This window comes from Amycolatopsis sp. 505, from assembly GCF_031625235.1.
Classification (GTDB): Bacteria; Actinomycetota; Actinomycetes; order Mycobacteriales; family Pseudonocardiaceae; genus Amycolatopsis.
In genome coordinates this window covers 675,331-731,602 of sequence record NZ_JACKQP010000001.1, presented here as the reverse complement: position 1 = coordinate 731,602, position 56,272 = coordinate 675,331, and the positions used below count along the sequence as shown (strand labels likewise).

The following is a 56,272-nucleotide window of genomic DNA, read 5'->3' as shown; positions in this document are numbered from 1 at the left end:
CTGCATTTCGGCGGCGCAACGTGACCTCCTGGTGTCGGCCGGCATGCCCGGCGAGCGGATGGCGGTGAAGCACAACTTCGTCACCGACCCCGGCGTCCGCCGCACCGGCGCCGGTAAGCACGTGCTTTTCCTCGGCCGCGTCACCGAGGAAAAGGGGGTAGGCCTGCTGATGCGGGCCTGGGAGCGCCTCGACGGCGCCCTCGGCGTCCCGCTGATCATCGCGGGCACCGGCCCGATGCAGGACGAGGTCGCGGCCTGGGCGGCCGGCCGCCCTGACGTCTCCTACGTCGGGCTCCGGAACAAGGCGGAATGCCGTGCCCTGACCGCCGACGCGGTCGCGGTGGTCGCGCCCTCGACGTGGCTGGAGGCCTTCGGCCTGGTCGTGGTCGAGGCGATGGCCGCCGGCGTGCCGACGGTCGCCGCCGCGCACGGGGCATTCCCCGAGCTGGTCGACGACGGCGTGACCGGACTCCTGCACGTCCCGGACGACGCAGCCTCCCTCGCGGACCGCCTGCGCGCTGTCGCCGGCGACCGCAACGCAGACATGGGCGACGCGGCCCGCGTCCGGTACGAGAAGGACTTCACACCCGCGGTCGGGCTCGACCGCTTGATCGCCGGGTACGAGGCGGCGATCGAGGCGTGAGGCAGCTGGTCCGGACGGCGCCCGCGGCCCTGCCGGCCGTGCTGCGCACCCCGCTGGCGATGACGGCTGCCCTGGCGACGGCGGTGCTCGTCGCGCTCGGCATCCTGCACTTCCACGACTCCGGCCTGACCGGCATCGACGCAGCCATCCTGCCTTCGCTCTACCCGGTCCAGCCGCCGTGGCGGTACGTCGCCCTGGCCGTCGACTTCGGGGGCGAGCCGGTGGGGTCGGTGATCCTGATCGGTCTCCTTTCGGTGGTGTGCTGGCTGGTCCGCCGGGTCCGGACGGCCGTGCTGACGGTGGTGGGTGTCGTGGTCACGGTGGCGGTGACGACGGTGCTGAAGCCGGTGGTCGGCCGCACCATCCACGGCGAGTTCCTGTCGTACCCGAGCGGGCACACGGCCTTGGCGACCGCGCTCGCGCTCGTCGTAGCGCTGTTGCTCACCGAGCGACTGGGGCTGGGGCGCGCGGCCGGGCTCGCGCTTGCGCTGGGCCTGGCGTTGGTGGCCGGGCTGGTGATGGGGTGGGCCGAGGTCGCGTTGGGCGCGCACTACCCCACGGACGCCCTCGGGGGATTTTGTGCCGCGCTGGCCGCGGTCCCCGCGACTGCTTGGGTTCTGGACCGTGTGGCCGACCGGCTCTGAGAACAAGACCGGTTGCTCCGTTGATCCGCGCTGAGGACGCGCGCTCGCGGGACGGCTGATCCGGGGAACATCGAGTGGTGTTCACCGTTCTGGTACGGGTGGGCTGAGAAATTCGTCCACTGTGGACGCGGTGGTCGGTCGAGGCGGTCATGTCTCCGACGGTACCGAACAGGCGTGCGAACGCCAGTCGCTGAAACGGGTGAACCGACGCGTCCGAAATTCTCCGTTCGCGACTTTTCCTTTGTAGTGCAAGAGAAAAGTCGGCTCGCGGCGCGAAGCGTTGTGGAAATTGTCGGACCCGGTCGGCAAGCTCGTGATCAGCAGTCGGCGGGCCCACCGCCGAACGAAGAGCATTCGTCCTGCGAGTAGGGCTTTGCCTGCCAGCCCGCAGCGTCGACCGTCCTGGAGGTGTCATGCGCCACGAACGTCCACGGCCCGGAGTACACATTGTCGTGCCACCGGTTGGCCTGCCGGAACGTGATGGCCTCTTCGATCACCGTTCCCTTGTACGGCGACCAGTCCGGGAACGTCCCGTAGTTCGACAGCAGGGCCATCCGCCCGCAGAGGCTCGTGCAGCCGACGCGGCCGGCGTCGAACTTGAAGGTGTTGCCGTGGATCTCCACCCGCTGCGTCTTCCAGCGGCAGTCGTCGTAGGCCGGGGCCTTCTCGATCGTGCCCGCGGCGCACGAAGACTTTGCCGCCGGCTTGGTGCAGTAGCCCGTGGACGTGTTCGCCGGGCTGTTGCAGAAGCGGTCGGCGTTCTCCCACAACGTGATCCCGGCCCAGTTGTCCTCGAACGTGTTGCCGCTGATGTCGACGGCGGACGTCCGGGCCTGCACGCGCGGGTCGCCGCCCGATTCCGACAGGTACACCGTCGCCACCGGGAAGTTGTCGCCGCGCGCCGCGAACGCGCGGCCCTGCACCAGGGTGTTGCCGCGGAAGGTGTTGCCGCGCAGCACCAGGTTGTAGCTGGTCTCGTAGAACAGCGCCTCGGCGTCGTTGGCCTCGAACAGGTTGTCCTCGACGAGGAAGTCGTTGTTGTTCGTGTCCGCCCACAGCCCGGCACCGTGGTTCCCGTGGACCCAGTTGCCGCGGATGTCGGCGCCGTTCACGGCCCAGAACTTGGCGCCGCCGCTGCAGCCGCAGCCCGGCACCTTGGCCTCCCAGTCGCCGGTGTTGTTGCCGGTGATCTCGTTGCCCTCCAGCACGAGCCCGGTGATGCCGTCGCCCGCTTGGTAGGCGTTGAGCCCGTACTGGCCGTTGTTGCGCAGGCAGCTGTGCCGCACGACCTGGCCGGCGCCGGCCATCAGCCCCGCGCCCGCGTTGGCCTCGATGGTGGTGTTCTCGATGAGCCAGCCGTCGCCGGAGTCGTGGTTGACCACGCCCTGGTCCTGCAGCGCGGCGAACCCGCGGACGGTGAGGCCCCGGAGCTGGACGTCGCGGGCCCGCTGGGTGAAGGCCGCCCGGTTGACGCCGCGGCCGTCCACGACCGCGCCCGGCGCCCCGAGGTAGACGTCGCCGTCCTTGGGGGCGACCTGGCCGAACTCGTCCTTGCCGAGTGTGTGGGTGCCGGGCCGGAGCCAGAACGTCGTGCCCGCCGGGTGCGCCGCCGTCTTGGCCGCGAGGTCACCGTCGACGGCGGGGTCGACGGTGACGGCTCCGGAGGGTGGCCGGCCGTACTCGGCGGGTTGGTGGTCGCACACTGGCTGCGGTCCGTCGGCGGCTCCCGCGATCGCCGGGCACGCCACGGCGATCAGGAGCGAGCAAGCAGCGACGAGAACCGCACGAGATCTGCCCATGGCAGGAAGTTACGCACGAACGGGCCGGAAAACAGTCACCCTCAAGTGTCCTCATCGGACCCAACGGGTGAATCCGGCCCGTCCGTGCGGGGATCAGGCGAACTTGCGGAACACGGGCTGCACCGGACGCCCGCCCATCCACGGCGCCGGGTCGTTCGCGTCGAGGGCCTTCCGGTACACCGTGCAGGCCTGGGCGACGACGTCGATGGTCTTGTCGATGTCCGCTTCGGTGAGCGCGGCGCTGACCACGAAGGACGGTCCGAGCACCCCGCCGCCGATCAGCTCGCGCAGGAACAGCGTCCGGTACGGCTGGGACGGCTTCCCCTGCTCGTCGAGCGTGCCGAAGACCAGGTTGCTGGCCCGGCCGCGGACGACCACGTGGTCCTCGACGCCGATGCCGGCCGCCACCTCGCGGACGCCGGCGGCGAGCCGGTCGCCGAGGGCGTGCAGGCGCCCGATGACGTCTTCGTCGCGGTAGACGTCCATGACCGCCATCGCGGCGGCCAGCGAGTGGGTCTCCGCGCCGTGCGTGGTGGAGAGCAGGAACACCCGCTCCCGCTCGGTGCGCAGGCCGCCGATCTCCATCAGCTCCCGCTTGCCCGCCAGCGCCGACACCGCGAAGCCGTTGCCGAGCGCCTTGCCGAACGTCGAGAGGTCGGGCGTGACGCCGTAGAGGCCCTGCGCGCCCTGGGCGGACCACCGGAAGCCGGTGATCATCTCGTCGAAGACCAGGACGACGCCGTGCCGCGTGGTGAGTTCGCGCAGGCCCTGCAAGTACCCCGGCGGCGGTTCGACCGCCGCGGCCGCCTCCAGGATCATGCACGCGATCTCGCCCTCGTGGCGCTGCAGCAGCTCCTCCGCGGCCTGCAGGTCGCCGTACGGGAAGGACACCACCGCTTCCGTCGTCTCGTCCGGGATGCCCGCGTTCATCGGCGTGGTGCCGATGAACCAGTCGTCGGTGGAGAAGAAGGCGTGGTCGGCGCACTTGGCGACCAGCCGGCGGCCGGTGGCCGCGCGGGCCAGCCGGACCGCGGCCGTCGTCGCGTCCGAGCCGTTCTTGGTGAACTTCACCATGTCGGCCGTCGGCACGTTCTCGAGGAACCGCTCGGCGGCCTCGGCCTCGATGATCGACGGCCGGATGAAGTTGCTGCCCTTCTCCAGCTCGCCGCGCACCGCTTCGATCACCCGCGGGTGGGCGTGGCCCAGGCTGACCGCTCTCAGCCCGGCGCCGTACTCGATGTATTCGTTCCCGTCGACGTCCCAGACGTGGCCGCCGCGGCCGTGCGAGATGACCGGGGCCATCCCTTCGGGATACTGGTCCGAGCCCTTGGCGTAGGTGTGCGCACCGCCCGGGATGACCCGGTGCAGCCGCTCGTTCGCCGTCGTGGAGCGGGGCAGGTTCGTTCCCATGTCGTGGTTCACCTCGTTGGTTTCAACGCCTCTCCGAGAGAGGGCGCCCGTTCGTCCCGGTCACTGACCATTGTGACCGACAGTGGCCACGAAATGTCCAATTCAGGGTCTTTGTACGAAATCGTAATGTCCTCTTCAGGATCGTGCGCCCGATCGATACGGTACGAAACGTCAGAGGGATCGGTGAGTGACTGGAATCCGTGTGCGCAGCCCGCGGGGATGTACAAAGAAACCTGGGTATCACCGGAAAGTTCGAAGGTTTTCACATTCCGGAACGTCGGCGAATCCGGTCGGAGATCCACGACGACGTCGAAGATGGCGCCGTGGGAACACCGCACCAGCTTCGCCTCGCCGGCCCCGCCACGCAGGTGCATCCCGCGGACCACGCCTTTGCGCGAACGGGAAAGACTGTCCTGGACGAAGCCGTCCGGGTCGATTCCCACCGAGGCGACGACGTCGCGGTCGAACGTCCGGCTGAAGAAGCCGCGCTGGTCCGCGTGCGGGGTGGGTTCGAACAGATACGCACCGTCGATCTCGGGCACCGGAATCGCCTTCATCGCGCACCCCCGAAGAGGGCCGCCGAAAGGGCGGCGAACTGGTCCTTGAGCCGCTGGGCGTTCATCTCGTTCCGTTCCTGGAGCGTCTGGCGCAGTTCGGCCGAGCGGTTCTCGAGTTCGGTGAACTGCTCGACGAGCCGGTCGAAGGCGACGGTCTTCGCCCGCTGGGTGAAGCCGTCGAGGCCCATCTCCGCCATGAGGACGTCGTTCTTCGGCGCGTAGCCGATCGCCACGGTCGGTTTCGCGACCTTCAGGGCGCAGAGCACGTTGTGGTAGCGCGTGGCCACCACGCTGTCCACCGCGGCCATCTCGTGCATCAGCTCGTCCAGGGTCTCCGCCGGAGCCGCCGTCACCAGCGGGGAAGCGGTCTTCTCGATGATCTCGTCGACGACCTGCCGGTCGATCTGATCACCGATGAACAGCCGGACGGGTCTGCCCTGGTCAACGAGCCAGGCGACGAAACGGTTCATCGTGTCCACGTAGTGGCGGTAGATGCGGTCGGCCTCGGTGCGGTCGTCGTTGCCGCCGTAGTAGGCCATCACCCCGACGCCGACGGTGCCCGGCTTACCGCCGGCGGCCGGGGTGGGGAGGGAGAACGCGAGGTCGGGGTAGACCTGGTCGGCACTCGTGTCGACGCCCATGGCGCGCATGGCGTCGCGGGAGATGTCGTCGCGGTAGGAGCGGTACGCGGCCAGCCGGCCGGACCAGCGGACCAGCGTCCGGGTCGCCTGCGCGCTGATGTGGTTCGCACCCACGCAGACGAGGGCCACCTTGGTGCCGAAGAGGCGCCCGGTGGCGGAGAGGAGGAAGAGCGAATACGGGAAACCCCACGGACGCAGCGGAAGCGTCGCTTCGAGGACACCCATGCCGGGCACGATGACGACGTCCTGCTTGCGGACCCAGGCGGCCGTTCGGCCGATGTCGACCAGCTTGCCGAGTCCCTTGAGGACGATCGACCGGAGGCCGGACGCCGTCTCGTACTCGGCCTGGTTCCAGTGCAGCGGCGTGGTGTCGACGCCGTACCGCGCGCGGACGATGTCCGGGCCGCCCACCAGGCCGGTCAGGACCGCGTCCGGGTACTCGGCGCGCAGGTAGCCGAGCACGGCTTCGAGGGAACCGTCGTTGCCGAGGTTCCCCGAGCCGAGCAGGCCGAACACGCCGACGCGGGGCCGACGCTTCACGCGAGCCTGCCTTCCCGGCCGGCCACGATCTCGTTGACCGTGGCGACGTCCGAGGCGGTCGGCGCGCGGTCCTCGACGCGCTCGCCGTGGCCGGAGCGGGCCCGGTTGGTCAGCCAGGCGCCGAGGTGGCCGAAGCACTCGCGCTTGTCGGCCGCCGAGATCGGCGCGCGGCGGATCAGGTCCGCGAACCCGTACACGTACTCGCCGAGCAGGCGGACGGTGGGATTCCGGAGCCGGTTCGCGCGCCGCGGGTCCAGATTCGCGCACCGGCTCCGGATGGTCGGGTTGGCCCGTTCCGCGCGGCCGGGGTGGTCGCGGCGGAAGTAGAGCAGCTCGGGCACCTGGTGGAACGGGCCGTGCAGGGCCATCTCGGCCGAGTACGTCCGGTCGGCGTGGTGGTAGCTGTCGAGCGGCTTGACGCGGCGGAGGACGTCGGCGCGGATGACGCCGTAGAAGTCGTCGCCGCCCGGCTCGAACAGGATGCTGCGGAAGCGGTCCGGCGCGTGCGGGGATGCCGTGTCCAGCGTGTACTGCAGCGGCTGGACGATGCGGCCGTCGCCGTCGATGATCGCCTGGTCGCAGTGGGCCAGGATGATGTCCGGGCGCTCGTCGAGGGCTTCGATGCACCGCTTGAGCAGGTCGCGGGCATACAGGTCGTCGTGGGAGACCCACTTGAAGAGCTCGGTGCGGGAGACGTCGAACACGAAGTTGTGGTTCGGCGTCGCGCCGATGTTCTTCGGCTGGCGGACGTAGCGGATCCGCGAGTCCTTCTCGGCGTAGCGGCGGCAGATCTCGTCGGTGCCGTCGGTGGAGGCGTTGTCCGAGATGATCAGCTCGAAGTCTTCGTAGGTCTGGCCGAGCAGGGCGTCCAGCGACTCGGCGAGGTACTCCTCGCCGTTGTACACCGGGAGGCCGAGGCTCAGCCGCGGGACGGTGGTCATGGAGTCCTCATTCCTTGATCGGCTCTTTGATCGGCTCGAACACCACGGTGGGCTCGTCGGCCCCCGGCGGCACGTACTCGCGCAGCCCGGCCCGCAGCTGGAACCACCAGACGACGGATCCGCTGAGGGTGGCCGTCGCGACGCCCCACGCGGACCCGGACGCGCCGCCGAGGAACGCGCCGGCGATGCCGAAGGTGACGTAGAACAGGGACGCGACCAGCTGCGAGCGCAGGCTCCGCTTGGCCGCGCCGAGGGCGCGCAGGCCGGCGGCCGCGCCCGTGGCGAAGCTCGCGCCGACGACGGCGAGGGTCACCGGGAGGATCAGCGGGGACGACGAGTCCCAGACCGAACCCATCACCCAGCGGCCGGCGCTGTCGGGCACGAGGAGGAGCAGGCCGAGGCCCCAGCACAGGGCGGCGCCCGCTTGGCCGCCGCCGAGGATCATGCAGAAGTGCTTCAGCCGGTGCGGCGCCCGCTGAAGCACCCGTGCGCCCTCGGCGACGGTGACCAGGGACAGCCCCATGAGCAGGGCCAGGAACGGGCCGAGGAGCTGCTCGGCGCCGCGGACCGCGCCGACGGCCGTGATCCCGGCGATGGCGCCGAGGCCGTACGCGCGCAGCTGCGACGCACCGCTGTTGCTGACGTTCTCGACGAGGTACCGGACGCTGAGGTCGCGCTGCGTCCGGAGCCAGCCGAGCATCTCGCGCGGGTGCGGGAGGATCCTCGTCTGGAACCCGCCGTACAGGGCCGCGACCGCGCCGGACAGGCCCCAGGCCAGCACGAACGCGACCACCGTGTGGATCTGGGCGGCGACGTAGAGCGCCGGGATCAGGGCCACGCCCCACACGCAGTCGTTGACGAACGCCTTCTTGCCCGCGCCGCGCGCGAAGAACGCGAAGCGCCAGGCGTCCTGGAGGAGCAGGCCCGGCAGCACCACGGCGAGCGCGACGAACGCGTTGCCGAGCGGGCCGCCCGCGGCCAGGCCGGCCACGAGACTGACCAGGCCGGTCGCGCAGCCGACGCCGATCGCGGTGCCGGACGCGCTCGCCACCCCGACCCGCCACCGGTCCTCCGGGACGGCGCTGAAGCGCACCATCAGGGGGTCGGTGGCGAGGCCGCGGGAGACGTTGAGCACCACGCCGTAGGTGACCCAGGCGAGGCTGAAGATGCCGAACGCGAACGTGCCGAGCGAGCGGGCCACGTACAGCCCGACGGCGAAGTTGGTCAGGCTGGACACGGCCTGGTCGCCGAGGCCCCAGCTCAACCGTCCGGCCATCGCGCGAACCGCGCCCGACCGGAAGATCGAGCGCGGGGTACGGCGATGGTTGGCCACGTCGCTCACTCCTTGACCAGGCCGGCGTCGTGGAGCGCCCGGGCCGCGACGTCGACGATGTCGAAGGGCAGGCCGGCGCGCTCGGCGATGTCGAGCAGGCTGTGCGAACCGTCGGAGAGGTTGAGCACCCACAGCATCGCCATCTGGGCCTGCTTGGCGTCGCTGCGGCCGCCGAGCGAGTCGTACAGCCCGCGCTTGCCGAGCTGGGGCTCGCCGTACGGGCTCAGATTCACGTACCGGCGGTTGCGGTCCAGGACGCCGAAGGCGTCGAGAAGCGCGCTGAGGGTGTCCTCCATGGCCGCGGGCGACACAAAGCTCGGGTTGTCCGCCGAGGTGTGGTACTCCGGGTAGCCCGCGTACGGCGTGCGCGTCAGGGAGCCGACGCCGAGGTTGAAGCCCGGCGAGCAGAACTGGCGCTCGTCGTAGCCGTACGGCGAGAAGTCGACGACCCGGTGCTCCCGCGATCGCAGGACGTGCTGCATGACGCGGTCGATCTCGGCGTCGTCGCGGCGGGACTTCTTGTACGTCAGCGACCCCGGGTCGCCCGCGCACGCCAGCACGAGGCCGTGCCGGACCTTGTCGATCCGGGAAGCGTTGCGCGCCAGCCAGGTGATCGAGCCGATCGTGCCCGGCATGAACAGGAACCGGTAGGTGTAGTGGGGCTGGGAGAGAGCCAGCTGCTGGGCCAGCGAGATGGCCACCGCGATGCCGGCGAGGTTGTCGTTCGCCAGCGACGGGTGGCACACGTGGCAGGACACGATGACCTCGTCGGTGACGCGGCCGGGCACGACGTGCTCGGCGTAGGTCAGCGAGCCGTCGGCCAGCGTCGAGTCGATGACGACGTCGTATTCGCCGTCGGGGAGCGCGTCGAGCTTCTCCTGGGCGAGGCAGAATCCCCAGGCCGGGGCGTAGTAGCTGGTCCGGTAGGGCACCCACGACGGCTGGTCCGGCAGCGTGTGCAGGTGCTCCCGCAGCTCGCTCAGCGGCATCCGCTGCCGCACCGGGACGCTGTACCCGACGACGTGCAGGTTCAGCTCCTGGAAGTCGATCACGCGCTCACCCGAAGGCGCGGCGACGTAGGCGTCCCGGATGTTCCACTCCTGCGGGATCGTCCAGTCCAGCACCGCGGTGCCGGTCGGGACCTCGTGCCGCTCCAGCGCGATGTGCTCGCCGATGATGTCCAAGGTCTGCCGCACGCCGTCGCCGGTGATGCTGCGGCAGATCGGGTACAGCCGCTCGACCAGGGCGTGCAGCTCCGCCCCGGTCCGCAGCTGCGGGCCCGCCACTACTTCCGCCGCAGGGTGGTGTCGACGCGGCCGGCTTCGCCCTCGCTCTTCAGCCAGGCCAGCCGGGTGAACAGCTGCTGGAACGACTCGCGGGTCAGCCCGAACTTGCGGTAGGCCTCGATGAGCTCGACGGCGCCGTCCTTGACCGACCAGTCGCAGGCGAAGCCGGGGACCGCCGCGCGGAAGCGCGAGAAGTCGACCCGGTAGGAGCGCGGGTCGGCGCCCGCCTCGCCGGTGATGTTCAGCGTCGAACCCGGCACGGCCTCGACGACCTCCTGGGCGATCTCGGCGACCGTGACGTTGTTCTCCTCGGTGCCGATGTTGAAGGCCTTGTTGTGCACGGCCTCCTTCGGCGCGGACAACGCAGCCGCGAACGCGCGCGCGATGTCCTGGGCGTGCACCAGCGGGCGCCACGGCGTGCCGTCCGAGAGCACCAGCACCTCGCCGGACAGGTGGGCGTGCGCGGTCAGGTTGTTCAGCACGATGTCGCCGCGCAGGCGGGGCGAGTAGCCGAACGCGGTCGCGTTGCGCATGTACACCGGCGTGAAGTCGTCGTCGGCGAGCTCGTGGACGTCGGCCTCGACACGCACCTTCGACTCCGCGTACGGCGTCACCGGGCGCAGCGGGGCGTCCTCGTCGACGAGGTTGTCGCCGCCCGCGCCGTACACCGAGCAGGTCGACGCGTAGATGTACCGCTTGACGCCCGCGTCCTTCGCCAGCTTCGCGAGCTTCACCGACGCGTGGTGGTTGATGTCGTAGGTCAGCTCCGGCGCGAGCGAGCCCAGCGGGTCGTTCGACAGCGCGGCCAGGTGGATCACGGCGTCGAAGCCTTCGACGTGCGAAGCCGTGACGTCCCGCAGGTCGACGACGTGCCCGGCCGGGTCGGCGGGGGCGGGCCCGAGCAGGCAGTCCTCGAACAGCCCGGAGTCCAGGCCGGTGACTTCGTGGCCGGCGGCGGCGAGCACCGGGGCCATCACCGTCCCCAGGTAGCCCTTGTGCCCCGTCAGCAACACCCGCATCGGATTCAGCCCTTCAGATCGAGAGTGAGTTTCTTGACGAAAAACGCTTCGGCGTACTTCGCGGCGGCTTCGATCCCGCGGATCCGGGCCAGTCCGAGGAACGCCTCGCGGTCGTACCAGGGCCGGTGCCGCTGCGAGGCGTAGTGCGCCTGCAGCAGCCGGACCTTCTTCTCCGCGAGCTCGTCGGACAGCGGCTGGTACACCGACGGGCGGCCGAGGTCGCCGTCCCACTTGACGATCTCGTAGCCGAGCGTCAGGTGGTCGCGGAACGCCGTCGGCACCAGCTTCGCGAGCCCGCGGTGGTCCTGGTGCGCGTCGTCGGTGCGCGGCGCCAGGATGACGTCCGGGTCGGTCCGCCGCCGCAGGTCTTCGAGGGCGTTCTTGGCCTCTTCCCAGTGGGCCGGGAAGCGCCCGTCCCGCAGCTTCAGCACCGTGACGTCGACGTCCGCGCCGGGGCAGAACGCCGCCAGCGCGGCCCGCTCCTCGTCCTCGCGGTCGGTGCCGCCGCCGGAGAGGACCAGGGCGTCGACCCGCAGGCCGGGCCGGGAGGAACACAGCGTCAGCAGCGTGCCGCCGGCGCCGATCGCGATGTCGTCGCAGTGCGCACCGAGTGCGACGACGCTGCCGAGCCGATCCGGTCGGAGCCCGATCACGCGGTGCTCGCGGCCGGGCGCTCCCACAGCGCCCAGGGGCGGTCGCCGTGGCTGTAGGCGTAGTCCAGCGCCGCCCGCTCCTTGACCGTGTCGGTCGGCTTCCAGAACCCGCGGTACGGGTAGGCCAGCAGGCGGCCCTGCTTGGCCAGCTCGGCGCAGCCGTCGGCGACCAGGTCGCCGTTCTCGGGAATGTGGTCGAACACGTCCTGCCGCAGCACGAAGTAGCCGCCGTTCTCCCACAGCGGCATTTCGCTCACCGCGGTGATCGAGCCGACCATGCCGCCTTCGTCCATTTCGACGCAGTGGAACGACGACTGCGGCGGGACGACCATCATCGACGCGCCCGCGTCCGACTTCTCGAAGCGCTCGATCATCTCGGGCAGCGGCACGTCGGACAGGACGTCGGCGTAGTTCGCGAGGAACATCTCGTCGCCGTCGAGGTGGTCACGCACCCGCCGCAGCCGCTCGCCGATCGGCGACTCGATCCCGGTCTGCACGAAGGTGATCGTCCAGTCCGCGATGTCGGTCGAAAGCAGCTCGGCCTTGCCGCCCCGGAGGATGAAATCGTTCGAAATCGTTTCCTCGTAGGACAGGAAGAAGTTCTTGATGTGCGCCGCGCCGTAGCCGAGGCACAGGATGAATTCGGTGTGGCCGAAATGCGCGTAGTACCGCATGACGTGCCAGATGAGCGGTCTCGGACCGACCATCGCCATCGGCTTCGGGACGTCGTCGGCCGCGCCGTTGCGCATCCGCATCCCGTAGCCACCGCAGAAGAGGACGACCTTCACTTCACTGCACCTCGACGATTTCCAGGTGGGGGATCGGGAACACGAGCTTGCCGCCCCAGGACCCGATGTGGGAGAGCTGTTCGGTCAGTTCCTCCCGGAGGTTCCACGGGAGGACGAGCACGTAGTCCGGCCGGTCCGCGTCGATCCGTTCCGGGGGCAGCACCGGGATGCGCGTGCCCGGGGTGAAGCGCCCGTGCTTGTACGGGTTGCGGTCGACCGTGTACTGCAGCAGGTCCGTCCGGATGCCGCAGTGGTTCAGCAGGGTGTTGCCCTTGCCCGGGGCGCCGTAGCCGACGACGGTCTTCCCGTCGTTGCGCGCCTCGATGAGGAACTTCAGCAGGTCCAGCCGCACGCGGGTGACGCGCTCGGCGAACTCGGTGTACCCGGACAGCTCGTGCAGCCCGGCGGCCTTTTCGCGCTCCAGCACGTCGGTCATCCGCTCGCTGGGCTCGCCCGCGACACCGTCGGGGCGCGCCCAAAGCCGGATCGACCCGCCGTGCGTCGGCAGCAGCTCGACGTCGACCACGGTCAGCCCGCCGGTCGCGAGGGCGCGGCGCGCGGATTCGACCGTGTAGTACTGGAAGTGCTCGTGGTAGATCGTGTCGTACTGGTTCTTTTCGATCAGCGTGAGCAGGTGCTGGACCTCGATGGAGACCCAGCCGTCGTCGGCGACGAGCGCCCGCAGGCCCTTCGTGAAGCCGAGGACGTCGGGGATGTGCGCGTAGACGTTGTTCGCGGCGACGAGGTCCGCCGGCCCGTGCTCCTCGCGCACCTTCAGGCCGGTTTCCTCGGAGAGGAAGGCCGTCAGGGTGGGCACGCCGGCGTCGCGCGCCGCCTGCCCGACGTTCACCGAAGGTTCCACGCCCAGACACCGGATCCCGTGCCCGACGACGTGCTGGAGCAGGTACCCGTCGTTGCTCGCCACCTCGACGACGAACGACTTCTCGCCGAGCCCGAGCCGCTCGACCGCGCCGTCGACGAACCGCTTCGCGTGCTCGACCCACGACGTCGAGAAGGACGAGAAGTACGCGTACTCGGTGAAGGTGTCGTCGGGGTCGATCAGCGGCGGGATCTGGGCGAGCCAGCAGTCGGTGCAGACCTTCAGGTGCAGCGGGAAGGTGGCTTCCGGTTCGTCGAGCTGCTCCGCCGGCAAAAATCGCTCACACGGGGGAGTCGCGCCGAGGTCGACGACACTGGCCGTATTTGTCGAACCGCAGAGTCGACATGTGGTCATCTACCAGGCTCCTTGGCTCGCGGTCGCGATGTGCACCCAACACGTCGACCGGCGCCGGGAGGTCGTTACAGCGACGCGGGAGCCGCTGGTGGACCGATTCGGAACCGCAACCTGAACGGCCGGACTGTGGCCGGAATCACGAACCGTACCCGGCCGGACCCGTAACGTCCACAGTGGACGTGCTCCTAGGCTGGCCGGATGACCTCGGAATCCACCCCCCGCCTGAGCGGGTTCACGGGCGTGGTGCTGACGGCCCGCTTCCTCACCGAGCTGATGCTGCTGGGCGGGCTGGCCCTGGCCGGCACCCAGCTCGGCAGCGGGGTCGCGCTGGCGATCGTCGACGCGGTCCTGCTGCCGGTGGCGGCCGCCGCGCTCTGGGGTCTCTTCCTGGCGCCGCGGGCGCGCCGCCGCCTGCCGGAACCGGCCCGCTTCCTGCTGGAATTCGCCCTCTTCGGGGTCACCGGCGTGGTGCTCGCGCTGGTGGGCTGGCTGATCACCGGGATCGTGGTGGCGGTGACCGGGATCGGCGTCGCGGCCCTCACCCGGGTCGTCGCCAAGGACGGCTGAGCCCTCCCCGCCGGGTGGCGGAGAGGGCTCAGGACGACGGTCAGGAGATCTTCGCCGCCGCCGGGATGACGTCGGTGGCGAACTTCTCCAGGATCTCCGGCCGGTGGACGTGCGGGACCATGCCCAGCGCCACGTGGATGCCCAGGCCGTTCAGCCGCTCCAGCTCGGCCAGCAGCTCGCCGGATTTCTCACCGTTCTCGCCGATGTCGAGGATGTGGTAGACGGTCTTGGTGATCGAGTCGTAGTCGCGGCCCTCGTTCTCGCAGTGCTGCCGCAGCACGTCGAGCTTGCGCTCCAGCTCCGGCCCGTTGAACAGGTTGCACTGGTCGGCGTACTTCGCGACCAGCCGCAGCGTCTTCTTCTCCCCGCCGCCGCCGATCATGATCGGCGGCCGCGGCTCCGACAGCGCCTGGGGAACGTTCAGCAGCCGTTCGGCGTCGAAGTGCTTGCTCTTGAACGGCGCGTCACCGTCGGCCCACATCTGCAGCACGTACTGGAGGTTCTCCTCCAGCAGCTCGAAGCGCTCGGCCACGGACGGGAACGGGAAGCCGAGCCCGCGGGACTCCTCCTCGTTCCAGCCCGCGCCGATGCCGAGGATCGCGCGGCCGCCGGAGAGCACGTCCAGCGTCGTGATCGCCTTGGCCAGCAGGCCGGGGTGCCGGTAGAGGACCCCGGTGACGACGGTGAGCAGCTTGGCGCGCTCGGTGTGCGCCGCGATGAAGCCGAGGGTCGTGTACGCCTCGAGCATGTCGTTTTCGGTCGGGCCGACGCCGCCGATCTGGAAGAAGTGGTCCATCACGGCGATGGAGCCGAAGCCGGCCCGGTCGGCGGCGCGGACGACGGCGGCCAGGTCGGCGCCCAGCGCGGACGCCCCGTTCGGCCAGGTGAAGTCGGGGATCTGCAGTCCGAGTTCCATGTCCGCCGACCGTATACCTGGAGTCGCCCCAGGTGGCGGTCAGAAGTCGCGGACCAGGAAGAGGCGCCCGTGCAGGGGGTCGGTGACCCACACGGTGCGTGACCGCTGGTCGACCGCGACGTCGCCGGGGTTGACGCCCAGTGACAGCTCGCCGCTCAGCGTGCCCGCCGTGCCGTCGACGCGGGTGAGGCCGTTCTGGCCGCCGTTCGTGTACACCGTGTTCGTGCCCTGGTGCACGGCCAGCGCGGAGGATTCGCTGCGCAGCAGCACGGTCTTGCGCTCGGTGCGGGTCGCGGCGTCCACAATGGACATGTGGTGGATGCCGGAGTTCGCGACGTAGACCGTGCCGCTCGCCTGGTGCACGGCGACGCCGGTCGGGTTGCGCCCGACCTGCACCGAGGCGACGAACCGCCCGCTGTCGATCGAGAAGACCTCGACCGAATCGGAGGCGGTGCTCGCGCAGTAGGCCAGCTTGCGGCCGGAGTCGACGCCGATCCCGGCGAAGCCCGGCTTCGGGCCCGGCACGAGCGCGGCGAGCGTGCAGCTGACGCCGTCGAGCACGGCGAGCGTGCCGGTGGTGCCGCTGGCCGCGTAGACGCGGTTGGCCTCCTCGTCGACCGCCAGCGCCGACGCGCCGGCGCCCGCGCCGATCACGCTCACCAGGTCGTGCGTCCGGCTGTCCAGCACCACGACCGTGCCCGCCGGCGGGTTCGCGACGTAGATCCGGCCGGCCGCCGGGTCGGCCGCGACGTCGCCGGGCTCGCCGCCGACGTGGATCACGTCGACGACCGACACCCGGCGCGGATCCACCACGGAGACCGTCCCGGCCTGGGCGTCGGTGACGTACCCGAGGCCGGTGACCGGGTTCACCGCGACCCTGGCCGGCGCCCCGCCGAGGTCGAGGGACCGGACGTCCTCCGCGCGGGCCGTCCCGGGCAGGACGAGGGCGCCGGCACCCGCCGTGACCAGGGCGAACAGTGCTCGCCGGGGTAGCCGCGCACCGCCCATCGGCGCCTCCGCTCCTGATCATCTCGCCGTGCGAGCGTAACCCGCGGGATCGCCATGTGAAGGAACTTCGCGTCCCCCGATCGCGTTGTTTCCACTGGGTAACCCACTTGCAGAGCGGACGGAGGCGAGCGGACGTGCACGGGCACCAGAACGGACTCAAGACGGCATTGCTGCTCGGCCTGCTGTCGGCGATCATCGTCGCGCTCAGCGGGTTCTTCGGCCGGGGCGCGCTGGTCATCGGGCTGGTCGTGGCGCTGGGGATGAACGCGTTCGCCTACTTCAGCTCCGACAAGCTGGCGCTGCGCGCGATGCGGGCGCGGCCGGTGTCCGAGGTCGAGCAGCCCGCGATGTACCGGATCGTGCGCGAGCTCGCGCAGGTCGCCCGGCAGCCGATGCCGCAGCTCTACATCAGCCCGACGGTCGCGCCGAACGCGTTCGCGACCGGCCGCAACCCGCGGCACGCGGCGGTGTGCTGCACCACCGGCATCCTCGAGCTGCTCGACGAGCGCGAGCTGCGGGCGGTGCTCGGCCACGAGCTGTCGCACGTCTACAACCGCGACATCCTGATCTCGTGCGTGGCCGGCGCGCTGGCCAGCGTGATCAGCGTGCTCGCGAACATCGCGCTGTTCTTCGGCGGCAACAACCGCGACGGGAACCCCCTGCTCAGCCTCCTGCTGATCTTCGTCGGCCCGATCGCGGCGGCCGTCATACGGATGGGTGTCAGCCGGTCGAGGGAGTACCAGGCCGACGCGTCGGGTGCCCGGCTGACCGGCGACCCGCTGGGGCTGGCCTCGGCGCTGCGGAAGCTGGACGCCGGCACCCGGGCGCGGCCGCTGGTGGCCGAGCCGCAGCTGGTGTCGCAGTCGCACCTGATGATCGCGAACCCGTTCCGCCCGGGCGAGGGGCTGAGCAAGCTGTTCTCGACGCACCCGCCGATCGCCGACCGGATCGCGCGGCTGGAGGAGATGGCGCGCCGGCCGTTCTGAGCCTTCCGTCCTCTGTGGACCGGCTAGACCGACGCTCCCGCCGCTACGGCGACTGCCTTGACGTAGTCGCCGTAGCCGGACTTCGCCAGCTTCGCACCCAGCGCGTAGCACTCGTCGGCGTCGATGAAGCCCATGCGCAGCGCGATCTCCTCGAGGCAGGCGATGCGCACGCCCGTCCGGTGCTCCAGGACCTGCACGAACTGGCCGGCTTCGAGCAGCGAGTCGTGCGTGCCGGTGTCGAGCCAGGCGAAGCCGCGGCTGAGCTCGACGAGCGTGGCGCGGTCCTTCCGCAGGTAGGTCAGGTTGACGTCGGTGATTTCCAGCTCACCGCGCGCCGACGGCTTCAGCGCGCCGGCGATGTCGACGACCTCGTTGTCGTAGAAGTACAGGCCGGTGATCGCCTGGTTGGAGCGCGGCTTCAGCGGCTTCTCCTCGATGGTGATCAGCTTGCCCGCGTCGTCGACCTCGCCGACGCCGTAGCGCTCGGGGTCCTTGACCGGGTAGCCGAACAGGACGCAGCCGTCGAGCTCGCGCACGGCCTGCTGGAGGCGGCTCGAGAAGCCCTGGCCGTAGAAGATGTTGTCGCCGAGGACCAGCGCCACGTCGTCGTCGCCGATGAAGTCCGCGCCGATCACGAAGGCCTCGGCCAGGCCGTTCGGGCTCGGCTGCTCGGCGTAGGAGAAGGAGACGCCGAACTGGTCGCCGTTGCCAAGCAGCCTGCGGAACATCGGCAGGTCGGTGGGGGTGGAGATGACGAGGATCTCGCGGATCCCGGCCAGCATCAGCACCGAGATGGGGTAGTAGACCATCGGCTTGTCGTAGACCGGCAGCAGCTGCTTGGACACCGCCTGGGTGATCGGGTGCAGACGTGTCCCGCTGCCTCCGGCCAGCACGATCCCCTTCATGGACTGCCTCCCTTTCCCGTGGCCGCGACCCGACCACCCTACGGGCCGTCGCTAGAAGGCGGATCCTTTACCGAAGTAGGCCTTGCAGCCGGCGTTGTCCTCGGTGGCGATTTCCAGCACGTTCCGGTCGTCGTCGACCGGCAGCAGCGTCGAGGAGTAGTTGGGGCAGAAGTTGTTCCAGATCCTGCTGATGTGCACGGGAGCGGGCAGTTCGTACCAGTGACCAGCGCCGAAGTCGTCGTTGGCCAGCAGGACCTGGCCGTTCTGCGGCTGCGGCACGCCCTTGGCGTTCGTGTAGATCTGCCCGACCATGACGATCCTCACGCCGTTCGGGCCGCCGGGGAACAGCGTGATGGTTTGCGCATGCTGGAAGTAATTGCCGGTGGCCGTGTCGACGCGGGTGCCCGGATCGGCGGGGTCGCCCCAGTTGGCGCCGTCGGCGGAAACCTTGAAGTACGGGTCGCAGTAGCGGTCGCGGAAGTTGCACATCTCGTAGGCGAAGTAGTAGCGGCCGTCGGGCAGCCGCCGGATGATCGGCATCCCCGGGCGCACGCGGTCGGGCGGGATCGCCATGGTGAGCTGCTTGGTGCCCCAGTTCACGCCGTCGGTCGAAGCGACCCGGTTGAGCACCTGGGCGTACTTCGGCGCCTGCGTCTCGTCGGCGAAGTGGAGCCAGAGCGTGCCACCGGCGTCGACGGTGAACTCGGGCTCCCAGATGCCGTCGATGTTGTGCGACCGCGCGGCCTCGGACAGGAAGCTCCACGAGCGGCCGCCGTCCTTGCTGGCCCAGACGCGGATCCCGATGCGGCGCCGCGGCCCGGCGTCCTGCCGGTAGGAGGCGGCCCACAGCAGCGTGCCCGCGCGGAGCCGGCCGACGCGCTCGGGCAGTTCGTAGACGGTGCCGCAGCACATGCCGGACCGGCCTTCGGGGTCGTGGATCGCGCCGATCTCGTGGAACGACTCGCCTTCGTCGGTGCTCTCCAGCACGGGCGTGTACTTGCCGTCGGCGTCTTCGCTGGTCAGAGTGGCGATGATGCGCCCGTTTCCCAGCCGGATCAGCCGCGGGTAAGCGCCGAAGCCGGGAACGAGCTGCTGGCGTTCGGCGGCGCTCGCGGGCGTCAGCAGCGAGGCGACGGCGGCGAGCGCCAGCAGGAAGACCAGCGAACGGCGCAACTCGACCCCCTCCACGCGGTGACCGCGCGATTACAACACGGGTGGGCGGCGGTCACCCGGCGCAATCACGCGTTCGGGTAACGCTCCTGTGCCCGGGGCCGAAAGATCACCGGAGGGGGAAACATGAAGATCCGGCTGGGTGTGCTGCTGCTCTCGGTGCTGACGTCGGCGTGCGCGCCGGCGACCGGCTACGGCGAGATCGTCGATCCGGTTGCTTCCCCGTCGTCTCCCGCGCCGTTGTCCACTGCGCCCGCGGAGCCGCGTGACGTGCCTCCGGAGACGCACACGGGCACGGAGAGCGGCGAGTTCCAGACGACGTGGCCGGCGGACCAGGTGGGCTTCTTCACGTTCGAGTGCCCGAAGTGCACGTCCAACGTGATCGTCGACACGGACGGCGGCGACCACGGCCTGGTCAACGCGATCGGCGCGTACCAGGGCACGACGTGGATGAACACGGACCCGCGCACCCCGGTGAAGCGCGTGACGGTCCACGCGAACGCCCCCTGGACGGCGACGATCGCGGACCACCGGAGCGTGCCGACGGCGGAGGCGGGCAAGGAGACGCCGGGCAAGGGCGACGCGGTGGTCCGCCTGCCGGCGGGCGTGGCTCACGTGCGGTTCACGGCGAAGACGCGCGGCGCCATCGGGCTGTGGGTGATGTCGCCGGAGGACCGCGACCTGATCCTCAACCAGATCGGCGACCTGCAGGTGGAGCGGGACGTCCGCGGGCCGGCGTACCTGCAGGTGGAGGGCTACGAGGCGAGCTGGACGCTGACGCCGTCGTGAGCGGGCACCCGGCGACCGGGTGCCCGCGGCGGCGTCACCGGTAGTTGGTGAACTGCAGCGCGATCTCGAAGTCCTTGCCCTTCAGCAAGGCGATCACGTCCTGCAGCTGGTCCTTCTTCTTGCCCGACACCCGCAGCTGGTCGCCCTGGATCTGGGCCTGGACGCCCTTGGGGCCCTCGTCGCGGATGAACTTGGCGATCTGCTTCGCCTTGTCCGAGGCGATGCCCTGGAGGATCTTGCCGGAGATCTTGTAGATCTTGCCCGACAGCGCCGGCTCGCCGGCTTCGAAGGCCTTCAGGGAGATGTTGCGCTTGATCAGCTTCTCCTTGAACACCTCGACCGCGGCCAGGGCGCGCTCCTCGGTCTCGGACTCGATCGTGAGCGCCTCCTCGCCGGCCCAGTTGATCGTCGTGCCGGTGCCGCGGAAGTCGAACCGGGTGCCCAGCTCCTTGCTCGCCTGGTTGAGCGCGTTGTCCACCTCCTGGCGGTCGACCTTGCTCACGACGTCGAAAGAGGGATCCGCCACGTGTCCTCACACCTCGTACTCGCTTGTCAGGGGCCACCCAGCCTAGCCCCTGTCACCCGACGGGTATCCCGGTTGACCCCTGCGCGGGGGCGTTGGGTAAGCTTTCCCCCGGCCGGTGCGACCGGCCTTGGCGGGTTACCCGAGTGGCCAAAGGGGACTGGCTGTAAACCAGTTGGCATTGCCTACGGGGGTTCGAATCCCTCACCCGCCACCCTCAGCGAGCGGCCCCATGGCGAAAGTCATGGGGCCGCTTCGCGTAGGTGGGTGCCACGCGGACGGGCTAAACCCTTCCCCGATTCGACGTGGTCGATATTTTCGGTGAGCGAGAGTTGATTGGCCTTTGGCACCGTTTCCCGAATCGCGCGTAACGCCTTTCTTGAGCGGCTCGACCCTCCTCGGGCGCAGTACGCCGAACCCGCGCTCGTGGCCGGCTGTGCGAACGACCACGCCGGATGATGGTGCGGCACCTGCTCGGCACGCGGCCCGGCGGGCTCGTCGTGACGACCATGCTCAACCCGCGCAGCCGCGTTCCGCCGTCGAGACGGCACGGCGCCCGCCGGGACCGGTCGTGGCGCTACCTCGTCGCCTCCCGGAAGGCCGCCGCGTAGGAGAACGGCCGGTTTCCCTTGGGGGAGAGGGAAACCGGCCGTCCGGGGGTGGCGGCGCTCGGGGTTACGCCGCCTGGGAAACCGGCGTCGAAGCCGGGGTCAGGGCGAGGTCGAGGACCTCGCGGACGTTCGCCACCGCGTGCACGTCGAGCTGCGAGAGCACCTCGGCCGGGACGTCGTCCAGGTCCGGCTCGTTGCGCTGGGGGATGATCACCGTCTTCATCCCCGCCCGGTGTGCGGCCAGCAGCTTCTGCTTCACGCCGCCGATCGGCAGGACGCGCCCGGTCAGGGACACCTCGCCGGTCATCGCCACGTCCGCGCGGACCACGCGACCCGAGAGCAGCGAGGCCAGGGCCGTCGTCATCGTGATGCCCGCCGACGGGCCGTCCTTCGGCACCGCGCCCGCCGGGACGTGGACGTGGATGCCGCGGTTGCGGAGGTCGCCCACCGGCAGCTCCAGCTCCGCGCCGTGCGAGCGGAGGTAGGACAGCGCGATCTGCACCGACTCCTTCATCACGTCGCCGAGCTGGCCGGTCAGCTGCAGCCCGGACGCGCCGGACTCCTGGTCCGCCAGCGACGCCTCGATGTACAGGACGTCACCGCCGGCACCGGTCACCGCCAAGCCCGTCGCCACGCCCGGGGTCGCCGTGCGCTGGGTCGACGCCGGGAGCGACGACTCCGGGATGTGCCGCGGGCGGCCCAGGTAGGTCTCCAGGTCGGACGCGTCCAGGGAAACCGGCAGCGTGACCTCGTCCAGGGCCACCTTGGTCGCGATCTTCCGCAGCACCTTGGCGATCGTCCGGTTCGCGTCGCGCACACCCGCCTCGCGGGTGTACTCGGCGGCGATCCGGCTGAACGCGGCGTCCGTCAGCGTGACGTCCGCGGTGGCCAGGCCGGCCCGCTCCAGCTCGCGCGGGAGCAGGTGGTCGCGGGCGATGGTGACCTTCTCGTGCTCGGTGTAGCCGTCCAGCGTGACGAGCTCCATGCGGTCCAGCAGCGGGCCGGGGATGGTCTCCAGGGCGTTGGCCGTGGCCAGGAACACGACGTCGGACAGGTCGAGCTCGACCTCGAGGTAGTGGTCGCGGAACGTGTGGTTCTGCTCCGGGTCCAGCACTTCGAGCAGGGCCGCGGTCGGGTCGCCGCGGTAGTCGGCGCCGACCTTGTCGATCTCGTCGAGCAGCACGACCGGGTTCATCGAGCCGGCTTCCTTGATGGCGCGGACGATCCGGCCGGGCAGCGCGCCGACGTAGGTGCGGCGGTGGCCGCGGATCTCCGCCTCGTCACGGATGCCGCCGAGCGCCACGCGGACGAACTTGCGGCCCATGGCCTTCGCGACGGACTCGCCCAGCGACGTCTTGCCGACCCCGGGAGGGCCCGCGAGGGCGAGCACCGCGCCGGACCGGCGACCACCGACCGGGCCGAGACCCGATTCGGCACGGCGCTTCCGGACGGCCAAGTACTCGATGATGCGTTCCTTGACGTCGTCGAGGCCCGCGTGGTCGGCGTCGAGCACCGCACGCGCGGCCGCGATGTCGTAGACGTCGTCGGTGCGCTCGTTCCAGGGCAGCTCCAGGACGGTGTCCAGCCAGGTGCGGATCCAGCCGCCCTCGGGGGACTGCTCGGACGTGCGGTCCAGCTTGTCCACTTCGGCCAGCGCGGCCTTCTTGACGGCGTCGGGCAGCTCGGCACCCTCGACGCGGGCGCGGTAGTCCCTCTCGTCGGCGGTGCCGTCGAGTTCGCCGAGTTCCTTGCGGATCGCTTCGAGCTGGCGGCGCAGCAGGAATTCCTTCTGCTGCTTCTCCATGCCCTCGGCGACGTCCTTGCGGATCGTGTCGGTCACCTCGAGCTCGGCCAGGTGCTCCTTGCTCCACTCGAGGGCCTTCTCCAGGCGCGCGGAGACGTCCAAAGTGGACAGCAGCTCGAGCTTCTGCTCGGTGGACAGGTACGGCGCGTTCCCGGACAGGTCGGCGACCGCGGAGGCGTCCTCGACCTGCTGGACGGCGTCGATCAGCTGCCAGCCGCCGCGCTGCTGGAGGATCGAGATGACGACGGCCTTGTACTCGGCCGCGAGCTTGGCGGTCTGGTCGTTCGTGGTCTCGGGGGCGTCCTCGGCGTGCACCCAGCGGGCGGCGCCGGGACCGTCGGCGATCCGGCCGACGACCGCGCGGGCCGTGCCGCGCAGCAGGACGGCGGCCTTGCCGCCGGGCACGCGGCCGATGCGCTCGACCGTCGCGACGGTGCCGAATTCGGCGTATTCGCCGTGGACGCGCGGGACGATGAGGACTTCGGCCTTGGCGGGCGCGGCCGAGCGGATGCCGGGGAAGGACGCCTGGCTCGGCGTCTTGGCCTGGGCGGACTCCACCGCGGCCCGCGTCTCGGTGTCGGTCAGGTCGAGCGGGACGACCATGCCCGGCAGCACGACGTCGTCATCGAGCGGGAGCACGGGCAGGAGGCGGGTGTCGGACATGTGCACTCCTCGGATAGTTGAGTCTGCCTAGCTCAACTCTCCGATGGGTGTGTTTGTTTCCGATGGCGCGTTCGCCCACAGCGATCGCGGAAACCGCAGGTCAGCGCCCTGGCTTCGCCGCGACGGCGCACCAAGCGAAGGGCCGGGCCTCCGCCTCCAGGGCGTTGATCTTCCGGTCCGGCCGCCAGTCCGGCAGGTGCACGATGCCCGGCTCCAGGAGCGGCCAGCCGCCGAAGAGGGGCTCGATCTCCTCGCGGTCGCGCAGCCAGACCGGGTTGCTCGTCTTGCGGTACTGCTCGACGAACCAGCGCAGCCCCTCGAGGTACGGGCCCGACCCGTCGCCCTCGCTCATCTGGGAGATCGCCAGCCAGCTGCCCGGCGCGAGCGCGTCGCGGTACGCCGCCAGCAGCCCGTCCGGGTCGTCGTCCGGGCCGACGAAGTGCAGCACCGCCGCCATGATCAGGCAGACCGGCTGCGAAAAGTCGATCAGCCGCCGCGTCTCTTCGGAACGCAGGACGGACTTCGCGTCCCGCATGTCGGCCTGGACGATGCCGGCCCAGTCGGTCGCCATGCCCTCTTCGAGGATCAGCGTCGCGTGGGCGACGGCGACCGGCTCGTAGTCGACGTACACGACCTTCGCGTCGTGGTCCTCGGGCAGCTCCGCCTCGACGACCTCGTGCACGTTGCCCGCCGTCGGCACGCCCGAGCCGAGGTCGATGAACTGCCGGATGCCGGCCCGCAGCGCCGCCCGGACCGCGCGGTTCATGAACTCGCGGTTCTGCTTCGACCCCGGGCGCACCAGCGGCCACTGCTGCTCCATGCGCCGGCCGAACTCGCGGTCCACGGCCCAGTTCTGGGTACCGCCCAGGTACCAGTCGTAGATCCGGGCCGCGGACGGCTTCTCGGTGTCGACACCCTCGGGCGCTCTCGGCGCGGAATCCCGCTGGTCGGTCACTTCAGGCTCCCCTCGCTGGCGGCGAGGTCAGCCTATAAGCCCGGGGCAGCCGCGGTAATCCTCCAGTAGTTCACCGAACAGCAGTTCACCGAACAGCCGGTCGACGCTGCCAGTACGTCCACAGCGGGCGGTAGCCCTGCGCGTACCAGAACGGCGTCGACAGCGGGTTCGCCGCGGCGTGGTGCAGCAGGACGACGTCGGCGCCTTCCTCGTCCAGGACGTGGTGGGCGTGCGTCGCCAGCGCCGTGCCGACGCCGGAGGACCGCGCGGCCTCCGCCACGGCCAGCGACGACAGGTAGCCCACCCGGGAAGCCGCGACCCGGCCGCTGATCCAGCCGGTCTCGCCCGGGTGCTGGACGCTCACCATGCCGAGCGGACGGCCGTACAGCTCGGCGATCCACAACGGCGGCTCCGGCCGCTTCAGCTGCTCGGCGAGGTCCTTGGCCAGGATCTCCTCGACCCCCGTGCGCCAGTTCACCGTGCCGTACTGGGCGTCGTAGGAGTGCAGCTCCATGCCGAGCGCCACCGCGGTCTCGAGGTCGTCGGGCTCGGCACGGCGGATCTTGACCCCCGGCGTCCCCAGCGGGGTGGCCGGGACCAGCCGCTCCGAGGGGCGGACGGCGATCACCCGCAACGGGGCGAAGCCGTGGTGCAGCATCTCCCGCGCGCCGGCGGCGTCGCGGCTCGCGCGCGGGACGATCGCCGCCGTCTCGGTGTCGCCGCGCTCGGCGACCGCGCGCAGATGTTCATCCCATCGGGTGAGCAGAGCGTCGAGGACGGCCGCCGGCTGCGGGCCGGCCAGCTGCAGGTCGAGGCGGTGTTCGGTCAGCGCGCGCCAGGGAGCGTTCGGGGCGTCGCGGTCGACCTGGACGCGGGACGCCAGCCCGGACGCGGCGGAGTCGCCCGTCGCGACCTCCAGGACCACCGCGTTTTCCGCTGCTTCGAAGGGGGTCGAGCCGGGGAGGAGGGGATCCACCGCCGCGAGCCGCGCCGCGTGCTCGGTGGCAATCACATCGCTGTGCATGGAGACATTGAAGCGCTCCCCGGCTTTCGGTGCGTAGGGGAACTGGGCAGAGTTCGGACATCCGGCGTTTCACCCTCTGGTCCACGCAGGTCAGCGCGTTCGAGGCATTGTTAACCCTGGGGTGATCTCTTACTGTCTCGAAAGGGACACGGGTACGCCCTACGGGGTACGGTATGGCCCTTGTCCACACCCGAAGTCACGGATCAGCACCGGTGGACAAGCCGGGAGGGAAGGTCGGATGCCGGACACCAACGCCCACGGCGACGCCGTCGCGCAGGCGCAGCCCGGGCCGGGAGCCGCTTCCGGGACACCACCCGTCTCCGCCGAAGCCCGCACCGACGAACGCCGGTTCCGCGTCTACACCTTCGCCGTCCTGAGCCTCGGGCTCGTCGCCGCGTTCGCGGTCGGCTCGTGGCTGCCGTTCGAGTGGAACGACCGGTTGCTGTGGATCGCGCCGGTGCTCGCGGTCGCCTTCCTGCTCGCCGAACAGCTCGGCATCAACGTCGACGTCCGCAGCGGCATCTCCTGGACGATCTCGTTCACCGAGATCCCGCTCGTCATCGGGTTCTTCATAGCGCCCTTCGAAGTCGTGCTGGCCGCGCACCTCGTCGCCGGCATCGGCACGCTGCTCGCGCGCAAGGTCGCCGGCCGCGTCCTCTACAACGCGGGCGCCTTCCTGCTCGAGATCACCGGCGCCTTCGCGGTCGCCGGGCTGGTCAAGCACGCCGTCGGCGCCGGCGACAAGATCCCGTGGGTCGCCGCGCTGGCGGGCACGCTGACCGCGCCGCTGGTGAGCACGCTGCTCGCCCTGGCTGCGGTCCGCGTGCTGCGGCGCCGCATGCGGGTCAGCACCGCCGTCCGGCTCACCGGGCGGATCCTGGTCGTCGGCTTCGTCAACGCGTCCGTCGGCCTCTCCGGCTACCTCGTGATCTCCAGTACGCCCGAGGCGTGGCCGCTGGTGCTCGCCGTCTTCCTCGGCCTCACCGCGCTGTACTGGGCGTACTCCGACCTGCTGCGCGAGCAGCGGGACATGGAGGCGCTCTCCGACGTCAGCCTGATGGTGGCCCGCTCGGGCCAGCAGGCCGCCGCGCGCCCGGCCAGCCGCGCCGACGAGCTCGTCGGCGGCGTCGACGTCCGCGAGTGGGCGACCATCGCCGAGCGCATCAAGGACCAGCTCGCCGCCGGCCGCGTCGTGCTGCGGCTCCGGCTGGAACCGAAGGACACGATGCGGGTCGTGGTCGCGGGCGACGACCTGCCGGTCGCCGACCCCGCCGCCGACGACCCGCTGCTGCGCCTGCCCGGCGCGCACGTCCGGCACTTCCGGATCACCGAGGCCAACCCCGACGTCCGCGCGGCGCTGCTCGACCGCGGCGCGCAGGAGGCACTGGTCGTCCCGCTGCGCAGCGCGAACCGGCTGCTCGGCGTCGTCGAGGCGCACGACCGGCTGTCCCGCTGGCGCGGCTTCGGCAAGTACGACGTCCAGCTGCTCGGCACCATGGCCAGCCACCTCGCGACGTCGCTGGACAACCGGCGCCTGCTGGCGACGCTGCGCCACGACGCCTACCACGACCCGCTCACCGGGCACCTCAACCGGCCGGGCTTCCGGCAGGTGGCCAAGGAACCGTTGCGGGACTTCGCCAACGCCGTGGTGCTGCGGATCGACCTCGACGTCTTCTCGACGGTCAGCGACGCGCTCGGCTACGCCTGGGCGGACCGGATGGTCGTCGCCGCGGGCCGCCGCATCCGCGACGCGCTCGGCCCCGACGTCCCGCTCGCCCGGCTCGAAGGCGCGTCCTTCGCGGCGCTGCTCGTCGGCTGCCCGCCGGAAGACGCCCACCACGCGGCGGAACGGCTGCGCGAAGAGCTGTCGGCGCCGTATCCGGTCGACCGGCTCTCGGTCGAGGCGAACGCGATGATCGGCTACGCGACGACGTCCGCGGAGGAACCGGGCGACGTCGTCGACATCGAAGGCCTGCTGCAGCGGGCGGACGTGGCGGTGCGCGCGACGAAGGGCGGCGAAGAGGTCCGCGGCTACGTGCCGAGCATGGGCCAGATCTTCCTGCGCCGCTTCCAGATGGTGACGCAGTTCCGGCAGTCCCTCGAAGACGGCCAGGTCAGCGTCCACTACCAGCCGAAGATCACCCTGCCGAACCGGCAGGTGCAAGGTGTCGAGGCGCTGGTCCGCTGGGTGCACCCGGAGTTCGGCAGGCTCGGCCCGGACGAGTTCGTCCCGGCCATCGAGGCGGCCGGCCTGATCGGCGTCCTGACCGGTTTCGTGCTCGGCGAGGCGCTCAAGCGCTGCCGCAAGTGGCTCGACGAGGGCTTGCGGATCTCGGTGGCGGTCAACCTGTCGGTGCGCAACCTGGCCGACGAGGACTTCCCGAACAAGGTCGCCCGCGAGCTGGAGCACCACGGCATCCCGCCCGAGCTGCTGACGTTCGAGCTCACCGAGTCCGGCGTGATGTCCGACCCGCAGAAGGCGCTGCCGATCCTGCGCGAGCTGCACTCGCTGGGCATCACGCTCGCCGTGGACGACTTCGGGACCGGGTACTCGTCGCTGGCGTACCTGCGGCAGCTGCCGGTCGACCAGGTGAAGATCGACAAGAGCTTCGTCCTCGGGATGGGGACCGACCTGGGCGACCTCGCGGTGGTCCGGTCGATCGTCGAGCTGGGGCACTCGCTCGGGCTGACGGTGGTGGCCGAGGGCGTCGAGGAGGACGTGGCGCGCGACCAGCTCGAGGCGATGGGCTGTGACGTCGCCCAGGGCTACCTGATCTCGCGGCCGCTGCCGGAGGACCGCCTGGAGGCGTGGCTGCAGGCCCGCACCGCGCGCTCGCCGGGGCGGCACTCGGAGACCGTGCTGACCCTGCTGACCTGAGGTTTCTTTACAACGGCCACCCCCTTGCACGGCCGGGTGAAGCCCCTTGCTAATCTTTCCAAGTCCTCGCGAGAGGCCAGGCCCCTTTAGCTCAGTCGGCAGAGCGTCTCCATGGTAAGGAGAAGGTCTACGGTTCGATTCCGTAAAGGGGCTCTCGACCTCAGCCGCGTCACGCCTGCGTGTCGCGGCTTGGGTCATGTAAGGGCGGTGTAGCTCAGTTGGCAGAGCAAGCGGCTCATAATCGCTGTGTCGCCGGTTCAAGTCCGGCCACCGCTACGCGGTAACGACGGGGCTGGCCCCCGGACCTGAGAGAGAAGGAAACGCTGTGGCTGCCACCGACGTGCGACCCAAGATCACGCTGGCGTGCGAAGAGTGCAAGCACCGCAACTACATCACCAAGAAGAACCGGCGCAACAACCCGGATCGCCTGGAGATGAAGAAGTTCTGCCCGAACTGCGGTACGCACCGGACGCACAAGGAAACCCGCTGACGCGTACGCGTTCACCAGCTTCGAAGAGCCGCCCTGGATCCCCGGGGCGGCTCTTTGCTGTTGGTAGCCTCTCCGGGTGCCCTTGGACCAGTCGTTCACCGGGCGGAGCTATCCGCCGCAGACCAGTTACGAAGTGAGCCGGGAGAAGATCCGGGAGTTCGCCGACGCGATCGGCGACGCGAACCCGGTCTACCGCGACCCGGAGGCGGCCCGCGAGGCCGGTCACCCCGACGTGATCGCCCCGCCGACGTTCCTCACGATCATCAACCTCGCCTCGATCAACGCGATCGTCACCGACCCCGAGCTCGGCCTCGACTACTCGCGGATGGTGCACGGCGACCAGGGCTTCACCTACACGCGCCCGGTGTTCGCCGGCGACGTGCTCGAGGTGACCACCCACATCGACGCCATCATGGCCCGCGCCGGCAACGACTTCATCAACCTGCGTGCCGAGATCCACGACGCCGCCGGTCAGAAGGTCTGCACCACCCGCGCGCAGCTGGTGGTCCGAGGGGAGAACGCGTGAACACACCTTCTTACGGGGGTCCGGGTGGCGGAGCCCCCGGCCGGGGCGAAGCCCCGTATGTCACCGGCGATGAACTGCCCGCCCTCGAGGTCCGGATCACCCGCGAGCAGCTGGTGCGCTACGCCGGGGCGGCGCTGGACTTCAACCCGATCCACTGGAACGAGGCGTTCGCGAAGGACGTCGGCCTGCCGGACGTGATCGCGCACGGGATGCTGACGATGGCGGTCGCGGGCCGCGTGGTCACGGACTGGCTCGGCGACCCGGCCCGGCTGATCGACTTCAGCGCCCGCTTCACGCGGCCGGTCGTGGTGCCGAACACCCCCGAGGGGGCGGTGGTCGAAGTGACCGGGAAGGTCGCGGACGTCAAGGACGACGGGATCGCGCGGATCGACCTCGTGGTGAAGTTCGACGGGAAGACCGTGCTCGGGAAGCCGCAGGCCCTGGTCCGCCGCTAAGGCAGCTTCAGGACCGCCAGGACCGCGTCGGCCATGCCCTGCTCACCCCGCGCGTTGGGGTGCAGCGGGGCGGCCGGCGAGGCGGGCAGCAGCCCCTCGATCCAGCGCTTGTCCGACGCCGCGCACACGTCGTGGCCCTTGCCCGGGGTCGCCGTGTCCGCGTAGCCCGCGCGGTGGGCGTCCGCCTGGTCCTCGAGCATCTTGTTCAGCTTGCCGAGCGCGCCGCGGAAGTACTCGATGTCGCCCGCGCCGAACGGCAGGGACGGCCAGCAGCCGTCGCCGTCCGGCAGCACCGTCGGGTAGCCGACCACCACGACCTTGGCCTTCGGGGCCTTCTGGTGGATGCGGTCGAGCACCGCGGCGACCTTCGGGGCGGTGGCGTCGATGCGCTCGGCCAGCTCGTCACGGCCGCCGGCGGTCAGGCGGTCGCGGCACGGGGACGCGTTCTGGTCCGTCGTCGCGCAGCCCGACGCGTACGAGAAGAACCCGACGTCGTTGCCGCCGATGCCGACCGTCACCAGCGTCGTCTCCGCCGTCACCGCGTCCAGCTGCGGCGGGTTCGTGCCGTTGCCGGTCTTCTGCGCCGCACTCAGGTTCGCCGTCGTCGCGCCGCTGCAGCTGGCGTCGACGAACTGGGCCGGCTTCAGCTTCGCCGAGACCAGGTGCGGGTAGTTGTCGTCCGAACGGTCGCAGCCCGCCGGGGTGCCCGCCTGGCGCCCGGTCCGCGGCGCGGACGTGTACGAATCCCCGAGGGCGACATAGCGGCCGGAGCCGCCGCCGGTGTCCACGCCTTCCGGTGGCGCCGACGACGAACCGTGCTGCCACTTGTAGTACCCGAAGGCCAGCAGCCCGACCACGAGCACGACCACCAGGCAGCCCCCGCCGCCGCTCTTCTTCGCCACTTCTTCGTTTCTACCGAAGCCGCCGCGGCGGCGGCCTAGTCAATCCGGGTGATCCGCTGCGCGAGCAGGTCGTTGACCAGCCCGGCCCCGGTTTCCGGGTCGTCCACGCTCACCAGCACCGTCCGGCCGTTCTCCAGGGCGAGCGCCAGCGCCGGGCCGCCGCGGACCTTGTACGCCGTCGTGCCGGTGACCGGGTTGAAGCGCAGGCCCAGCCCGCCGTCGCCGAACGTCGACAGCTCGCGCGCGGTCGCTTCGCGGATGCTCGCCAGCGCCAGGTGCCGCCACGGGACGCCGAGAAGGCCGAAGCGGATCGTCACGCCCTTCGCGTCCACGGACGCCGAGAGCCGGTACGTCAGCGCCGTCACCACCAGGCCGACCAGGGCGATCCAGGCGGCCGTCGCCCACGGCAGCCCGGTGGGCACGAGGGCGATCGCCACCGGGATCAGCGTCAGCGCCCAGAGCATCCCCGGGTTCGCCGCCCGGCCCGACCAGAACGCGCGCTGCCCGGGCCGCAGGCCGACGCTCGGCAGGTTCGCGGTCTCCTCGTGGACCGGCGCCGACGGCAGCCCGCCGACCAGCGCCGCCACGACGCCGATGGCCGCCGCGCCCAGCATGAAGAGCACGATGCCGGCGCCGCCACGGGCCGCCTGCCAGTCCGGGACGTCGAGGTTCGCCACGAGCACCGAGAGCAGGACGGCGGCCGGCAGCGCGGCGAAGCCGGCGCCCACCCCGACGGTCGGGCGCGGCAGCGGCCGCCCGCGGCGCAGCGCGGTGACCGCCGAAGTGGCCAGGAGCAGGACGGCGACGGTGCCGAGCCCCAGCGTCACGCCGGTGAACGTGCCGAGCGGCGTGTGCCCGTTCGGTGCGCTGCTCCAGTGCGTCGCGACCGGGTCGGGCAGGCGGCCCGCCCACGCGTTCTCCAGCGCACCCGCGACGGCGAGCGCGGCGCCCGGCAGCACGGCCGTGGCGACCAGGACCCGGATCAGCTTGGTCATGAGTACTTCTCCTTCAACACCCCGGTGAGCTCGTCGAGGCCGACGCCCGCGCGCTTCGCCTCGCGGACCAGGTCCTCGGCCAGCTCGGCCAGCTGCGCCCGGGAGGACGCGCCGCCGATGACGACGGCGCCCCGGCGTCGCCGCAGGTCGATGAGGCCTTCGTCGCGAAGCAGCGCGTACGCCCGCAGCACGGTGTGGACGTTGATCTCCAGCGCCGCGGCCAGTTCCCGGGCGGGCGGCAGCTGCTGCCCGGGCGGCGGGTGACCGTCGGCCAGTGACCGGCGCAGCGACGCGGCCACCTGCTCGAAGAGCGGGTCCGTGGAGCTCGGATCGATTTGAACGAGCATAGTTCTAACTATAATAGAACAATGACGCCCTGCGCGAGACGTGCGTCACACGGGGCTGGATCAGCCGGCGATCAGTTCGCCGGCCAGTTCCAGGGCGTGGTCGACGTCCTTGGCCACGTAGTGCAGGTCGACGAGCACCTCGGAAATGCCCAGCTCGCGGGCCACGTCGAGGCACGGACGGACGTCCGCGGCCGTCTCCACGGCGGTGCCCTGGCGCGGGTTGATCCGCAGCACGCGACGCAGGCTGTCCGGGTCGCGCCCGGCCTTCTCGGCCGCTTCCCGGGCCACCGACCAAAGTGCGGTCAAGTACTGCTCCGGCATCCAGCCGGCGAGCCAGCCGTCCGCGCGGCGGCCGATCCGGGCCAGCGCCGGCGGCGAGAACCCGCCGAGCAGGACCGGCGGGCGCGGCTCCTGCGCCGGGCGCAGGCCCACCGTCGACGGCGCGATCCGCCACTGCGGGCCCGCGTGCTCGGCCGGTTCGCCGGTCCACAGCGCGTCGAGGGCGTCGAGGAGGGCTTCGAGCCGCTTGCCCCGGCCTTCCCACGGCACGCCGGTGGCGAAGTACTCCTCGCGCAGCCAGCCGAGCCCGAAGCCGACGTCGAGACGGCCCTGGCTGGCCAGGTCGAGCGAGGTCAGCGCCCGGGCCAGCAGGACCGGGGAATAGACCGGGCCGGTCAATGCGCTCATCCCGAGGCGGGCCGTGCGGGTCACCGCCGCCGCGGCCGCCAGTGTCGTGAACGGGTCGGCGAAGGTCTCGAACTCCTTGGGGTACGGGTGTTCCGGCGTCCCGCCGCCCGGGTAGAGGTCCGAAGGCTCCAGCGGCGTGAGGATCCGGTCGCCGACCCAGAGCGAGGCGAAGCCGAGGTCCTCGGCGGCCGCCGCGAAGCGTGGCACGGCGGCGGGGTCGGCGAGGGCGCCGTACTGGGGGAGCGCGAGGCCGAGCCGCATCGGAGCCCCCGCCGGACGGGGGGTGGTCGTCATGGCGGACATCCTGGCATGATCAGGAGGTCTGCGGGGAGTTTTCCGCAGGCCGGCCGGGGTACGGCGGTCGATCGGGGGGCGCGGTTGCGGGCTCCCGCGAGGCTTGCCGTAGACTTCGGGACTTGGAACGCACTACGGTCATCCCGCCTGGATGGTGGGGACGATGGAATGCGTCCACCGGGGCTCCGAGCGATCGGGGCTCCACAGGGGTGTAGCTCAATTGGCAGAGCAGCGGTCTCCAAAACCGCAGGTTGCAGGTTCAAGTCCTGTCACCCCTGCGTAACGGAACTGGTGGAGCGGAGGAGTGGTCGTGAGCGACAGCGACGCCAGCGGCGGCGAGCAGGAGCAGGACGGCACCGGGCAGAAGCCCGAGAGCCCGTCCCGTCCCGTCACAGCCGCTGCCCGGCGTGAGCGCCGTGCGACCGCTCGTCCGGCGGGGAAGTCCGCGGCACGTGCGGACGACAAGACCCGCCCGGCCGGGAAGTCGGGGGAGAAGACCGCCCCCGACGCGAAGGGCGCTCCGACTCCGAAGCGCGACCAGAAGCCGAAGAAGGCTTCCGTCTTCGCGCGGCTGATGCGCTTCATCCGCGAGGTCTGGGCGGAACTGCGCAAGGTCATCTGGCCCAACCGCAAGCAGATGGTCACCTACACCATCGTCGTGCTGGCGTTCGTGGTGTTCATGGTGGGCCTCGTGAGCGTGCTCGACCTGGCATTCAAGTGGGGCATCGGCAAGATCTTCGGCTGACGCGCCCCCGGCGCGCGCCGATGGGGCCCAGGTCCCGGCCTAGGCCCGCAATGATCAACTGAGAGGACGGAACGTGACCTCCGACAACGGCACAGCAGCCGGTCACGACCTGACCGAGCTTTCCGACGAGCAGGTGCACGCGGCACTCGGTGACGAGGAGTCCGCGCACCTCGAGCCCGTCGACGTGTCGGACTCCGAGGTCGACGACGACGACGCTTCTGACGCCGCTCCCGCCGACGACGTGATCGACGAGACCGGCGCCGAGCCCGCCGCGGACGACGAGGACCCGGTCGCCAAGCTGCGTTCCGAGCTGCTCGCCGCGCCCGGCGAGTGGTACGTCGTGCACTCCTACGCCGGGTACGAGAACAAGGTCAAGACCAACCTCGAGACCCGCACCCAGACCCTGGACGTCGAGGACTACATCTTCCAGATCGAGGTCCCGACCGAAGAGGTCACCGAGATCAAGAACGGCCAGCGCAAGCAGGTGCAGCGCAAGGTGCTGCCCGGCTACATCCTGGTCCGGATGGACCTGAACGACGCCTCGTGGAGCGCGGTGCGCAACACGCCGGGTGTCACCGGGTTCGTCGGCGCCACTTCGCGGCCGTCGCCGCTGACCGTGGACGAGGTGCTGAAGTTCCTCGCCCCGCAGGTCGAGAAGGAAGCCCCGGCCAAGGCCAGCAAGGGCGAGACCGCCGCGGCGGCGCCGCTCGGCGGCCCGGCCGTCGAGGTCGACTTCGAGGTCGGCGAATCGGTCACCGTCATGGACGGCCCGTTCGCGACGCTGCCGGCGACGATCTCCGAGGTCAACGTCGACGGGCAGAAGCTGAAGGTCCTGGTGTCGATCTTCGGCCGGGAGACCCCGGTCGAGCTGTCGTTCAACCAGGTCTCCAAGATCTGACGGCCGGCCTTTTCGGCCGCAGTCCCCGCGTCCACGGCAGGTACGCGGGGAACGTAGTACAGGACAGGAAAAGAAATGCCACCCAAGAAGAAGAAGCTTGCGGCGATCATCAAGCTGCAGATCAAGGCGGGTGCGGCCAACCCCGCGCCGCCGGTCGGCCCCGCGCTGGGTCAGCACGGCGTCAACATCATGGAGTTCTGCAAGGCCTACAACGCCGCGACCGAGTCGCAGCGCGGGGACGTCGTCCCGGTCGAGATCTCCGTGTACGAGGACCGGTCGTTCGACTTCAAGCTGAAGACGCCGCCGGCCGCGAAGCTGCTGCTGAAGGCCGCGGGCGTGGAGAAGGGCTCCGGCGAGCCGCACAAGACCAAGGTCGCCAAGGTCACCTGGGACCAGGTCCGCGAGATCGCCAAGACCAAGGAGACCGACCTCAACGCGCACGACATCGACCAGGCCGCGAAGATCATCGCCGGCACTGCCCGTTCGATGGGCATCACGGTCGTCGACGCCTGACGTTTGCCGCTTTACCCGTGGGAGAGCCAAGTGCTGGCTCGTCACCACACTGATCCATTCTCGAAGTTAGGGACAGAAGCATGACCAAGCACAGCAAGGCTTACCGCCAGGCTGCGGAGCTCATCGACAAGGCGCGCCTGTACGCGCCGCTCGAGGCCGCGAAGCTGGCGAAGGAGACCTCCAAGACCAAGATGGACGCGACCGTCGAGGTCGCGATGCGTCTCGGTGTGGACCCCCGCAAGGCCGACCAGATGGTCCGCGGCACCGTGAACCTGCCGCACGGCACCGGTAAGACCGCCCGCGTCATCGTCTTCGCCGTCGGCGACAAGGCCGCCGAGGCCGAAGCCGCCGGCGCGGACGCGGTCGGCACCGACGAACTGATCGAGCGCATCCAGGGTGGCTGGCTCGACTTCGACGCCGCGATCGCGACGCCGGACCAGATGGCCAAGGTGGGCCGCATCGCCCGCATCCTCGGCCCGCGTGGCCTGATGCCGAACCCGAAGACCGGCACGGTGACCCCCGCGGTCGAGAAGGCCGTGAAGGACATCAAGGGCGGTAAGATCAACTTCCGCGTCGACAAGCAGGCCAACCTGCACCTGGTGATCGGCAAGGCTTCCTTCGACACCGAGAAGCTGGTCGAGAACTACGCGGCGGCGCTGGACGAGATCCTCCGCGCCAAGCCGTCGTCGGCGAAGGGCCGCTACCTGAAGAAGGTCACCTTCACCACCACGATGGGCCCGGGCATCCCGGTGGACCCGCTGCGGACCCGCAACCTCCTCTCCGAGGAAGCTGCGGTCTGAGAACCTTATTCTGGTCAGGACGGCGCTACGGCACGCGACTTGCCCGCATGAGGCGGACCTCGCGCCGGCCGACGGCTGAATAAGGTTCTGAGGCTGAGATCACCAGAAAGGGCGTCCCCGCTTGCTGCGGGGCGCCCTTTCTTCGTGTCTGATGGACGGCATGCCGACTTTCGCGTCGTTCGACGGGCTCCGGTTGAACTACACGGTGTGGGAGGGTGAGGGCGCCCACCGCCCGGTGCTGCTGCAGCACGGATTCGCCGCGGACACGAACGCGAACTGGATCTCCACGGGCGTCGTCGCGGCCCTGCGCTGGGCGGGTTTCACGGTGATTTCCCTGGACGCCCGCGGCCACGGCCGATCCGAAAAGCCGCACGACGAGTCCTGTTACGCCGACGACGCGATGGCCCGGGACGTCTCGGCGTTGCTCGATGAGCTCGGCCTCGACGAGGTGTCGATGGTGGGCTACTCGATGGGCGCGATCATCGCGTTGACGGTGACGGCGGCGGACAAGCGGATCCGCTGCTTGGCCACGGGCGGCGTGGGCTCGGGCATCGTCGACTTCGGCGGGGTCGACCTGAGGGTGGTGAAGCCGGTCGAGATCGCTTCGGCGTTGCTGGCCGAGGACCCTGCCTTGGTCCCGCGGTCGGGCGTCCCGTTCCGCCTGCTGGCCGACGCGGTGGGCGGCGATCGCCGGGCGCTGGCGGCGGTGGCTTTGGCGTCGCGGGAGGGGCGACTGGATCTGTCGGGGATCGGGGTGCCGACGTTGGTGCTGGCGGGCGAACAGGACCAGCTGGCGGCGGAGCCGGAGCGACTGGCGGCGGCGATCGCGGGGGCGCGGTTGGTCCGGATCCCGGGAGACCACATGACGGCGGTGATGTCACCGGCGTTCGCGGAGGCCCTGGTGTCGTTCTTGTCGGCGCCGCACCCGCGTTAACGGCTCGTCGGCGCCACGGTCGGGGCGCCGCTGCACTTGGCCGGCCCGATCGCGTGGCCGGTGATGAGCCACTGTCCCTTCTCGACCTTCGACACCGTGAACACGCCCAGTGCCGGGCCGCCGGTGACGGGGAAGGTGCAGGAATCGATCGTCACGGTGTTGCCGGGCAGCGGCTCCGAGATGCTCGACGGCAGGGATTCGGCGTAGTCGTTCTTGTTCGTCACCTGGGTGGCGAGGAATTCGACGGCTTTCTTGCAGTCGGCCTGGGCCGCGCTCTGCCGGAACGTCTGGGCGATGTCCTGCGCGAACTGGGTCTGGACGTCGCGCTGCCCCTCGTTCTGGAACCGGCCGCAGGCGTCGGCGACCCGGCCCTGGGCGATGTTGTGGTAGACCATCCGCACCGCTTCGTACGGGTTCGTCGAGAACACGTGGTTCGTGTGGTACTTCCCGCCGCCCTCCTGGGCGAGCTGGGCGGAGGTCTTGCCGGAGTCGTTGGGGAAGAAGTGGTTGTACAGCCACGTGCCCGCTACACCGAGGATGACCAGGGCCAGTACCCAGGCGAGGACCTTCTTGCCCAGCCAGGTCACCCACTTCGGCGCCCGGCGGCGCTCGACGGGGACGAGCTGGTAGCCCTCGGGGATCATCGGGGTCTGGCCACCCTGCTGGGACGGCGGTGCCTGGACGACGCCCGCGTCCGGGAGGGGCGCCGGCTGGTTGCCCTGCTGGGACTGGGTGAAGCGCAGGTAGTCCTGGAACTGCTGGAACTGGCGGAACTGCTCCAGCTGGGCCGGGTCCACCGGGGGTTGGGGTCCCGCGGCGGGCGCGTTCGGGCCCGCCGGTTCGATTTCCGAGCCCGGCTTTCCGTCATCGCGCTGCTCCGCCACGTGACCATGATGCCTCACGCCGCCGTGAAGGTGGGGGTCGGAGAAGGCCTGTCGGCTTGACAAGGTATTCTCGATGACGGTTCTACCGAAGACCGCTGGTTTTCCCCGCCAACACGGGGAACGAAGGTCCCGCACTCGCCGGGCGGCCCGCGCAGGAGGAACGAGGCCGGGCACCCAGGTGCCCGATGACGCCCCGCGCCTGTCTGCGCGAGGGCGTTTCGTCGTTTGAGGGCTCCTCGAAAGCCAGTGGAAACACTAGCCAAGAGAGGAGGCGACCCATGGCGAAGCCCGACAAGGTGGCGGCCGTCGCCGAGATCGCGGAGAGCTTCCGCACCAGCTCGGCCACCGTCGTTACCCAGTACACCGGCCTCTCCGTGTCACAGCTGTCCCAGCTGCGCCGCGCTCTCGGCACCAGTGCCAAGTACCGGGTCGCGAAGAACACCCTGGTCAAGCGGGCGGCCGAGGACGCCGGCATCCAGGGTCTCGAGGACCTGTTCGTCGGCGCGACCGCCATCGCCTTCGTCGAGGGTGAAGCTGTCGACGCCGCCAAGGCGCTTCGCGACTTCGCGAAGGACAACAACGCGCTTGTGATCAAGGGCGGCTACATGGACGGCAAAGCGCTGTCCGTGGACGAGATCAACCGGATCGCCGATCTCGACAGCCGTGAGGTCCTGCTCGCCAAGGCGGCGGGCGCGTTCAAGGCGAAGCTGTCCCAGGCCGCCGCGCTGTTCCAGGCGCCGGCGTCCCAGGTCGCCCGCCTGGCTGCCGCGCTGGAGGAGAAGCAGCGCAACGCCGCCGGTACCGAAGCAGCCGAAGCACCCGCCGAGAGCTGAACCACCCCCACCCCGAACGTCTAGTTCGTTTTTCTGAGAGGAAGCCATCATGGCGAAGCTGAGCACCGCCGAGCTGATCGACGCCTTCAAGGAGCTCACCCTCCTCGAGCTGTCCGAGTTCGTGAAGGAGTTCGAAGAGGTCTTCGACGTGACCGCCGCCGCGCCGGTCGCCGTCGCCGCTGCCGCCCCGGGTGCCGCCGCTGCCCCGGCCGCCGAGGAGCAGGATGAGTTCGACGTCGTCCTCGAGGGCGCCGGCGACAAGAAGATCCAGGTCATCAAGGTCGTCCGCGAGGTCGTCTCGGGCCTGGGCCTGAAGGAGGCCAAGGAGCTGGTCGAGGCCGCTCCCAAGGCCCTCCTGGAGAAGGTCGACAAGGAGGCCGCCGAGGCCGCCAAGGAGAAGCTCGAGGCCGCGGGCGCCAAGATCTCCATCAAGTGATTTCCGGCGCGCAAGCGCCTCCGCGAACGGGCGGGCACCCACTCGGGTGCCCGCCCGTTCCGTTTTGCCGGAAAAGTGCGGATGTTGCGCCGGCCGCCCCGGCCGCGACTGATCACCATGACCGACCCCGAGCACCTCGAGCTCCTCGCCCAGCAGTTGACCGACCGCCAACTCTGCACGCTCTCCCTGCCGGCCGTGGTCGCGCCCGTGGTGTTCCTCCTGGTCGTCGCCGCATTGACCGTCATCCCCTAGGACCTCTGTCCGATTGGCCCCGGGCCCCGAATCGTGGGTTCAGGGGCCTGAAGAACTGCGTGGTTGGCCCGAATGGGCTACCGTGCTGCCCATTGGCGATCACGGCGGGATGACGATGAACCCGGGTCTGGCCAGAAAAGAAAACTGGTGAGTAACCTAATCGCACTCAGCTCGTTGCACCTGGTTGACGCGGGTTCGTGGGCGCCACCGGCCCACATCCGCCGCCGGCGTGGGTGGCAGGGTGTGGCAGCGGGCGCAATGACGCGGAACAGCTCCTGGAGGTGCGATGGGTGCCGAGGTGGTCATCGAAGGTCTGACGAAGTCCTTCGGTAAGCAGACCATCTGGCGGGACGTCACGTTGACGCTCCCCCCGGGCGAAGTGTCGGCCATGCTCGGCCCGTCAGGGACCGGCAAGTCGGTTTTCCTCAAGTCGATGATCGGGCTGCTGAAGCCCGACCGCGGCCGCTGCGTGATCAACGGTGTCGACATCGTCACCTGCTCCGAGCACAAGCTCTACGAGATCCGGAAGCTCTTCGGCGTCCTCTTCCAGGACGGCGCGCTGTTCGGCTCGATGAACCTCTACGACAACGTCGCCTTCCCGCTGCGCGAGCACACGAAGAAGTCCGAGACGGAGATCCGCCGGATCGTCCTCGAGAAGCTCGACATGACCGGTCTGAACGGCGCCGACAAGAAGCTGCCGGGCGAGATCTCCGGCGGGATGCGCAAGCGCGCCGGCCTGGCCCGCGCCCTCGTGCTGGACCCCGAGATCATCCTGGTCGACGAGCCGGACTCGGGCCTCGACCCGGTCCGCACCACCTACATCTCGCAGCTGTTCCTCGACGTCAACGCCCAGATCGACGCGACCTTCCTGATCGTCACGCACAACATCAACCTGGCCCGCACGGTCCCGGACAACCTGGGCATGCTCTTCCGCAAGGAACTGGTCATGTTCGGCCCGCGCGAGGTGCTGCTGACCAGCGAAGAACCGGTCGTCAAGCAGTTCCTCAACGGCAAGATGCAGGGCCCGATCGGCATGTCCGAGGAGAAGGACTCCGCCCAGATGGCCGCCGAGCAGGCGATGTTCGACGCCGGCCACCACGCGGGCGGGGTCGAGGACATCAGCGGGGTGCCGCCGCAGATGCAGACCACGCCGGGCGTGGCGACCCGGATGGGCGCGGTCCGCCGCAAGGACCGGGTCATGGAGATCATGCACCGGCTGCCGCCGGCCGCGCAGGAAAGCATCATCGAGTCGCTGAGCCCGGAGGAGCAGCGCCACTACGGCGTGCGCCCGCACCGCGGCCAGCCGCAGCAGGTCGGGGCGCGCCCGCAGGGTGACGGCGTCCCGAACCAGCACCACGGGCAGCTGCCCGCCGACCAGGTGGCCCGGATCCCCGGCGGCCAGCCGCCGAGAACCGGCACGCACCGGATGCCACCGAACAACGGGCCAGGTGGCCGGTGAGTTCTCCCGCAACACAGGCGAAGATCCCCGGGATCGGCATGCTCCGCGAGACCGGGAACCTGTTCGCCCTCGGCCTGGACATCGTCCGCGGCCTGTTCCAGAGGCCCTTCCAGCTGCGGGAGTTCATCCAGCAGTCCTGGTTCATCGCGAGCGTGACCATCCTGCCGACGGCCCTGGTGGCCATCCCGTTCGGTGCGGTCATCTCGCTGCAGTTCGGTTCGCTCGCCCGCCAGCTGGGCGCGCAGTCCTACACCGGCGCGGGCTCCGTGCTCGCCACCGTGCAGCAGGCCAGTCCGCTGGTCACCGCGCTGCTGGTGGCGGGCGCGGGCGGCTCGGCCGTCTGCGCCGACATCGGCGCTCGGACCATCCGCGAAGAGATCGCCGCGATGGAGGTGCTCGGCGTCTCCGCGGTCCAGCGGCTGATCGTCCCGCGCACCCTGGCGATGATGCTGGTCGCGCTCCTGCTCAACGGCATGGTCAGCGTGATCGGCGTGCTCGGCGGCTACTTCTTCAACGTCGTGCTGCAGGGCGGGACGCCGGGTGCGTACCTGGCCAGCTTCTCCGCCCTCGCGCAGCTGCCCGACCTCTGGGTCGGTGAGATCAAGGCGCTGATCTTCGGGTTCATCGCCGCCGTCGTCGCGTCCTACCGGGGCCTGAACCCCTCCGGCGGCCCGAAGGGCGTCGGGGACGCGGTGAACCAGTCGGTGGTCATCACGTTCCTGCTGCTGTTCGTCGTGAACTTCGTGATCACCCTGATCTACCTGCAGATCGTGCCCGGAAAGCTGGACTAGCGCCATGACGTTCCTCCAGGGCGCGAAACGCGTCGCCAACCGACCCCTCCAGACGCTGGACACCTTGGGTGACCAGATGTCGTTCTACGGGCGGGCGCTGCTGTGGACGCCGCGGACGCTGCGCCGCTACACGAAGGAAGTCCTGCGGCTGCTGGCCGAGGTGAGCTTCGGCTCCGGCTCCCTCGCCGTCATCGGCGGCACGGTCGGCGTGATGGTCGGCCTGACGCTGTTCACCGGTGTCCTCGTCGGCCTCCAGGGCTACTCGGCGCTGAACTCGATCGGGACGTCGGCCTTCACCGGCTTCCTGACCGCGTTCTTCAACACCCGCGAGATCGCCCCGCTGGTGGCCGGGCTCGCGCTGTCCGCCACGGTCGGCGCCGGGTTCACCGCCCAGCTGGGCGCGATGCGGATCTCCGAGGAGATCGACGCCCTCGAAGTCATGGGCGTGCCGAGCCTGCCGTACCTGGTGACGACGCGGATCATCGCCGGGTTCGTCGCGGTCATCCCGCTCTACATCATCGGCCTGCTGAGCTCGTACCTCGCGTCGAGACTGGTGGTCATCTACATCTACGGCCAATCGGCGGGCACCTACGACCACTACTTCGACCTCTTCCTGCCACCGCAGGACGTGCTCTATTCGTTCATCAAGGTGCTGCTGTTCAGCGTCCTGATCATCCTGTCGCACTGCTACTTCGGGTACCGGGCCACCGGTGGCCCGGCCGGCGTCGGCGTCGCGGTCGGCAAGGCCGTGCGGCTGTCCATCGTCACGGTGTCGATCATGAACTTCTTCATCGGGTTCGCCATCTGGGGAACCGACGTCACGGTAAGGATCGCGGGATGAGGACGCTTCGACGCAGGCTGCTCGGCCTGCTGCTCATCGCCGTGATGGTCGGCGGGGTGGCGCTGTCCATCGCGCTCTACGACAAGGCGTTCACGCCGGTCGTCACGGTCAAGCTGCAGGCCGACAAGATCGGCAACCAGCTGATCAAGCAGTCCGACGTCAAGGTGCGCGGACTGATCGTCGGGTCCGTCCAGGACATCGTCGCCACGGACAAGGGCGCCGAGCTCACGCTGGCGCTCAAGCCCGAGTCGGCGAAGCTGATCCCCGAGAACGTCTCGGCGCGGTTCCTGCCCAAGACGCTCTTCGGCGAGCGGTTCGTGTCGCTGGAGATCCCGAAGGACCCCTCGGCGAAGACCCTGGCCAACGGGGACGTCATCCCGCAGGACCGCACGTCGAACGCGGTCGAGCTGGAGCAGGCGTTCTCCCACCTGATGCCGGTGCTGCAGGCGGTCCAACCGCAGAAGCTGTCCGCGACGCTCACCGCGATCTCGACCGCCCTGCAGGGCCGCGGCGACCAGCTCGGCGACACGCTCTCCCAGCTGGGCACCTACATCGGCGAGCTGAACCCGCACGAGCCCGAGCTGCAGCACAACCTCAAGGCGCTCGCGGAGTTCTCCGACCACCTGAAGGACGCGGCCCCGGACCTGGTGCAGAGCCTGGACAACCTGAGCACGACGACCCGGACCGTGGTCGACGAGCGGCAGAACCTGGCCAACCTCTACGGCAGCCTCACCCAGGCCTCGGTGGACCTGCAGACGTTCCTGCAGAACAACAAGGACAACATCATCTCCCTCGTCGACACCGCCCGGCCGACGGCCGAACTGCTGGCGAAGTACGCGCCGGAGTACCCCTGCGTGATCTCGCAGATGGCCAAGAACGTGCCGCTGATCGACCAGGCGCTGGGCGCCGGCACCGACAAGCCCGGCCTGCACGCGACCATCGAGATCATCGTGCCGCGCGCGCCCTACCAAGCGGGCAAGGAAGAGCCGCGGTTCGAGGACAAGCGCGGCCCGCGGTGCTACGACATCAAGGACATCCCCAAGCCGTTCCCGTCCGAGCCGCCGGACGGCGCGTTCAAGGACGGCACGCTGCACCAGGCCGCGCCGAAGAGCGTCGGCGAGGGCCTCAACCCGGCCAAGTTCAAGGCCGACGCGGCCGGCAATGGCGGGAGCGGCGGTGACCTGGCGTACTCGACGGCGGAGCAGGGCTTCCTGGCCGATCTGCTCGGCCCGCAGCTGGGCCTGAACGCGGCCGACGTCCCGGGCTGGAGCTCGCTGCTCGTCGGCCCGCTGTACCGGGGTGCGGAGGTGACGGTCAAGTGAGGGGCCTGCTCGCACCGCTGATCAAGCTCGGCATCTTCGTGGTCGTCACCGTGCTGTTCACGACGATCCTCGGGATCAGCATCGCCAACATCAACACCACCAGCACCAACGCCTACAAGGCGCGCTTCACCGACGCGACGCTGCTGCTGCCCAACGACGACGTCCGCATCGCCGGCGTCCGGGTCGGGCAGGTCAAGGACGTCAAGATCGTCGACAAGCGCCAGGCCGAGGTCGAGTTCGAAGTGGACGCCGGCCGCACGCTGCCGGCCGGGGTCACCGCGCAGATCAAGTTCCGCAACCTGGTCGGCCAGCGCTACGTCTCCCTCGGCGAGGGCGACGACAGCTCCGGCAAGACGCTGCAGCCCGGCGGCACCATCCCGCTGGACCGCACCACGCCGGCGCTGGACCTGACCGAGCTGTTCAACGGCTTCAAGCCGCTGTTCACCGCGCTCAACCCGGACGACGTCAACAAGCTGTCCTACGAGGTCATCCAGGTCCTGCAGGGCGAGGGCGGAACCGTCGAAAGCCTGCTGTCGCACACGGCGTCGCTGGCCACCACGATCGCCGACAAGGACCAGGTGATCGGCGAGGTCATCGACAACCTCAACTCGGTGCTCGACACGGTCAACGCGCACACCCCGCAGCTCAACGACCTGATCGTCAAGCTGCAGCAGCTGGTGTCCGGCCTCGCCGCCGACCGCAAGCCCATCGGTGACGCGATCGAGAGCCTCGGCAACCTGGCCGAGACGACGTCCGGGCTGCTCGGCGAAGTCCGCGAGCCGCTGAAGAACGACATCAGCGCGCTGGGCACCCTGACCCAGCAGCTGAACAAGAACGAGCCGGAGCTGGAGCACTTCATCCAGTTCCTGCCGACCAAGGTGAGCACGCTGACCCGCACCGCGGACTACGGCTCCTGGTTCAACTTCTACGCCTGCGAGTTCTCCGGGACGGTCAGCTTGCCCCCATTGATTCCACCGGTCGAACTGCCGCTGATCCCGGCCAACCGGTCGAGGTGCCAGGGATGAAGTCCTTCCAGAAGCGCAACCCCGTGCCGATCGCGCTGGTCGGGATCGTCGTGCTGGCGCTCGGCTTCATCGCCGCGCTCAACTCCGACGACCTACCGGTGATCGGCGGCGGCACCACGTACTCCGCCGAGTTCAGCGAGGCCTCCGGGCTGCAGAAGGACAACGACGTCCGGATCGCCGGCGTCAAGGTCGGCAAGGTCAGCGACATCGAGCTCGACGGCGCGTCGGTGAAGGTGTCGTTCAAGGTCAAGGACGCCTGGCTCGGCGACCGGACCAGCGCCGCGATCAAGATCAAGACGCTGCTCGGGCAGAAGTACCTGTCGCTGGACCCGCAGGGCGAGAACGCGCTGAACCCGGGTACCGGCATCCCGCGGGACCGCACGATGGCGCCCTACGACGTCCTCGACGCCTTCCGCGGGCTGTCCCAGACGGTCGACAACATCGACACCAAGCAGCTGGCGCAGAGCTTCGACACGATCTCGCAGACCTTCGCCAACACCCCGGAGGACGTCCGGGGCGCGCTGTCCGGGCTGTCGAAGCTGTCGGACACGATCGCCTCGCGCGACCAGCAGCTGTCGAACCTGCTGGCCAACACCCGCGAGGTGTCGCAGACGCTGGTCGACCGGGACGCCGAGGTGCAGAAGCTCCTCGACGACGGCAACGACCTGCTCGGCGAGCTGGCCAAACGCGAAGACGCGATCACCGCCCTGCTCAACGGCTCCCGCGAGCTGGCCACCCAGCTGCAGGGCCTGATCGACGACAACGACAAGCAGCTCGACCCGGTGCTGACCCAGCTCGACCAGCTGACCTCGATGCTGCAGCGCAACCAGGACTCCCTGGCCGAGGGGCTCAAGAAGTTCGCGCCCTTCATCCGCGTCTTCACCAACACCATCGGCAACGGCCGCTGGTTCGACAACTACATCTGCGGCCTGCTGCTGCCGTCGTTCGGCCCGATCAACGAAGAGGGGTGCTACACGAAATGAGTGACACCCGCTTCGGCCAGGCCCTGACCCGGGGCTTCACCATCGCGATCGTGCTCGCGCTCGTCGTCGCCGGCGGGATCTGGTGGACCCTCAAGGACGCCGGCCGCAACCACCTGACCGCGTACTTCGCCGGCGCCGTCGGCCTGTACGAGGGCAACAGCGTGCGGATGCTCGGCGTCGACATGGGCACGGTCACCAAGATCCAGCCCATGGGCGACCGGGTGAAGGTCGACTTCGAGTACGACCGCTCGGTCGCCGTCCCGGCCGACGCGAAGGCGCTCATCGTGGCGCCGTCGCTGGTGTCCGACCGGTACGTCCAGCTGGCCCCCGCCTACACCGGCGGCCCGCGGATCTCCGACGGCGCGGTCATCGGCCTCGACCGCACCGAGGTGCCCCTCGAGGTCGACCAGCTGGCCGCCAGCCTGGCCCGGGTCAGCGAGACCCTCGGCCCGAACGGCGCCAACAAGAACGGCTCGCTGTCGAACCTGCTGAACACCGCGGCGGCCAACGTCGACGGCAACGGCCAGGCCCTGCACGACACGATCACCAAGCTCGGCCAGGCGGCCGGCACGCTGTCGGGCAACAAGGACGACCTGTTCTCCACGGTGGAGAACCTCGGCAAGTTCTCGCAGACGCTGGCCGACTCCGACAAGCAGGTCCGCACCTTCGAATCCCGGCTCGCCGACGTCAGCGGCTACCTGGCGTCCGAAAAGGACAACCTGGCCGCGACCGTGCAGCAGCTGGGCACGACGCTCACCGCGGTGCAGGCGTTCATCGACCAGAACCACGACCGGCTGAAGTCCAATGTGGACAAGCTGGCCGGCATCACGAAGGTGCTCGTCGACCAGCGCAGCTCGCTCGCCGAGATCCTCGACGTCGCCCCGGTCGGCCTGAGCAACCTGGTCAACACCTACAACGGCGCGTCCGGCACGCTCGACGCCCGGCCGAACCTCAACGAGCTCACGCAGCCGCCGCTGGTGATGATCTGCCGGCTGCTCAAGCAGGTCGGCACCAACGGCATCCCGGACGTGCTCGGCAACGCCTGCGAGAGCATCGCCGCCGTGGTCGACAAGGCGATCCCGCTGCCGTCCGTGGCGCAGACCGTGCAGGCCCTGCAGTCCGGCCAGCTGCCGCCGCTGCCGCTGCCCATCGCCGGGCAGCTCTACGGAGGTGGCCAGTGAAGAAGCTCCTGACCGTCGGAACCCTGGCCACGGCGTCGGCGCTGGTGCTGTCCGGCTGTGCCTTCAAGGGCATCTACGACCTGCCGCTGCCCGGGGGCGCCGACCTCGGCGACCACCCGTACACGGTGAACGTCGAGTTCCGGGACGTGCTCGACCTGACCCCGCAGGCCGGGGTGAAGGTCGACGAGGTGCCGGTCGGCCGGGTCGAGAACGTCGGGCTCACCAAGGACGGCTGGCACGCGCTGGTGACGCTGAAGGTCAACGGCGACATCAACCTGCCGGCCAACGCCATCGCCAACGTCAAGCAGTCCAGCCTGCTCGGCGAGAAGTACGTCGAACTGGCCTCGCCGGGCGACGACCAGGCCCACGGGAAGCTCACCGACAACGCGACCATCCCGCTGGCCCGCACCAACCGCAGCGTCGAGGTCGAAGAACTGCTCGGCGCGCTGTCGCTGCTGCTCAACGGCGGTGGGGTCGACCAGCTCAACACCATCACCAAGGAGCTCAACAACGCCACGTCCGGCCGCGAGCCGGACATCAAGGCGTTGCTGGACAACGCGAACCAGCTGGTGACGAACCTCGACCGGCAGTCGCAGAACATCACCCGGGCCATCGACGGGCTGAACCGGCTCTCCTCGACCCTCAACGGCCAGAAGGACAAGCTGGTCGGCGCGGTCGACAACCTCGCGCCCGGGCTCGGCGTGCTGGAACAGCAGCGCGGCCAGCTGGTCACCATGCTGCAAGCCCTGGACAACCTCTCCGGCGTCGCCACCGACACGGTGAACAAGTCGCAGAAGGACCTCGTCGCCGACCTCAAGGCGCTGACGCCGACACTGCAGAAGCTCGGCGAGGCGGGCAACGACCTGCCGAAGGCCCTGGAGATCCTGCTGACGTTCCCGTTCAGCGACCAGGCCGTCAACGGCGTCAAGGGCGACTACTTCAACCTGTTCGCGAAGGTGGACCTGAACCTGAAGACCGTCGTCGAGAACCTGGGCAACAGCCGGCAGAACGCCCTCTCCGGGCAGCTGCCGCTGGCCGGCCTGACCGGCGGGGTCCAGGGCACGCAGGCCAACCAGCCGCCGCCGCTGCCCATCCCCGGGGCCGGCACTCAGTCCGCGCAGTCGAAGCCGGGCCTGGGCAACCTCTTCGGGCTGCTGGGAGGTGCGGGCTGATGCTGATCCGCCGGACGAAGATCCAGCTGGTGGCCTTCGCGGTCATCTCCGTCGTCGCGATCGTGTACGCGCTGATCCGGTTCGCCGGGCTCGGCAGCGTCTTCGGCAACGACGGCTACACGGTCAAGCTGCAGCTCGACGAATCGGGCGGCATCTTCACCAACGCCGAAGTCACCTACCGCGGCTACAACATCGGCCGGGTCGGCGAAATGCGGCTGACCCCGACCGGGCTCGAGGCCGACCTGAACATCGACCCGTCGGCCCCGAAGGTGCCCGCGGACCTCGACGCCGTCGTCGCCAACCGGTCGGCGGTCGGCGAGCAGTACGTCGACCTGCGGCCCAAAGCCGACCAGGGCCCGTACCTCGCCGGCGGCTCGGTGATCCCGGCGGCCAAGACGACCACCCCGGTCAGCACCGACCGGCTGATCGGCGACCTCGACTCGCTCGCCGCGTCGGTCCCGGTCGACTCGCTGCGCACGGTCGTCGACGAGTCCTACGACGCCTTCCGCGGCACCGGGGGCGACCTGCAGAAGCTGCTGGACACCGCGCGCAGCTTCACCACGACGGCGCAGCAGTACCTGCCGCAGACGATCCAGCTCCTGGACGCCGGCGGCCAGGTGCTCGACACGCAGAACGACGAGGCGCAGAACTTCGCGTCGTTCAGCAAGAGCCTCAACGAGCTCACCGGCACGCTGAAGAACTCCGACGGCGATCTGCGCAAGCTGATCGGCATCACGCCGCAGGTGGCCGCGCAGGTCAGCCAGGTGCTGCAGGAGTCCGGCCCCGGGCTCGGCGCGCTGACGGCGAACCTGCTGACCACGGCCAACCTGACCGTCACCCGGCTCGACGGGATCGAGCAGGGGCTCGTGACGTACCCGGCGCTGGCCGGGGCGGCCAGCAGCGTGGCGCCCGGCGACGGCACCGCGCACCTCGGCCTGGTGCTCAACCTGTTCAACCCGCCGTCGTGCACCAAGGGCTACCTGCCGTACTCGCAGTACCGCACCGGGAACGACCTCTCGGCGAAGCCGGCGAAGGAAGACGCGTACTGTGCCGAACCGAAGGGCAGCCCGATCAACGTCCGCGGTTCGCAGAACGCGCCGTACGGCGGGGTGCCGGTCGCGCCGTCGGACAGCGACGTCGCGGCCAACAAGAACCGGCCGGCCGAAGAGCTGGCCGAGGAGCGGGACACCCGGGGCGTTCCGGGCATCGTCGGCAGCCCCGGCGTCAGCCTGAACAGCCTGGGCTCGCTGCTCGGCCTGTCCTGACGGGGATTTGATGACCGTTACCTACTCTGGAGTGTCATGAGCACGGACGAGCCGGCCCCCTCGGCGGAGGTCTCCGAGAAGCCGGCGAAGGACCCTTCGCGGACCCTGGTGCTCGGCGCCGGGGCGCTGGCGCTGGCCGCCCTGATCGCCGCGGCGTTCTTCGGCATCCAGTGGTGGGCGGCCGCGGCCGACGACAACGCCGGTCTGGCGGCCTCGCGCGAGGCCGTCGTCAAGGCGGGCACGAACGCGCTGAAGGCCTACACCGAGGTCGACTACACCGACCTCGACGGCTTCTTCGCCCGGCAGAAGGCGGTGTCGGACGACAAGATGGCGCAGCAGATCGACCAGTCCGCGCCGACGTTCCGCAAGGCGCTCTCCGACGCCAAGACGAAGGTCACCACCGACGTCCAGGACATCGCCGTCGAGGAGCTCGACGACCACGAAGGCAAGGCCAGCTTCCTCGCCGCCATCGCCACCACCGTCACCCAGGGGGACAAGAGCAGCGCGAAGCCGCTGCGCCTCGAGGTGTCGATGACCCGGGTGGGCGAGGAGTGGAAGCTGTCCGGCATCGACAGCGTCCCGCTCGTTGCGGCCGGCCAGTAGCGTCATCTTAAGGAGCTTGTAGTGCCTCCCTCCCGCCGCCAGCCGCCGCGCAGCACCCCGACGCCGTCGCGGCGTCCCCGCGTGGCCGGGCTGCGCAAGCCCGCGACGGACGAGTCCGCCGCCGAGCGGACCGGCCAGCAGCCCGCTGTCCCGCCCGCCGAGACGCGCAAGCCGCGGCCGAGGCCGGCGCCGCGGCCGATGCCCCGGCCGGTCGCCAAGCCGGCCGAACCGGTGGAGCCGGCCGGCGGGCAGCTCGACACCGCGGCCGCCGAGGACACGCAAGTGTTCGCGGCCGTCGAGGCCGAACCCCAGGTCGACGCGCTCACGGGGGAGCCCGCGGCCGAGGAGGAGGTCGCGGAGCGGCCGGCGCCGCGGCGGAAGAAGCGGGACACCGGGATCGCGAAGCCGACCGAGGAAGCCGAGGTCGTCACTTCGGAAGACGAGCCGGCGAAGCCCGCGGGCTCGAAGGTGCCGAAGCCGTACCTGGTCGCGGGCGCGCTGGTGCTGGTCGCGCTGATCCTGGGCGGACTGGCGTTCTGGTTCAAGTCCGAAGAGGTCAAGGTCTCCTCGGCGACGAGCAACACGGCGCTGCTGGACGTCGCGAAGACGGCCCAGGTCAAGGACGCGGTGTCGAAGGCGGCCGAGGCGCTGTTCTCCTACGACTTCAACAACATCAAGAAGACCGAGGACGCGGCGAACGACCTGCTCGCCAACGACGACGTCAAGAACAAGTACAACTCGCTGATGGGCGAGGTGAAGCGGCTGGCGCCGCAGCAGAAGATGATCGTGACGTGCAAGGTGACGCGCGCGGCGGTGATCATGCTGAACGGCGACCTGGCGAAGGTGATGGTCTTCGTGGACCAGACCTCCACCCGCACGGACACGAAGAAGACGACGGCGGGCACGGCCCAGCTCCACCTGAACGCCCAGCTCCAGGGCGACAAGTGGAAGATCACCGACATGGACACCTACAACGCCCCGAAGGTCCCGGCGGCATCGCCGGCCCCCTCGTCGGCCCCGGCTTCCCCGTCGCCGACGAAGTAGCGCTGCCGAACTACCCACGTTGGTAATGGCTGCCACCGGGCGGTGTGGGCGAGTCTCGGTGGGTGAAGACATCGCGGCCGCTCGAGGTGGCTCTGATCGGTGCGGGGCTGATCGCCCGGCTGCACCTGGAAGCGTGGCTCGGCGCCGGGGCCGTCGTGCGGGTCCACTCCGACGACGGCCGGGGCGCCGAGCTTGCGCGGGAGTTCGGCGCGAAGGCCGCCGGGTCCCTGGCCGAGGCGCTCGACGGGGCCGATGCCGTCGACATCTGCACGCCGACCGCGAGTCACCACCAGATCGCCATGACCGCCATCGCCGCCGGGGTCGGCGTCGTGTGCGAGAAGCCGCTGGCCGCCAGTGCCGAAGAAGCCGAGGAGATCGTCGACGCCGCCGAGAAGGCCGGCGTGCGGCTCTACGCCGCCCACGACGTGCGGTTCGCCGCCCCCTACGCCCGGCTTCACGAGCTCGTCGCGAGCGGGCGGCTGGGCGAAGGCGCGATCGGCCGGTTCTCCTTCTCCGCCTACCACCCGCGGCCCTGGACCGGGACCGCCTCCGCGCGGTCGGGCGGCATCCTCACCGACCAGCTGCTGCACGGCGCCGACCTCGCCCACTGGGTCTTCGGGGACGTCGTCCGCGTGCACGCCTGCTACCAGGGCGACATCGCCACCCCGGCCCCCGAGGGAGCCGTCGCCACCGGGACGGCCGTGCTCACCCACGCCAACGGGGCCATCAGCCAGGTCGTGAGCCGGTGGACCGCGACGCCGCGGCCGCCGGTGCGGGTGGCCTTCCACGTCTCGGGCACCGGCGGGACGGTCAGCTACGACTCCGAGTGGCCCCAGGAAGTCCGGGTGGTCGACGGCGGGGCCGAGAACTTCGGCTACGGCGGGCCGTCGGTGTTCGCCACCGAAATGCGGGAGTTCGCCACGGCGTTCGCGGGCGGGCCCGAACCGCGGATCGGGGCGACGGACGCGCTGGCCGCCGTGCGGATCATCCACGCCGCCGCCGAGTCCGCGTGGACCGGGCGGGCCGTCGAACTTCCGGTGAGGGGAGCAGCGTGAAGGTCGCCATCCTGTCGTCCGCGCCCGAGCACCACGCCAAGGCGTTGCGAAGCACGCCGGACGTCGAAGTCGTCGCCACCGCGAGCTGGGACGCGTTCGAGCCGGTCCGGCTGGCGGCCGAGGCCGGCGCGCGCGTGCTGTGCGAACACCCGACGGCCGCCAAGGAAGCGGACCTGAAAGCCATGGTCGACGCCGGCGGCGACCGGCTCACCTTTGCGTCCCCGGCCTGCCACGGCGAGGCGTTCGCGGTGGTGCGCAAGGGAATCGCCGACGGCGGGATCGGTGACCTGACGACCGTCCTCGGCTCGCTGACCACCAGCGCGGACGGGGTGCTGGGGGCCGCCGCGCCGTACCTGCTCGACCTGGCCGACGCCGTCCTCGGCGGTGAGCCCGCGCGGCAGGTGTACGCCCAGACCAACATCGTCCTCAGTGGACGGACCGGGGAAAGCGCTGCCGTGCTCACCGTGCGGTACCGCAGCGGGCAGGTGGCGTCGTTCGACTGCCGCCGCAGCGGGTCCGCGACGGGCCGGCCCACCGTCACCTTCATCGGGGACAAGGGGAGCGTGCAGTACGACGCCGGTCCGCGGCTGCTCGACGGCGAGCGGCCCGAGCTGGGTGGCGAAGACCTGCATGCGTTGCTGCTCAAAGATTTCCTCGCCGGTACCGGAGCGGGGCCGGACGGCCCGTCCGCGCTCAGGACGTTCCGGATCGTCCAGGCGGCCTACGAATCGGCGCACACCGGGCAGCCCGTGGACCTGCCGCCCGCCGGCTGACGCAGTCTTCGTCCGGAAGGGGCTTTCTCCTGTGCCACAGGGGAAAGCCCCTTTTCGGTGTGCCCGTGGCGCCCGCCCGGAGGGCCCTACCAGAGTGAGGGATGTCGCCTTGCGGCAGCTCGCCTAGCCTGAATCGAGAATGAAAATACTGCTCTGTGCTGGGAGATTCCCGAAATAGGTGGAGGCCGCGATGAGTGCTACGCAGGTGAAAATCGCGTTGAGCGGTGGACCGGCCGAACTGGCGCTGGCGCACCGGAGCGTCGACGCCGCCGCGCTGGCGAACACGCTCAAGATCCGCCACGGCGCCGGGTACGAGCATTTCGTGCACGGCGGCGAATTCCAGGCCGTCGACGGCTGCGACATCGCGGTGTTCCGCTGGTCGCACCGCACGAAGATCGCCGAATAAGAACCCACGGGAAAGGTTTCCATGACCGACGCAATCTCCTTCGAGGTGCCGTGGGATCGGACCGACAAGTTCGACCCGCCCGCGATTTTCGACGCGCTGCGCGAAGAACGTCCGCTCGCGAAGATGGTCTACCCGGATGGGCACGTCGGCTGGATCGTCTCCAGCTACGAGCTGGTCCGCGAGGTCCTCAGTGACCTGCGGTTCAGCCACAGCTGCGAGGTCGGCCACTTCCCGGTCACCCACCAGGGCCAGGTCATCCCGACCCACCCGCTGATCCCCGGCATGTTCATCCACATGGACCCGCCCGAGCACACCCGCTACCGCAAGCTGCTGACCGGCGAGTTCACCGTCCGCCGCACCAGCCGGCTGATCCCGCGCGTCGAGGCGGTGGCCGCCGAGCAGATCGAGGTCATGCGGGCCAAGGGCGGGACCGCCGACGTCGTCATGGACTTCGCCAAGCCGCTCGTCCTGCGCATGCTGGGCGAACTCGTCGGCCTGCCGTACGAGGAACGCGACCGGTACGTGCCCGCGGTGACCCTCCTGCACGACGCGGAAGCGGACCCGGCCGAGGCCGCGGCCGCCTACGAGGTGGCCGGGAAGTTCTTCGACGAGGTCATCGAGCGGCGGCGGCAGCAGCCCCAGGACGACCTGATCAGCTCGCTGGTCACCGAGGACCTGACCCAGGAGGAACTGCGCAACATCGTCACCCTGCTGCTGTTCGCCGGGTACGAGACCACCGAAGGCGCGCTCGCCACCGGCGTCTTCGCGCTGCTGCACCACACCGGCCAGCTGGCGAAGCTGCGGGCGGAGCCGGAGAAGCTCGACGCCGCGATCGAGGAGCTGCTGCGCTACCTGACCGTCAACCAGTACCACACCTACCGCACCGCGCTGGAGGACGTGAAGCTGGAGGGCGAGCTGATCAAGAAGGGCGACACGGTGACGGTGTCGCTGCCCGCGGCCAACCGCGACCCGGTGAAGTTCGGCTGCCCCGCGGAGCTGGACATCGAGCGCGACACCTCCGGGCACGTGGCGTTCGGCTTCGGCATCCACCAGTGCCTGGGCCAGAACCTGGCGCGCATCGAGCTGCGGGCCGGCTTCACCGCGCTCCTGCGGGCGTTCCCCGGCCTGAAGCTGGCCGTCCCGGCCGACGAGGTTCCGCTGCGGCTGAAGGGTTCCGTCTTCTCGGTGAAGAAGCTCCCCGTCTCCTGGTGAGCGTTCTTCCCCACGTATAGCCGAAAGGATCTGCGGCACAGTGCGCACCGATCTCATCAAGCCACTTCACGTCGCACTCCTGGAGAACGCGACCCGCTTCGCCGGCAAAACCGCCTTCGCCGACGACCACCGGGCCGTCACCTACGGCGACCTGGAGGCGCGGACGCGGCGGCTGGCCGGGCACCTGGCCGGCCTCGGCGTCCGGCACGGGGACCGGGTGGCGATCTGCCTCGGCAACCGGGTGTCCACTGTGGAGAGTTACTACGCGGTCCTGCGGGCGGGCGGCGTCGGCGTGCCGCTCAACCCCGGGGCGGCGACGGCGGAGCTCGAGCACCCGCTGACCGACAGCGGCGCCACGGTCGTCATCACCGACGCCGTCCAGGCGGCCCGGCTGCCGCTCGCGCCGCACGTCCAGCTGCTGGTGACCGGTGACGACGTCCCGGCGGGCGCGCACTCGTACGACGAACTCGCCGGCACGGAACCGGCCGAGCCCGCCGCGGACGACCTCGGCCTCGACGAACCGGCGTGGATGTTCTACACGTCGGGGACGACCGGACGGCCCAAGGGCGTCGTGTCGACCCAGCGCAACTGCCTCTGGTCCGTCGCGTCCTGCTACGTCCCGATCCCCGGGCTGAGCGACGAAGACCGGGTGCTCTGGCCGCTCCCGCTGTTCCACAGCCTTTCGCACATCGCCTGCGTCCTGTCCGCCACCGTGGTCGGCGCGACCGTCCGGATCGCGGACGGGAGTTCCGCCGCCGACGTCATGCGGCTGCTCGAGGCCGAGGGCACGACGTTCCTGGCCGGCGTGCCGACCACCTACCACCACCTCGTGCGGGCCGCCCGCCAGAGCGGGTTCTCCGCCCCGAGCCTGCGCATCGGCCTGGCCGGGGGCGCGGTCCTCGGCGCCGGGCTGCGCAGCGACTTCGAAGAAACCTTCGGCGTCCCGCTGATCGACGCCTACGGCAGCACCGAGACCTGCGGGGCCATCACCATGAACCCGCCGGACGGCGCCCGGGTCGACGGCTCGTGCGGCCGGCCCGTGCCCGGTGTCGGCGTGCGGGTCGTCGACCCCGAGACCGGGCTCGAGGTCCCGGCCGGCCAGGAGGGCGAGGTCTGGGTCAGCGGGCCGAACGTCATGCTCGGCTACCACAACAGCCCGGAGGCGACCGCCGCGGCGATGCGCGACGGCTGGTTCCGCACCGGCGACCTGGCCCGCCGCGACGACGCCGGCTACTTCACCATCCGCGGCCGGATCAAGGAACTCATCATCCGGGGCGGCGCGAACATCCACCCCGGCGAGATCGAGGCCGTCCTGCGCACGGCCGGCGGCGTCGCGGACGCGGCGGTCGGCGGCGTCCCGCACGACACGCTCGGCGAGGTGCCGGTCGCCTACGTGATCCCCGGGCCGGACGGGTTCGACGCGGGCGAGCTGATCGCGAAGTGCCGCGAGCAGCTGTCCGCCTACAAGGTGCCTGAGCGGATCCTCGAGGTCGCCCACATCCCGCGGACCGCGTCGGGCAAGGTCCGGCGGAACCTCCTGGCCGACGAGCCCGGTGAGCTGCGGTACGCGGCGACCGAACACGAGGAGCAGTCGCGGTCCGCCGACGAGGCGGTCGCGGTGGCGCTGCGGGCGCGACTGTCCGCTTTGGACGAACGTGCGCAGGGCGAGCTCCTGGAGGACCTCGTCCGCACCCAGGCGGCCGACGTGCTGGGGCAGCCGGTCCCGGCCGGGCGGGCGTTCCGCGACCTCGGCTTCACCTCGCTGGCCATCGTCGAACTGCGCAACCGGCTGACCGAGCACACCGGCCTCTGGCTGCCCGCCAGCGCCGTCTTCGACCACCCGACGCCGGCCGCGCTGGCCA

General features: G+C 70.2%; 58 protein-coding genes and 4 tRNA genes (2 of these 62 running past the window's edge). 38 read left to right on the top strand and 24 right to left on the bottom strand.

Annotation, left to right across the window (positions count from 1 at the left end):
* Both H5965_RS03450 and H5965_RS03445 read left to right on the top strand, forming a co-directional pair.
* Positions 1-643 carry the 3' portion of a glycosyltransferase family 4 protein gene (locus H5965_RS03450; protein ID WP_310967844.1) on the top strand. It extends 527 nt beyond the left edge of the window, so only the last 643 of its 1,170 coding nucleotides appear in the window; its start codon lies beyond the left edge, outside the window; its stop codon occupies positions 641-643.
* On the top strand, positions 640-1,287 hold the full coding sequence (locus tag H5965_RS03445; protein WP_310967843.1) for a phosphatase PAP2 family protein: 648 nt from the start codon (positions 640-642) through the stop codon (positions 1,285-1,287). Before H5965_RS03450 ends, H5965_RS03445 begins: the two co-directional genes overlap by 4 nt.
* A gap of 317 nt (positions 1,288-1,604) precedes the next feature.
* On the opposite strand, the gene H5965_RS03440 is transcribed toward H5965_RS03445, so the two are convergent.
* The 11 genes from H5965_RS03440 to H5965_RS03390 form a co-directional block, all read right to left on the bottom strand.
* Entirely contained in the window at positions 1,605-3,086 is a 1,482-nt protein-coding gene (locus H5965_RS03440; protein WP_310967842.1) for a right-handed parallel beta-helix repeat-containing protein, read from the bottom strand.
* 93 nt (positions 3,087-3,179) lie between these two features.
* Positions 3,180-4,496 (bottom strand): glutamate-1-semialdehyde 2,1-aminomutase, encoded by a 1,317-nt coding sequence (locus H5965_RS03435; protein ID WP_310967841.1) that lies wholly within the window; start codon positions 4,494-4,496, stop codon positions 3,180-3,182.
* A gap of 8 nt (positions 4,497-4,504) precedes the next feature.
* Entirely contained in the window at positions 4,505-5,053 is a 549-nt protein-coding gene (rfbC, locus tag H5965_RS03430) for a dTDP-4-dehydrorhamnose 3,5-epimerase (protein WP_310967840.1), read from the bottom strand.
* Positions 5,050-6,234 (bottom strand): polysaccharide pyruvyl transferase family protein, encoded by a 1,185-nt coding sequence (locus H5965_RS03425; protein ID WP_310967839.1) that lies wholly within the window; start codon positions 6,232-6,234, stop codon positions 5,050-5,052. The genes rfbC and H5965_RS03425 overlap by 4 nt, the downstream gene beginning before the upstream one ends.
* The gene (locus H5965_RS03420) at positions 6,231-7,175 is read right to left on the bottom strand and encodes a glycosyltransferase family 2 protein (RefSeq protein ID WP_310967838.1); all 945 of its coding nucleotides are present in this window, start codon (positions 7,173-7,175) and stop codon (positions 6,231-6,233) included. Before H5965_RS03420 ends, H5965_RS03425 begins: the two co-directional genes overlap by 4 nt.
* Positions 7,176-7,182: 7 nt before the next feature.
* On the bottom strand, positions 7,183-8,508 hold the full coding sequence (locus tag H5965_RS03415) for a hypothetical protein (protein ID WP_310967837.1): 1,326 nt from the start codon (positions 8,506-8,508) through the stop codon (positions 7,183-7,185).
* 5 nt (positions 8,509-8,513) lie between these two features.
* Complete coding sequence (locus H5965_RS03410) at positions 8,514-9,794, bottom strand: DUF4910 domain-containing protein (RefSeq protein ID WP_310967836.1); 1,281 nt, start codon at positions 9,792-9,794, stop codon at positions 8,514-8,516.
* Positions 9,794-10,813: an SDR family oxidoreductase gene (locus H5965_RS03405; RefSeq protein WP_310967835.1), complete on the bottom strand. Its 1,020-nt coding sequence runs from the start codon at positions 10,811-10,813 to the stop codon at positions 9,794-9,796. Before H5965_RS03405 ends, H5965_RS03410 begins: the two co-directional genes overlap by 1 nt.
* Before the next feature lie 5 nt (positions 10,814-10,818).
* Positions 10,819-11,466, bottom strand: coding sequence for a PIG-L deacetylase family protein (locus tag H5965_RS03400; protein ID WP_310967834.1), 648 nt, complete (start codon positions 11,464-11,466; stop codon positions 10,819-10,821).
* A complete protein-coding gene (locus tag H5965_RS03395; protein WP_310967833.1) occupies positions 11,463-12,254 on the bottom strand; it encodes a sugar phosphate nucleotidyltransferase in 792 nt (263 codons plus the stop codon). Before H5965_RS03395 ends, H5965_RS03400 begins: the two co-directional genes overlap by 4 nt.
* A 1-nt stretch (position 12,255) precedes the next feature.
* A complete protein-coding gene (locus tag H5965_RS03390) occupies positions 12,256-13,488 on the bottom strand; it encodes a class I SAM-dependent methyltransferase (RefSeq protein WP_310967832.1) in 1,233 nt (410 codons plus the stop codon).
* A 198-nt stretch (positions 13,489-13,686) separates the two neighbouring features.
* On the opposite strand from H5965_RS03390, the gene H5965_RS03385 reads away from it, so the two are divergent.
* On the top strand, positions 13,687-14,055 hold the full coding sequence (locus tag H5965_RS03385) for a YrdB family protein (protein ID WP_310967831.1): 369 nt from the start codon (positions 13,687-13,689) through the stop codon (positions 14,053-14,055).
* A 40-nt stretch (positions 14,056-14,095) separates the two neighbouring features.
* Here H5965_RS03385 and H5965_RS03380 read toward each other — a convergent pair whose 3' ends face one another.
* Together H5965_RS03380 and H5965_RS03375 are read right to left on the bottom strand one after the other, a co-directional pair.
* Entirely contained in the window at positions 14,096-14,971 is an 876-nt protein-coding gene (locus H5965_RS03380) for an LLM class F420-dependent oxidoreductase (RefSeq protein ID WP_310967830.1), read from the bottom strand.
* A 39-nt stretch (positions 14,972-15,010) separates the two neighbouring features.
* Complete coding sequence (locus H5965_RS03375) at positions 15,011-15,979, bottom strand: YncE family protein (protein WP_310967829.1); 969 nt, start codon at positions 15,977-15,979, stop codon at positions 15,011-15,013.
* Between the two features lie 134 nt (positions 15,980-16,113).
* Here H5965_RS03375 and htpX point away from each other — a divergent pair, with 134 nt between their 5' ends.
* Positions 16,114-16,965 carry a zinc metalloprotease HtpX gene (gene htpX / locus H5965_RS03370; RefSeq protein WP_310967828.1) on the top strand — a complete coding sequence of 284 codons (852 nt, stop codon included), beginning with the start codon at positions 16,114-16,116 and terminating at the stop codon, positions 16,963-16,965.
* A 23-nt stretch (positions 16,966-16,988) separates the two neighbouring features.
* On the opposite strand, the gene rfbA is transcribed toward htpX, so the two are convergent.
* A complete protein-coding gene (rfbA, locus tag H5965_RS03365; protein WP_310967827.1) occupies positions 16,989-17,870 on the bottom strand; it encodes a glucose-1-phosphate thymidylyltransferase RfbA in 882 nt (293 codons plus the stop codon).
* A 51-nt stretch (positions 17,871-17,921) separates the two neighbouring features.
* Positions 17,922-19,058 carry a sialidase family protein gene (locus H5965_RS03360; protein ID WP_310967826.1) on the bottom strand — a complete coding sequence of 379 codons (1,137 nt, stop codon included), beginning with the start codon at positions 19,056-19,058 and terminating at the stop codon, positions 17,922-17,924.
* 108 nt (positions 19,059-19,166) lie between these two features.
* On the opposite strand from H5965_RS03360, the gene H5965_RS03355 reads away from it, so the two are divergent.
* On the top strand, positions 19,167-19,829 hold the full coding sequence (locus H5965_RS03355; RefSeq protein ID WP_310967825.1) for a hypothetical protein: 663 nt from the start codon (positions 19,167-19,169) through the stop codon (positions 19,827-19,829).
* Between the two features lie 34 nt (positions 19,830-19,863).
* On the opposite strand, the gene H5965_RS03350 is transcribed toward H5965_RS03355, so the two are convergent.
* Entirely contained in the window at positions 19,864-20,355 is a 492-nt protein-coding gene (locus H5965_RS03350; RefSeq protein WP_043783765.1) for a YajQ family cyclic di-GMP-binding protein, read from the bottom strand.
* A 129-nt stretch (positions 20,356-20,484) separates the two neighbouring features.
* Here H5965_RS03350 and H5965_RS03345 point away from each other — a divergent pair.
* A tRNA-Tyr gene (locus H5965_RS03345) sits at positions 20,485-20,566 on the top strand.
* Between the two features lie 241 nt (positions 20,567-20,807).
* On the top strand, positions 20,808-20,963 hold the full coding sequence (locus H5965_RS03340; protein ID WP_310967824.1) for a hypothetical protein: 156 nt from the start codon (positions 20,808-20,810) through the stop codon (positions 20,961-20,963).
* Positions 20,964-21,027: 64 nt separating this feature from the next.
* Here H5965_RS03340 and lon read toward each other — a convergent pair whose 3' ends face one another.
* From lon to H5965_RS03325, 3 genes are all read right to left on the bottom strand, one after another.
* Positions 21,028-23,430, bottom strand: a complete 2,403-nt coding sequence (gene lon, locus H5965_RS03335; protein WP_310967823.1) for an endopeptidase La — start codon at positions 23,428-23,430, stop codon at positions 21,028-21,030.
* Positions 23,431-23,530: 100 nt separating this feature from the next.
* Positions 23,531-24,385, bottom strand: a complete 855-nt coding sequence (locus H5965_RS03330) for an SAM-dependent methyltransferase (protein WP_310967822.1) — start codon at positions 24,383-24,385, stop codon at positions 23,531-23,533.
* Positions 24,386-24,470: 85 nt separating this feature from the next.
* Positions 24,471-25,409: a GNAT family N-acetyltransferase gene (locus H5965_RS03325; protein ID WP_310967821.1), complete on the bottom strand. Its 939-nt coding sequence runs from the start codon at positions 25,407-25,409 to the stop codon at positions 24,471-24,473.
* 238 nt (positions 25,410-25,647) lie between these two features.
* Between H5965_RS03325 and H5965_RS03320 the strand changes: the two genes are divergently transcribed.
* The 6 genes from H5965_RS03320 (at position 25,648) to H5965_RS03295 (ending at position 29,758) form a co-directional block, all read left to right on the top strand.
* On the top strand, positions 25,648-28,287 hold the full coding sequence (locus tag H5965_RS03320; RefSeq protein WP_310967820.1) for a bifunctional diguanylate cyclase/phosphodiesterase: 2,640 nt from the start codon (positions 25,648-25,650) through the stop codon (positions 28,285-28,287).
* An 80-nt stretch (positions 28,288-28,367) separates the two neighbouring features.
* Positions 28,368-28,440, top strand: a tRNA-Thr gene (locus H5965_RS03315).
* A 50-nt stretch (positions 28,441-28,490) separates the two neighbouring features.
* A tRNA-Met gene (locus tag H5965_RS03310) sits at positions 28,491-28,563 on the top strand.
* Positions 28,564-28,612: 49 nt separating this feature from the next.
* The gene (gene rpmG / locus H5965_RS03305; RefSeq protein WP_005152047.1) at positions 28,613-28,777 is read left to right on the top strand and encodes a 50S ribosomal protein L33; all 165 of its coding nucleotides are present in this window, start codon (positions 28,613-28,615) and stop codon (positions 28,775-28,777) included.
* 76 nt (positions 28,778-28,853) lie between these two features.
* Positions 28,854-29,303, top strand: a complete 450-nt coding sequence (locus H5965_RS03300; protein WP_310967819.1) for a MaoC family dehydratase N-terminal domain-containing protein — start codon at positions 28,854-28,856, stop codon at positions 29,301-29,303.
* Entirely contained in the window at positions 29,300-29,758 is a 459-nt protein-coding gene (locus H5965_RS03295; protein ID WP_310967818.1) for a MaoC family dehydratase, read from the top strand. The genes H5965_RS03300 and H5965_RS03295 overlap by 4 nt, the downstream gene beginning before the upstream one ends.
* Here H5965_RS03295 and H5965_RS03290 read toward each other — a convergent pair.
* The 4 genes from H5965_RS03290 to H5965_RS03275 are packed head-to-tail and all read right to left on the bottom strand — an operon-like array spanning position 29,755 to position 32,983.
* A complete protein-coding gene (locus tag H5965_RS03290; RefSeq protein ID WP_310967817.1) occupies positions 29,755-30,660 on the bottom strand; it encodes an SGNH/GDSL hydrolase family protein in 906 nt (301 codons plus the stop codon). The two genes, H5965_RS03295 and H5965_RS03290, sit on opposite strands and share 4 nt — an antisense overlap.
* 35 nt (positions 30,661-30,695) lie before the next feature.
* Positions 30,696-31,655: a hypothetical protein gene (locus H5965_RS03285; protein ID WP_310967816.1), complete on the bottom strand. Its 960-nt coding sequence runs from the start codon at positions 31,653-31,655 to the stop codon at positions 30,696-30,698.
* Entirely contained in the window at positions 31,652-32,002 is a 351-nt protein-coding gene (locus H5965_RS03280; RefSeq protein ID WP_310967815.1) for a GntR family transcriptional regulator, read from the bottom strand. The genes H5965_RS03285 and H5965_RS03280 overlap by 4 nt, the downstream gene beginning before the upstream one ends.
* 60 nt (positions 32,003-32,062) lie before the next feature.
* Positions 32,063-32,983, bottom strand: coding sequence for a TIGR03619 family F420-dependent LLM class oxidoreductase (locus tag H5965_RS03275; protein ID WP_310967813.1), 921 nt, complete (start codon positions 32,981-32,983; stop codon positions 32,063-32,065).
* Positions 32,984-33,188: 205 nt separating this feature from the next.
* On the opposite strand from H5965_RS03275, the gene H5965_RS03270 reads away from it, so the two are divergent.
* The 6 genes from H5965_RS03270 (at position 33,189) to H5965_RS03245 (ending at position 36,873) form a co-directional block, all read left to right on the top strand.
* Positions 33,189-33,261, top strand: a tRNA-Trp gene (locus H5965_RS03270).
* A gap of 26 nt (positions 33,262-33,287) precedes the next feature.
* Entirely contained in the window at positions 33,288-33,728 is a 441-nt protein-coding gene (secE, locus tag H5965_RS03265) for a preprotein translocase subunit SecE (RefSeq protein WP_310967812.1), read from the top strand.
* Positions 33,729-33,801: 73 nt separating this feature from the next.
* Positions 33,802-34,626, top strand: coding sequence for a transcription termination/antitermination protein NusG (nusG, locus tag H5965_RS03260; protein WP_310967810.1), 825 nt, complete (start codon positions 33,802-33,804; stop codon positions 34,624-34,626).
* A 75-nt stretch (positions 34,627-34,701) separates the two neighbouring features.
* On the top strand, positions 34,702-35,139 hold the full coding sequence (gene rplK / locus H5965_RS03255; RefSeq protein ID WP_043781763.1) for a 50S ribosomal protein L11: 438 nt from the start codon (positions 34,702-34,704) through the stop codon (positions 35,137-35,139).
* Between the two features lie 80 nt (positions 35,140-35,219).
* The gene (gene rplA / locus H5965_RS03250) at positions 35,220-35,939 is read left to right on the top strand and encodes a 50S ribosomal protein L1 (protein ID WP_086842353.1); all 720 of its coding nucleotides are present in this window, start codon (positions 35,220-35,222) and stop codon (positions 35,937-35,939) included.
* A 160-nt stretch (positions 35,940-36,099) separates the two neighbouring features.
* On the top strand, positions 36,100-36,873 hold the full coding sequence (locus tag H5965_RS03245) for an alpha/beta hydrolase (RefSeq protein ID WP_310967807.1): 774 nt from the start codon (positions 36,100-36,102) through the stop codon (positions 36,871-36,873).
* Here the strand turns inward: H5965_RS03245 and H5965_RS03240 are convergent.
* Positions 36,870-37,757, bottom strand: coding sequence for a hypothetical protein (locus H5965_RS03240; protein ID WP_310967806.1), 888 nt, complete (start codon positions 37,755-37,757; stop codon positions 36,870-36,872). The two genes, H5965_RS03245 and H5965_RS03240, sit on opposite strands and share 4 nt — an antisense overlap.
* Before the next feature lie 278 nt (positions 37,758-38,035).
* Here H5965_RS03240 and rplJ point away from each other — a divergent pair, with 278 nt between their 5' ends.
* The 19 genes from rplJ to H5965_RS03145 all read left to right on the top strand — a co-directional run.
* On the top strand, positions 38,036-38,590 hold the full coding sequence (gene rplJ / locus H5965_RS03235) for a 50S ribosomal protein L10 (protein WP_091303982.1): 555 nt from the start codon (positions 38,036-38,038) through the stop codon (positions 38,588-38,590).
* Positions 38,591-38,639: 49 nt separating this feature from the next.
* On the top strand, positions 38,640-39,026 hold the full coding sequence (gene rplL / locus H5965_RS03230; protein WP_310967803.1) for a 50S ribosomal protein L7/L12: 387 nt from the start codon (positions 38,640-38,642) through the stop codon (positions 39,024-39,026).
* 117 nt (positions 39,027-39,143) lie between these two features.
* Positions 39,144-39,278, top strand: a complete 135-nt coding sequence (locus tag H5965_RS03225) for a hypothetical protein (RefSeq protein ID WP_310967802.1) — start codon at positions 39,144-39,146, stop codon at positions 39,276-39,278.
* 286 nt (positions 39,279-39,564) lie between these two features.
* Positions 39,565-40,737: an ABC transporter ATP-binding protein gene (locus H5965_RS03220; RefSeq protein ID WP_310967801.1), complete on the top strand. Its 1,173-nt coding sequence runs from the start codon at positions 39,565-39,567 to the stop codon at positions 40,735-40,737.
* Between the two features lie 38 nt (positions 40,738-40,775).
* Complete coding sequence (locus H5965_RS03215; protein ID WP_003060268.1) at positions 40,776-41,528, top strand: ABC transporter permease; 753 nt, start codon at positions 40,776-40,778, stop codon at positions 41,526-41,528.
* Positions 41,529-41,532: 4 nt separating this feature from the next.
* The gene (locus H5965_RS03210) at positions 41,533-42,369 is read left to right on the top strand and encodes an ABC transporter permease (RefSeq protein ID WP_103351766.1); all 837 of its coding nucleotides are present in this window, start codon (positions 41,533-41,535) and stop codon (positions 42,367-42,369) included.
* Positions 42,366-43,691: an MCE family protein gene (locus tag H5965_RS03205; RefSeq protein ID WP_310967800.1), complete on the top strand. Its 1,326-nt coding sequence runs from the start codon at positions 42,366-42,368 to the stop codon at positions 43,689-43,691. The genes H5965_RS03210 and H5965_RS03205 overlap by 4 nt, the downstream gene beginning before the upstream one ends.
* Positions 43,688-44,716 carry an MCE family protein gene (locus H5965_RS03200; protein ID WP_310967799.1) on the top strand — a complete coding sequence of 343 codons (1,029 nt, stop codon included), beginning with the start codon at positions 43,688-43,690 and terminating at the stop codon, positions 44,714-44,716. The genes H5965_RS03205 and H5965_RS03200 overlap by 4 nt, the downstream gene beginning before the upstream one ends.
* Positions 44,713-45,699 carry an MCE family protein gene (locus H5965_RS03195; RefSeq protein WP_310967798.1) on the top strand — a complete coding sequence of 329 codons (987 nt, stop codon included), beginning with the start codon at positions 44,713-44,715 and terminating at the stop codon, positions 45,697-45,699. The genes H5965_RS03200 and H5965_RS03195 overlap by 4 nt, the downstream gene beginning before the upstream one ends.
* Positions 45,696-46,880, top strand: a complete 1,185-nt coding sequence (locus tag H5965_RS03190) for an MCE family protein (protein ID WP_310967796.1) — start codon at positions 45,696-45,698, stop codon at positions 46,878-46,880. The genes H5965_RS03195 and H5965_RS03190 overlap by 4 nt, the downstream gene beginning before the upstream one ends.
* Positions 46,877-48,052: an MCE family protein gene (locus H5965_RS03185; protein WP_310967794.1), complete on the top strand. Its 1,176-nt coding sequence runs from the start codon at positions 46,877-46,879 to the stop codon at positions 48,050-48,052. The genes H5965_RS03190 and H5965_RS03185 overlap by 4 nt, the downstream gene beginning before the upstream one ends.
* Positions 48,052-49,317, top strand: coding sequence for an MlaD family protein (locus tag H5965_RS03180; RefSeq protein WP_310967792.1), 1,266 nt, complete (start codon positions 48,052-48,054; stop codon positions 49,315-49,317). Before H5965_RS03185 ends, H5965_RS03180 begins: the two co-directional genes overlap by 1 nt.
* Positions 49,318-49,353: 36 nt before the next feature.
* Positions 49,354-49,920, top strand: a complete 567-nt coding sequence (locus tag H5965_RS03175; protein ID WP_310967790.1) for a hypothetical protein — start codon at positions 49,354-49,356, stop codon at positions 49,918-49,920.
* Between the two features lie 81 nt (positions 49,921-50,001).
* A complete protein-coding gene (locus H5965_RS03170) occupies positions 50,002-50,964 on the top strand; it encodes a hypothetical protein (protein WP_310968486.1) in 963 nt (320 codons plus the stop codon).
* A gap of 62 nt (positions 50,965-51,026) precedes the next feature.
* Positions 51,027-52,019: a Gfo/Idh/MocA family oxidoreductase gene (locus tag H5965_RS03165; RefSeq protein ID WP_310967788.1), complete on the top strand. Its 993-nt coding sequence runs from the start codon at positions 51,027-51,029 to the stop codon at positions 52,017-52,019.
* Positions 52,016-52,792 carry a Gfo/Idh/MocA family oxidoreductase gene (locus tag H5965_RS03160; protein ID WP_310967786.1) on the top strand — a complete coding sequence of 259 codons (777 nt, stop codon included), beginning with the start codon at positions 52,016-52,018 and terminating at the stop codon, positions 52,790-52,792. The genes H5965_RS03165 and H5965_RS03160 overlap by 4 nt, the downstream gene beginning before the upstream one ends.
* 190 nt (positions 52,793-52,982) lie before the next feature.
* On the top strand, positions 52,983-53,198 hold the full coding sequence (locus tag H5965_RS03155) for a DUF5988 family protein (protein WP_310967784.1): 216 nt from the start codon (positions 52,983-52,985) through the stop codon (positions 53,196-53,198).
* 21 nt (positions 53,199-53,219) lie between these two features.
* On the top strand, positions 53,220-54,410 hold the full coding sequence (locus H5965_RS03150; protein ID WP_310967782.1) for a cytochrome P450: 1,191 nt from the start codon (positions 53,220-53,222) through the stop codon (positions 54,408-54,410).
* A gap of 40 nt (positions 54,411-54,450) precedes the next feature.
* A protein-coding gene (locus tag H5965_RS03145) for a type I polyketide synthase (protein ID WP_310967781.1) crosses the window boundary here: on the top strand, positions 54,451-56,272 show its start. The gene runs 12,359 nt beyond the window's last position; the window shows 1,822 of its 14,181 coding nt (coding positions 1-1,822); its start codon is at positions 54,451-54,453; its stop codon lies off the right edge, out of view.

Bases quoted from the DNA above. Each gene is read 5' to 3' on its own strand.
- H5965_RS03440 (WP_310967842.1), bottom strand. From the start codon at position 3,086: ATGGGCAGATCTCGTGCGGTTCTCGTCGCTGCTTGCTCGCTCCTGATC.
- H5965_RS03435 (WP_310967841.1), bottom strand. From the start codon at position 4,496: ATGGGAACGAACCTGCCCCGCTCCACGACGGCGAACGAGCGGCTGCAC.
- rfbC (WP_310967840.1), bottom strand. From the start codon at position 5,053: ATGAAGGCGATTCCGGTGCCCGAGATCGACGGTGCGTATCTGTTCGAA.
- H5965_RS03420 (WP_310967838.1), bottom strand. From the start codon at position 7,175: ATGACCACCGTCCCGCGGCTGAGCCTCGGCCTCCCGGTGTACAACGGC.
- H5965_RS03405 (WP_310967835.1), bottom strand. From the start codon at position 10,813: ATGCGGGTGTTGCTGACGGGGCACAAGGGCTACCTGGGGACGGTGATG.
- H5965_RS03390 (WP_310967832.1), bottom strand. From the start codon at position 13,488: ATGACCACATGTCGACTCTGCGGTTCGACAAATACGGCCAGTGTCGTC.
- H5965_RS03385 (WP_310967831.1), top strand. From the start codon at position 13,687: ATGACCTCGGAATCCACCCCCCGCCTGAGCGGGTTCACGGGCGTGGTG.
- H5965_RS03380 (WP_310967830.1), bottom strand. From the start codon at position 14,971: ATGGAACTCGGACTGCAGATCCCCGACTTCACCTGGCCGAACGGGGCG.
- H5965_RS03375 (WP_310967829.1), bottom strand. From the start codon at position 15,979: ATGGGCGGTGCGCGGCTACCCCGGCGAGCACTGTTCGCCCTGGTCACG.
- rfbA (WP_310967827.1), bottom strand. From the start codon at position 17,870: ATGAAGGGGATCGTGCTGGCCGGAGGCAGCGGGACACGTCTGCACCCG.
- H5965_RS03355 (WP_310967825.1), top strand. From the start codon at position 19,167: ATGAAGATCCGGCTGGGTGTGCTGCTGCTCTCGGTGCTGACGTCGGCG.
- H5965_RS03340 (WP_310967824.1), top strand. From the start codon at position 20,808: ATGATGGTGCGGCACCTGCTCGGCACGCGGCCCGGCGGGCTCGTCGTG.
- lon (WP_310967823.1), bottom strand. From the start codon at position 23,430: ATGTCCGACACCCGCCTCCTGCCCGTGCTCCCGCTCGATGACGACGTC.
- H5965_RS03325 (WP_310967821.1), bottom strand. From the start codon at position 25,409: ATGCACAGCGATGTGATTGCCACCGAGCACGCGGCGCGGCTCGCGGCG.
- H5965_RS03320 (WP_310967820.1), top strand. From the start codon at position 25,648: ATGCCGGACACCAACGCCCACGGCGACGCCGTCGCGCAGGCGCAGCCC.
- H5965_RS03285 (WP_310967816.1), bottom strand. From the start codon at position 31,655: ATGACCAAGCTGATCCGGGTCCTGGTCGCCACGGCCGTGCTGCCGGGC.
- H5965_RS03280 (WP_310967815.1), bottom strand. From the start codon at position 32,002: ATGCTCGTTCAAATCGATCCGAGCTCCACGGACCCGCTCTTCGAGCAG.
- H5965_RS03275 (WP_310967813.1), bottom strand. From the start codon at position 32,983: ATGACGACCACCCCCCGTCCGGCGGGGGCTCCGATGCGGCTCGGCCTC.
- rplK (WP_043781763.1), top strand. From the start codon at position 34,702: ATGCCACCCAAGAAGAAGAAGCTTGCGGCGATCATCAAGCTGCAGATC.
- rplA (WP_086842353.1), top strand. From the start codon at position 35,220: ATGACCAAGCACAGCAAGGCTTACCGCCAGGCTGCGGAGCTCATCGAC.
- H5965_RS03245 (WP_310967807.1), top strand. From the start codon at position 36,100: ATGCCGACTTTCGCGTCGTTCGACGGGCTCCGGTTGAACTACACGGTG.
- rplJ (WP_091303982.1), top strand. From the start codon at position 38,036: ATGGCGAAGCCCGACAAGGTGGCGGCCGTCGCCGAGATCGCGGAGAGC.
- rplL (WP_310967803.1), top strand. From the start codon at position 38,640: ATGGCGAAGCTGAGCACCGCCGAGCTGATCGACGCCTTCAAGGAGCTC.
- H5965_RS03225 (WP_310967802.1), top strand. From the start codon at position 39,144: ATGACCGACCCCGAGCACCTCGAGCTCCTCGCCCAGCAGTTGACCGAC.
- H5965_RS03220 (WP_310967801.1), top strand. From the start codon at position 39,565: ATGGGTGCCGAGGTGGTCATCGAAGGTCTGACGAAGTCCTTCGGTAAG.
- H5965_RS03215 (WP_003060268.1), top strand. From the start codon at position 40,776: ATGCTCCGCGAGACCGGGAACCTGTTCGCCCTCGGCCTGGACATCGTC.
- H5965_RS03210 (WP_103351766.1), top strand. From the start codon at position 41,533: ATGACGTTCCTCCAGGGCGCGAAACGCGTCGCCAACCGACCCCTCCAG.
- H5965_RS03205 (WP_310967800.1), top strand. From the start codon at position 42,366: ATGAGGACGCTTCGACGCAGGCTGCTCGGCCTGCTGCTCATCGCCGTG.
- H5965_RS03195 (WP_310967798.1), top strand. From the start codon at position 44,713: ATGAAGTCCTTCCAGAAGCGCAACCCCGTGCCGATCGCGCTGGTCGGG.
- H5965_RS03190 (WP_310967796.1), top strand. From the start codon at position 45,696: ATGAGTGACACCCGCTTCGGCCAGGCCCTGACCCGGGGCTTCACCATC.
- H5965_RS03180 (WP_310967792.1), top strand. From the start codon at position 48,052: ATGCTGATCCGCCGGACGAAGATCCAGCTGGTGGCCTTCGCGGTCATC.
- H5965_RS03175 (WP_310967790.1), top strand. From the start codon at position 49,354: ATGAGCACGGACGAGCCGGCCCCCTCGGCGGAGGTCTCCGAGAAGCCG.
- H5965_RS03155 (WP_310967784.1), top strand. From the start codon at position 52,983: ATGAGTGCTACGCAGGTGAAAATCGCGTTGAGCGGTGGACCGGCCGAA.
- H5965_RS03150 (WP_310967782.1), top strand. From the start codon at position 53,220: ATGACCGACGCAATCTCCTTCGAGGTGCCGTGGGATCGGACCGACAAG.